Annotated in this window: 49 protein-coding genes and 2 pseudogenes; 37 read left to right on the plus strand and 14 right to left on the minus strand. The window is 35.1% G+C overall.

Annotated features, from left to right (window positions below):
- Positions 1-130: 130 nt before the first annotated feature.
- From FC46_RS05205 to FC46_RS05225, 5 genes are all read left to right on the plus strand, one after another.
- Complete coding sequence (locus FC46_RS05205; protein WP_057798558.1) at positions 131-757, plus strand: TetR/AcrR family transcriptional regulator; 627 nt, start codon at positions 131-133, stop codon at positions 755-757.
- Positions 758-1,112: 355 nt separating this feature from the next.
- Complete coding sequence (locus tag FC46_RS05210) at positions 1,113-3,278, plus strand: hypothetical protein (RefSeq protein WP_057798560.1); 2,166 nt, start codon at positions 1,113-1,115, stop codon at positions 3,276-3,278.
- 244 nt (positions 3,279-3,522) lie between these two features.
- A complete protein-coding gene (locus FC46_RS05215) occupies positions 3,523-4,011 on the plus strand; it encodes a hypothetical protein (RefSeq protein WP_057798562.1) in 489 nt (162 codons plus the stop codon).
- A 4-nt stretch (positions 4,012-4,015) separates the two neighbouring features.
- Entirely contained in the window at positions 4,016-5,314 is a 1,299-nt protein-coding gene (locus tag FC46_RS05220) for a glycosyltransferase family 2 protein (protein ID WP_057798564.1), read from the plus strand.
- Entirely contained in the window at positions 5,307-6,110 is an 804-nt protein-coding gene (locus FC46_RS05225; protein WP_057798566.1) for an EAL domain-containing protein, read from the plus strand. The genes FC46_RS05220 and FC46_RS05225 overlap by 8 nt, the downstream gene beginning before the upstream one ends.
- Before the next feature lie 53 nt (positions 6,111-6,163).
- Here FC46_RS05225 and FC46_RS05230 read toward each other — a convergent pair whose 3' ends face one another.
- The 3 genes from FC46_RS05230 to FC46_RS05240 all read right to left on the minus strand — a co-directional run bounded on the left by FC46_RS05230 (position 6,164) and on the right by FC46_RS05240 (position 8,704).
- Positions 6,164-6,868, minus strand: a complete 705-nt coding sequence (locus FC46_RS05230) for an EAL domain-containing protein (RefSeq protein WP_057798568.1) — start codon at positions 6,866-6,868, stop codon at positions 6,164-6,166.
- A gap of 67 nt (positions 6,869-6,935) precedes the next feature.
- Complete coding sequence (locus tag FC46_RS10325) at positions 6,936-7,595, minus strand: GGDEF domain-containing protein (protein WP_236702294.1); 660 nt, start codon at positions 7,593-7,595, stop codon at positions 6,936-6,938.
- A 782-nt stretch (positions 7,596-8,377) separates the two neighbouring features.
- Entirely contained in the window at positions 8,378-8,704 is a 327-nt protein-coding gene (locus tag FC46_RS05240) for a heavy metal-binding domain-containing protein (protein ID WP_057798632.1), read from the minus strand.
- Positions 8,705-8,802: 98 nt separating this feature from the next.
- On the opposite strand from FC46_RS05240, the gene FC46_RS05245 reads away from it, so the two are divergent.
- Together FC46_RS05245 and FC46_RS05250 are read left to right on the plus strand one after the other, a co-directional pair.
- Positions 8,803-9,477 carry a type 1 glutamine amidotransferase gene (locus FC46_RS05245; RefSeq protein WP_057798570.1) on the plus strand — a complete coding sequence of 225 codons (675 nt, stop codon included), beginning with the start codon at positions 8,803-8,805 and terminating at the stop codon, positions 9,475-9,477.
- A 26-nt stretch (positions 9,478-9,503) separates the two neighbouring features.
- Positions 9,504-10,388 carry an alpha/beta hydrolase gene (locus tag FC46_RS05250; RefSeq protein ID WP_057798572.1) on the plus strand — a complete coding sequence of 295 codons (885 nt, stop codon included), beginning with the start codon at positions 9,504-9,506 and terminating at the stop codon, positions 10,386-10,388.
- Positions 10,389-10,443: 55 nt separating this feature from the next.
- Here the strand turns inward: FC46_RS05250 and FC46_RS05255 are convergent, their stop codons facing one another.
- Positions 10,444-10,728: an HU family DNA-binding protein gene (locus FC46_RS05255; protein ID WP_057798573.1), complete on the minus strand. Its 285-nt coding sequence runs from the start codon at positions 10,726-10,728 to the stop codon at positions 10,444-10,446.
- A 142-nt stretch (positions 10,729-10,870) separates the two neighbouring features.
- On the minus strand, positions 10,871-12,979 hold the full coding sequence (locus tag FC46_RS05260) for a putative ornithine decarboxylase (RefSeq protein WP_057798575.1): 2,109 nt from the start codon (positions 12,977-12,979) through the stop codon (positions 10,871-10,873).
- Between the two features lie 194 nt (positions 12,980-13,173).
- On the opposite strand from FC46_RS05260, the gene FC46_RS05265 reads away from it, so the two are divergent.
- The 4 genes from FC46_RS05265 to FC46_RS05280 all read left to right on the plus strand — a co-directional run bounded on the left by FC46_RS05265 (position 13,174) and on the right by FC46_RS05280 (position 17,353).
- Positions 13,174-14,646, plus strand: a complete 1,473-nt coding sequence (locus FC46_RS05265) for an APC family permease (RefSeq protein WP_057798577.1) — start codon at positions 13,174-13,176, stop codon at positions 14,644-14,646.
- Positions 14,647-14,775: 129 nt separating this feature from the next.
- Positions 14,776-15,387: a GTP pyrophosphokinase gene (locus FC46_RS05270; protein ID WP_057798579.1), complete on the plus strand. Its 612-nt coding sequence runs from the start codon at positions 14,776-14,778 to the stop codon at positions 15,385-15,387.
- A 4-nt stretch (positions 15,388-15,391) separates the two neighbouring features.
- Positions 15,392-16,057: a response regulator transcription factor gene (locus tag FC46_RS05275; protein WP_057798633.1), complete on the plus strand. Its 666-nt coding sequence runs from the start codon at positions 15,392-15,394 to the stop codon at positions 16,055-16,057.
- A 9-nt stretch (positions 16,058-16,066) separates the two neighbouring features.
- Positions 16,067-17,353 carry a sensor histidine kinase gene (locus FC46_RS05280; protein WP_057798581.1) on the plus strand — a complete coding sequence of 429 codons (1,287 nt, stop codon included), beginning with the start codon at positions 16,067-16,069 and terminating at the stop codon, positions 17,351-17,353.
- Positions 17,354-17,424: 71 nt separating this feature from the next.
- Here FC46_RS05280 and FC46_RS05285 read toward each other — a convergent pair whose 3' ends face one another.
- From FC46_RS05285 to FC46_RS05300, 4 genes are all read right to left on the minus strand, one after another.
- Entirely contained in the window at positions 17,425-18,381 is a 957-nt protein-coding gene (locus FC46_RS05285) for an ABC transporter permease (protein WP_057798583.1), read from the minus strand.
- On the minus strand, positions 18,381-19,535 hold the full coding sequence (locus FC46_RS05290) for an ABC transporter permease (protein WP_057798585.1): 1,155 nt from the start codon (positions 19,533-19,535) through the stop codon (positions 18,381-18,383). Before FC46_RS05290 ends, FC46_RS05285 begins: the two co-directional genes overlap by 1 nt.
- 1 nt (position 19,536) lies before the next feature.
- Entirely contained in the window at positions 19,537-21,057 is a 1,521-nt protein-coding gene (locus tag FC46_RS05295) for an ABC transporter ATP-binding protein (protein WP_057798587.1), read from the minus strand.
- Positions 21,058-21,127: 70 nt separating this feature from the next.
- A complete protein-coding gene (locus FC46_RS05300; RefSeq protein ID WP_057798589.1) occupies positions 21,128-22,216 on the minus strand; it encodes a BMP family lipoprotein in 1,089 nt (362 codons plus the stop codon).
- A gap of 329 nt (positions 22,217-22,545) precedes the next feature.
- Here FC46_RS05300 and sufC point away from each other — a divergent pair, with 329 nt between their 5' ends.
- The 15 genes from sufC (at position 22,546) to FC46_RS05375 (ending at position 37,553) form a co-directional block, all read left to right on the plus strand.
- Entirely contained in the window at positions 22,546-23,340 is a 795-nt protein-coding gene (sufC, locus tag FC46_RS05305; RefSeq protein WP_057798590.1) for a Fe-S cluster assembly ATPase SufC, read from the plus strand.
- 9 nt (positions 23,341-23,349) lie between these two features.
- Positions 23,350-24,633 (plus strand): Fe-S cluster assembly protein SufD, encoded by a 1,284-nt coding sequence (gene sufD / locus FC46_RS05310; protein ID WP_057798591.1) that lies wholly within the window; start codon positions 23,350-23,352, stop codon positions 24,631-24,633.
- A complete protein-coding gene (locus FC46_RS05315) occupies positions 24,599-25,831 on the plus strand; it encodes a cysteine desulfurase (protein WP_057798592.1) in 1,233 nt (410 codons plus the stop codon). Before sufD ends, FC46_RS05315 begins: the two co-directional genes overlap by 35 nt.
- A complete protein-coding gene (gene sufU, locus FC46_RS05320) occupies positions 25,818-26,276 on the plus strand; it encodes a Fe-S cluster assembly sulfur transfer protein SufU (protein WP_057798594.1) in 459 nt (152 codons plus the stop codon). The genes FC46_RS05315 and sufU overlap by 14 nt, the downstream gene beginning before the upstream one ends.
- Complete coding sequence (sufB, locus tag FC46_RS05325) at positions 26,269-27,672, plus strand: Fe-S cluster assembly protein SufB (RefSeq protein ID WP_057798595.1); 1,404 nt, start codon at positions 26,269-26,271, stop codon at positions 27,670-27,672. Before sufU ends, sufB begins: the two co-directional genes overlap by 8 nt.
- Positions 27,672-27,989 (plus strand): metal-sulfur cluster assembly factor, encoded by a 318-nt coding sequence (locus FC46_RS05330; protein WP_057798596.1) that lies wholly within the window; start codon positions 27,672-27,674, stop codon positions 27,987-27,989. The genes sufB and FC46_RS05330 overlap by 1 nt, the downstream gene beginning before the upstream one ends.
- Before the next feature lie 129 nt (positions 27,990-28,118).
- On the plus strand, positions 28,119-29,012 hold the full coding sequence (locus FC46_RS05335; protein WP_083478018.1) for an alpha/beta hydrolase: 894 nt from the start codon (positions 28,119-28,121) through the stop codon (positions 29,010-29,012).
- A 281-nt stretch (positions 29,013-29,293) separates the two neighbouring features.
- Positions 29,294-31,075: a DNA helicase RecQ gene (recQ, locus tag FC46_RS05340; protein ID WP_057798597.1), complete on the plus strand. Its 1,782-nt coding sequence runs from the start codon at positions 29,294-29,296 to the stop codon at positions 31,073-31,075.
- Positions 31,076-31,174: 99 nt separating this feature from the next.
- The gene (locus tag FC46_RS05345; RefSeq protein ID WP_057798598.1) at positions 31,175-31,522 is read left to right on the plus strand and encodes a hypothetical protein; all 348 of its coding nucleotides are present in this window, start codon (positions 31,175-31,177) and stop codon (positions 31,520-31,522) included.
- Positions 31,523-31,646: 124 nt separating this feature from the next.
- On the plus strand, positions 31,647-32,138 hold the full coding sequence (locus tag FC46_RS05350; RefSeq protein ID WP_057798599.1) for a DUF7679 family protein: 492 nt from the start codon (positions 31,647-31,649) through the stop codon (positions 32,136-32,138).
- Positions 32,139-32,326: 188 nt separating this feature from the next.
- Positions 32,327-33,880: a SpaA isopeptide-forming pilin-related protein gene (locus FC46_RS05355; protein WP_157046783.1), complete on the plus strand. Its 1,554-nt coding sequence runs from the start codon at positions 32,327-32,329 to the stop codon at positions 33,878-33,880.
- Between the two features lie 373 nt (positions 33,881-34,253).
- Entirely contained in the window at positions 34,254-34,946 is a 693-nt protein-coding gene (locus FC46_RS05360; RefSeq protein WP_057798602.1) for a DUF554 domain-containing protein, read from the plus strand.
- 198 nt (positions 34,947-35,144) lie between these two features.
- Positions 35,145-36,446 (plus strand): replication-associated recombination protein A, encoded by a 1,302-nt coding sequence (locus FC46_RS05365; RefSeq protein ID WP_057798603.1) that lies wholly within the window; start codon positions 35,145-35,147, stop codon positions 36,444-36,446.
- 96 nt (positions 36,447-36,542) lie between these two features.
- Positions 36,543-37,214 (plus strand): dihydrofolate reductase family protein, encoded by a 672-nt coding sequence (locus FC46_RS05370; protein ID WP_057798604.1) that lies wholly within the window; start codon positions 36,543-36,545, stop codon positions 37,212-37,214.
- Between the two features lie 111 nt (positions 37,215-37,325).
- On the plus strand, positions 37,326-37,553 hold the full coding sequence (locus tag FC46_RS05375; RefSeq protein ID WP_057798605.1) for a P8 family protein: 228 nt from the start codon (positions 37,326-37,328) through the stop codon (positions 37,551-37,553).
- Between the two features lie 216 nt (positions 37,554-37,769).
- Here FC46_RS05375 and FC46_RS05380 read toward each other — a convergent pair whose 3' ends face one another.
- Positions 37,770-38,228 carry a hypothetical protein gene (locus FC46_RS05380; protein ID WP_057798607.1) on the minus strand — a complete coding sequence of 153 codons (459 nt, stop codon included), beginning with the start codon at positions 38,226-38,228 and terminating at the stop codon, positions 37,770-37,772.
- 210 nt (positions 38,229-38,438) lie between these two features.
- Between FC46_RS05380 and FC46_RS05385 the strand changes: the two genes are divergently transcribed.
- From FC46_RS05385 to FC46_RS05415, 8 genes and pseudogenes are all read left to right on the plus strand, one after another.
- Entirely contained in the window at positions 38,439-38,909 is a 471-nt protein-coding gene (locus FC46_RS05385; RefSeq protein ID WP_057798608.1) for an HIT family protein, read from the plus strand.
- Positions 38,910-38,918: 9 nt separating this feature from the next.
- Positions 38,919-39,216: pseudogene (locus FC46_RS05390) on the plus strand (MazG-like family protein).
- A 1-nt stretch (position 39,217) separates the two neighbouring features.
- Positions 39,218-39,580, plus strand: a complete 363-nt coding sequence (locus FC46_RS05395; RefSeq protein WP_057798609.1) for a DUF6176 family protein — start codon at positions 39,218-39,220, stop codon at positions 39,578-39,580.
- Positions 39,577-40,368, plus strand: coding sequence for a tyrosine-protein phosphatase (locus FC46_RS05400; RefSeq protein ID WP_057798610.1), 792 nt, complete (start codon positions 39,577-39,579; stop codon positions 40,366-40,368). Before FC46_RS05395 ends, FC46_RS05400 begins: the two co-directional genes overlap by 4 nt.
- Before the next feature lie 150 nt (positions 40,369-40,518).
- Positions 40,519-40,773: a hypothetical protein gene (locus FC46_RS05405; protein ID WP_057798611.1), complete on the plus strand. Its 255-nt coding sequence runs from the start codon at positions 40,519-40,521 to the stop codon at positions 40,771-40,773.
- Positions 40,716-40,990: pseudogene (locus FC46_RS10490) on the plus strand (alpha/beta hydrolase); the annotation flags it as partial. The gene FC46_RS05405 and the pseudogene FC46_RS10490, both read left to right, overlap by 58 nt.
- Positions 40,991-41,125: 135 nt before the next feature.
- Positions 41,126-41,653 carry a GNAT family N-acetyltransferase gene (locus FC46_RS05410; protein WP_057798612.1) on the plus strand — a complete coding sequence of 176 codons (528 nt, stop codon included), beginning with the start codon at positions 41,126-41,128 and terminating at the stop codon, positions 41,651-41,653.
- A 226-nt stretch (positions 41,654-41,879) separates the two neighbouring features.
- Positions 41,880-42,329: an ASCH domain-containing protein gene (locus FC46_RS05415; protein ID WP_057798613.1), complete on the plus strand. Its 450-nt coding sequence runs from the start codon at positions 41,880-41,882 to the stop codon at positions 42,327-42,329.
- Between the two features lie 219 nt (positions 42,330-42,548).
- On the opposite strand, the gene FC46_RS05420 is transcribed toward FC46_RS05415, so the two are convergent.
- Complete coding sequence (locus FC46_RS05420; protein ID WP_057798616.1) at positions 42,549-42,887, minus strand: pyridoxamine 5'-phosphate oxidase family protein; 339 nt, start codon at positions 42,885-42,887, stop codon at positions 42,549-42,551.
- Positions 42,888-42,954: 67 nt separating this feature from the next.
- Entirely contained in the window at positions 42,955-43,662 is a 708-nt protein-coding gene (locus FC46_RS05425; RefSeq protein ID WP_057798618.1) for an MIP/aquaporin family protein, read from the minus strand.
- Positions 43,663-44,193: 531 nt separating this feature from the next.
- Here FC46_RS05425 and FC46_RS05430 point away from each other — a divergent pair.
- Both FC46_RS05430 and FC46_RS05435 read left to right on the plus strand, forming a co-directional pair.
- The gene (locus tag FC46_RS05430; protein WP_057798621.1) at positions 44,194-44,544 is read left to right on the plus strand and encodes a hypothetical protein; all 351 of its coding nucleotides are present in this window, start codon (positions 44,194-44,196) and stop codon (positions 44,542-44,544) included.
- 165 nt (positions 44,545-44,709) lie between these two features.
- Complete coding sequence (locus FC46_RS05435) at positions 44,710-46,038, plus strand: C1 family peptidase (RefSeq protein WP_057798622.1); 1,329 nt, start codon at positions 44,710-44,712, stop codon at positions 46,036-46,038.
- Here FC46_RS05435 and FC46_RS05440 read toward each other — a convergent pair.
- Together FC46_RS05440 and xerS are read right to left on the minus strand one after the other, a co-directional pair.
- Positions 46,035-46,844, minus strand: a complete 810-nt coding sequence (locus FC46_RS05440) for a Cof-type HAD-IIB family hydrolase (protein ID WP_057798624.1) — start codon at positions 46,842-46,844, stop codon at positions 46,035-46,037. The two genes, FC46_RS05435 and FC46_RS05440, sit on opposite strands and share 4 nt — an antisense overlap.
- 528 nt (positions 46,845-47,372) lie before the next feature.
- The gene (gene xerS, locus FC46_RS05445; RefSeq protein WP_057798626.1) at positions 47,373-48,467 is read right to left on the minus strand and encodes a tyrosine recombinase XerS; all 1,095 of its coding nucleotides are present in this window, start codon (positions 48,465-48,467) and stop codon (positions 47,373-47,375) included.
- A 300-nt stretch (positions 48,468-48,767) separates the two neighbouring features.
- Here xerS and FC46_RS05450 point away from each other — a divergent pair, with 300 nt between their 5' ends.
- A complete protein-coding gene (locus FC46_RS05450; protein ID WP_057798628.1) occupies positions 48,768-49,676 on the plus strand; it encodes an LAPAL motif-containing putative phage structural protein in 909 nt (302 codons plus the stop codon).
- Positions 49,677-49,978: the final 302 nt, after the last annotated feature.

Below are 49,978 nucleotides of genomic sequence, written 5' to 3' on the forward strand. Positions count from 1 at the left end.
AAGGAAAAACCAGAACCGACGAGGGTTCTGGTGTATTTTAGTGCTTTCAAGTTTCAGCTAAAGGTGTAAAAAGTAAATTTTGCTTGTAGAAACTAAAATAAATAGAAAGAAATAAATATGAGATGATTTTATGGATATACGTATAGCGAATACAAAAAGTAGGATTATTAATGGTTTGATTGAATTATTAAGTACTGAAAAGTTGGATCAATGTTCAGTTAGAGAGATTGTTGAGAAGTCTGGAGTCAGTAAAAAAACATTTTATAATCTATATAAAAATAAACAAGATTTTATCTCTCAACTTGAGAATGATATTTTAGGTGAAGTAGAGGATGCTCTTGAGCAAGATCGTAAGTCACTTGAAGGAATAGAAAAAAGAAGTATCGAAGAAATTGCTGGCTATGCTAGTTTTGCGTTTGATCACATTTTAAATTACTGCGATGAAAATAGTGAATTGATCTCTGCACTTCTTTCATCAAATGGCGACATTACTTTTTCAAGGCAGGTAGTACATATTGCTAGAAATGAATTTGGGGTACGGGTTCCAATGTTAGTTGGTGAGATTGATAATAATATTTCGGAATCGGATTATTTTAAAATTTTCACTACTATCTATGTTGATAATATTATTGATGTCTTGCGCTATTGGTTAAATCATAAGGATACTCTGAGTTTAGAAAATGTTAAAGAACTGTTAGGGACAGTTCAAGTAAAATCTCCAGCTATGGCAATGTTAGATTTGGTTAAAGAAAATTAAAAAGAATGCGCTGTCTAGAAATTATGCCTGTGTCTGCGAGTGTAGGACCAAGTATGTTTTACTAAGACACTTTAATTTTTAATTCATTGTCGACGTAGTGCTTTTCATAGCTTGCGTCTTTTTTGAATATAAAAAAGAAACTTGTTTCCTGAGCCGTAAAAAATACCAAATCCGTCAAATTTTCGCCCAAATTTGTCATTTTTCTAAATTTGTTCCACTTTCATGCAATAATAAAATTGAAACTGTTGAAAATTGGAAATTATGTTTTCAAAGGTTTAAAATTCAGGTTAATAATAAATTAAAATATTTTATTTTATTTTATTTTTTACGAAACAAAGAAAGAAGAGGTGTTTTAATGAAAGCAAAACGAACGAAAAGATTATTACATAGTAGGCGTAAAGTTCAAGTAGCAGAGCGTACAACATATATCGGTAATGACAATCATTTACATTTAAATTTTGCAAGTTTTGATGAAGTTAAAAAGGAGGGACAAAAATCTGCACTGAATAAAATTCGACGAAAAACGATTAAAACTGAGCTAGAGCAATATCAACATAATAATTCTAAGCATATTCGACTCAAGCCATATTACGATGCTCATATTCCTGTTCATTGGATTGGAATTGTTAGTGATGTTACTATTCCAAATAAGTTTGATAAACTCGAAGGTTCTATTTTAATTGATAAGATTGCAACTGAAGATCATGAAGAATTATTTGATTACCATATTTGGCTTAATGTGACTGCAATCAAAATGCTAGTGAAGAAAAATAATCAAAAATTAAGTGTAGGTGATTACATTGAAGGAATTAGTTATGTTGTGCCATACGAATCAAGTGGAATTAGTAAATATGGACTTGGCGCAACTGTAATTTTAAATTGTGGTATTTTTACTGGAAAAGTTAAAGCTGAGACCCTCATTAGTAACTATGAACGTGGCGATGATTGGGTGCTAGATATGGAAAATTCAACTGCTGGACAGGAAGCTAGAGATAAGTATGAAATTGGAGAATTTAATCCTGACTCTGTTGAAGAATTAGCGGGACATGTTAGTTGTACGTATCAACCAAGTCGTTATAATAAATTTCAAGAACGATTAATTAATGACGAAAAGATTGTTAATGCAGCACCACTTCCTCTAGTATCTAAGGCTTTACAAACTTATACTGCTGAAGTTCAAAGTGTATTTGCTAAAAGAATTTTTCAAGATGATGAAATTACTTTTGAACCAACAATTAGCCTTAATAAAGTAATTAATGAACACGGTAGATTAATTTCGAAATCAACTATTATTCCGTATCCTGAACAACTAGCCGCAATTGGATTAGTTCCAGAAGATAGTAAAATAAATTTTAAAGCAATTGGTAGTCAAAAACATGAACAATTATTTGAAATTCAAGCTGCTACAATTGATGATAATATTAAGGATGAAATGAAGATGATCCCACAGGATGCAGAAGCACTAGCCGGGTATTTATTATATATTGACAACCGCCCGGATAATATTCAGACAAAATCTGGACAAAAATGTCTCGAGAAGTTTTTTGATTGGGCTAGAGAGAATGATATTATTCCGTCCAGCTTACGAACAACTGATAAGGCTTGGGATAGCACCGCTACTTATACTGGTGCAGAATTAGCACAATATTTAAAGTTTCCAGTTAGTTGGATTGACAATTTAGTTTGGCAAGATATGCTGATTCCGATTGATGATCAAGTAAATATTGAAGATATGAAATTTGCTGGTACAGAAATTGATAAATTACATGAGATTCAACAAGCCAATACAGAGTTTTTAGCTAAAGAAGTAAATAGACGCTATCATTTTTATCGAGCAAAGGATATTGCTGAAATTGTCGATCTGAGTGTATATCAAGTAGCAGGGATGATTGTGAATACCGGCTACAAGTCATTTAATAAGTATTATGGTGAAAATGTTCTTAAGATCATCAAAAATAAAGTAGAGAGAAAACCAATTATGCAGCATAGTAGAACTAAAGATTTGCTTAATCGTTTTGGAACTAACCGTAGTGGTGTGGTTGTGAAGCGAGAAATTCCTAAAGATAAGAGCATTAAGATCTTGCAAACTACTGAACCTGAAGAAGTAGCAACTCCAACTGTTGCTCAGAAGCCGACAGTTGAACAAGTTACTGAAGTTATAGTTTCGAAGGCTGAAGTAGGTGAAGAAAAGACTGAGCCTGAAAAGATTGAAACTTCTGAAGTAGAAGAAACTGCAGAAGTGGTTCAAGCAACTGAACCAGCTGAAGTAACTCCTGAAGCAGATTTAGAGCCTGAACAAGTTGTTGAAGATAAACATGATAGTAATTCACGTCTTGTTTTGATTACCCAATCAGGTAAGTATTACACTACGCAATTTGCTAATGAAGAAAAGGCAGAAGAGTTTATGTGTGATTCGCTTCTTCCAGGAGAGTTGAACAGATTTATTAAGGCACAAGATGTTAAAACTGGGAAGGTACGACACATTTCTGTTAGAGCCATTCTTGAATGGTCTATGGAGTAAGTTGATAAAAAAGCATGAAGTTATCTAAAATTCGGATAATTTCATGCTTTTATTTTGCCTAATTTCAGATTAAAAGATTTAACGCAAACAATTATAGATTAGAGCTGTAAACTCAAAATGAAATCTATACATTATATCTCTTATTTACAGAATTTCAGAAAGCTGTTATCTTATATTAGATATAGAATAAATGGTTACAATATAGATAATTAAGATATAGTTCCTGTAGAAAAGAGACTGAAAAATGAATATTGATGAAAATAACTACTATGACAGTTATTTTGAAAAAGGGCATATCTGGTTAAAGATCATACAGACTATTGTGATGATTTTTAGTTGGATAGTCTTTTTTCTTCCTTGCATTATTACAACTTTAACTTACATTGCTCACCAGACTCATGGTAGATATGGTTACTATTTCTGGCATTACTCAGAAGGATATGACATGATAAATCTGCTTTTAGTGATCCTCTTATTTGCTGTAGCCATGATTGCAGTATTTTGTATTTCGTTTGGTTACGTTCAAGCTCAACGCGCCCGCGGGTTGGTTACCAAATGGCCAATGTACAACGTTAAAGAAAATATGGAAAAGCGGCAACGAATTGAAGATTATATGGAAGCGCGTTTCGGTAACATTGAATATCGTCATAGTGTACGAAACTACACTGTTAAACCGGAACAAAATATTGCCAAAGACGTCTTTAAGAACGTGATTGAAGCTAAGGAAAAGTAGAATAATGGATTGGAATGAATTTTTTTACGTAGCTGGGGTTGTCGTTTTGATAATCCTTAGTTTGTATCCCATCATTGGCTCTATGTTTTGGGTCTGGGGAACGATTGCCTATGTTCTTTTTCAAAGAGAAAATGAACTGCCTGAAGTAGAAGAGATAAAGCTTGATCATGAACCATTCATTACCATCATGGTGCCGGCTCACAACGAAGAAGTCGTGATTCGGGATACATTAATGTTTTTGCTTACGAAATTAAATTATCATAATTATGAAATTCTGGTAATGGACGATGGCAGTACTGACAAAACACCAGAGATCTTAGCAGAATTACAAACAAAGTATCCTAAATTGCGAGTGATTCGAATTGAGAAGAATTCGGGTAAAGCACATGCTTTCAACATTGGAATGTTTTTTGCTAAGGGAGAGTACATTCTGAGTAACGATGCCGACACAATTCCTGAAAAGGATGCGCTCCGTAAATACATGTACTATTTCATGAGTCCGAAAGGGTTAAATTATGCAGCGATTACTGCCAATATGGATGTTTATAATCGTTCCACAATTTTAGGAAAATCGCAGACTGTGGAGTTTTCAAGTATCGTTGGGATTATTAAACGCAGTCAGACGGCCTTGAACGATACGATGTATGCCTACAGTGGTGCAAATACGATGTATCGTAAAGATTTTCTGATTTCAGTTGGTGGTTTTAGACAAGATCGAGCTACCGAAGATATTAGTATTGCTTGGGATCATACTTTCAATAATTTAACTCCTAAGTTTGCTCCAGATATTGTATTTCATATGAATGTTCCTGAAGATTTAAAGGATCTGTATCACCAAAGAAAACGTTGGGCACAGGGAGGCACTGAAGTTTGGATGACTAATATTTGGAAAGTAGTTAAACATCCCTGGCGCAATCGTTTCATTATGCCGATGATGACAGATGTTACTCTTTCAATTATTTGGTCCTTTTTCTTTTGGATTTCGATGATTATTTTCATCATATCAATGATTGTTTTTGCGTTACAAGGTAATTATGAGCGTGTTTATCATGGTTTTGTCATGAGCTTTATTTTTGTGAACTTTCAGATGATTGCAGGTATTATTCAAGTGTTAGCTGCACTAATAATGGATTTCCACGGTGCTAAAAGAAAATATCTGCGTTTTGCTCCCATTTATCTAATTTTTACTTGGTTAGTTAATCCCACAACTATTGTTATGACTTTTATCCAAGCAATTAAAACGATCAGTGGTAAGGGGAGTGGAAAGTGGGTCAGTCCGAAACGGAAGGTGAACAATGATTAATATGATAAGAATCTTAGTAATTATCTTTCTGGTGTTTACTGCGATCTGTATTTTTTTCTGTATCGAAGCGTATGTTCGTTATAAACGGAAAATTGGTATCGATGAGGACAAGGACTACCATCAAAAATATCAGTATTTTGGCCAGACGATTTATGATAAAAGTAACCATCCAACTGGATATGAGCTACTTCTTCGAGAGTATTCTGCTCAGGATAATAAGTGGCAACTTCCATATGGTGTTGAAAATTTCCCTTTAAACCGGGCGGCAGAGGCGATCGAAGCTCAAGCTAAGCTGTTTGATAATTCAATTAAAATGTTAGCTATTAACATGACTGTTTCTCAGTTGTTAGATTATCGCTCAGAGAATTTTTTGAACTGGGTACAAGGAATTGTTCCTGATAAGTTAATCGTTGTTGAACTGGATGCAAGGGATGTGTTGCAATCTAATTGGTGGAAGAAACGTCGATTGATTCAAATCTTGAAAATTTTGGATCGAAAATATACTGACATTGAAATCTCTATTGAAGGTGTTGATTCATCAACTTTTTGTTATAAGAAGATAGATATGTTTTTGCCATTGATAAGTGATATAAAATTTGATGCAGCCGCTTTCAATAAGTCAGAAAATCACTGGATTGACGTTACATTGGGGCAATGGAAGCAGAAACTTAAAAAGTATGATCTGAATATTGTGCTGGGTAAAGTTGAAACGCAGAACCAGGATGACTTGGCAAAGCAATTAAAGATTGATTACCGGCAAGGTTATTTGTATCAAAAACCAACGCAGATTGAATAATGTGTAAAATGAAAGAGCTTAGGTTTCCTAAGCTCTTATTTCTATACCTTAAATTAATGAGTATCTCTTACATCTTCGACGTCCATATATTTATGCCAATAGAAACCTTGCTGAAAAATATGATCATCACCGCAATAGCGTTGAGCAATTTCCTTGGTACGAACCGCTTCAAGAACGATATCTAAATTCTTTTCTTTAGCGAAAGCGATCCAAGCATCAATAAATTTGATTTTTGTATCAATACTTACATCATCAAAGATTAATAGTGAAAGTTTAACACTACTAATTAGGTCTGCATGGTGGGAAACGAAGCTAAAACTGTTATTACCTGAATCCACATCATCAAGACTAATATTGAAGCCCATTTTCTTAATTCGTTTAAAAGATTCATCGAAACTTCTGATTCCTAGAGTTCCTGATTGAAGCTGACGTTCAGTAATTTCAATATCAATATTGTTGCCATATTTGCTATACAATTCATCTAGAAATTCCCAAACACTAGGAAAAGCAAATTGAATTGGTTCAATATTTAAATTCACATCGACATTTGGATGAAGAGCAAATAACCTGTCTAAAGATGCTCGTTCTGCTTCAATCCATTGTAAGTTATCTTCTTCAGTTCTAATAATTCTGAAGAAGTCATTAATTGGAAAACGATTGTCTTTATCACGAAGCAGCATTTCGTAATGTGAAATTGTCGGATTCATATCTTTATCTATGTAGTAAATCGGTTGGAAGACGTTGTGCCATTCAGTCATGTTTTACTCCTTAAGATCAATTTTTTAAAATCTTCTTAATTATATTCAATCATAAAATTCCATTCAATTAATGGTCAATATTGTTATTATTCGTTTTTTCTTTCAAGTAATCATCGACAACGATTTGTCCACGACCATTTTTCTTAGCTTGATAAACTAATTTATCAGCTCTCTCCAAAGCTTTATTGTAGGTTTCTCCAACTAAGTGTCGAGTAATACCACATGAGAAAGAAAAGGTGACTTTGGTCCCATTAGAAATAGTAACAGGATGAGTTTTGTAATAATTTTCAAATTTCTGTAAAAGATCAATCATATTTTGTGGCTTTGAAGTTGAAATGACGAATGAGAATTCGTCACCACCAAACCGGTAAACTGCACAATGTGGATCAAAATTATAATGAATATCTGCTCTAAGTCGCTTAGAAAAATCGCTTAAGATGATGTTTCCGTTTAAGTGACCGTATGTATCGTTTATTTTCTTGAAATGGTCGATATCAAGAACGCCGATAAAGGTATCGTTGTCTTGAACATCGTGCGATAGAGAATTAATTTCTTTATCAAAAGCACGGAAGTTGAGTAATCCAGTCAAGTCGTCTCTGATACTTTCATAGTGCAGTTTTGCCATTCGCTCATCTTTATCTCGCTCACTGTGCATGCGTTGAAATTCGGCAAGAATTGTAAAAGTAGTTCCTAGGAAAAATACTAATACATAAGACCAAGAAAACATATTATTCATGCTAATCGATATAATATGGGTGATTGCCGTAAAATAAATTCCTAGCGCATATTTGAGGTAATAGGACATATTTTTGATTTTAAGTAAGATAAAACATACTAGTAAAATTAAAAATATTTGAATCAGTGAAGCTTTAAAATTAATAAACTGATACAACTGCAAATAATACTCAAGACTAATGGTAATAGCTGGTGTTATTGCTAGTAGGCACCACCATAGTCTGTTCCGGTTGCGAAGTAACATAGTAACCGGAATTAAGTACATAAAAGTTACAATATGTAAATTGAAATAAGTTAGATCAGCAATACACGCTTCTTGAAAGATGTAGAAAAGTGTAATGCACATCGCATATAACGGTTTTATATTCCAGCCATCGTTTTTAGGATCAAACGTGCTCTCTAGTGTGATTTGGGCAATGATCATGCTAATCGAAATAACTGGTAGGAAAACAGTTGAACAAAATAGCTTAACAAATAAATTCATTGTTTAACCTCGAATTAAAGCTCTGCTAATAAGCAGAATTCAGTAATAAGAATCGGATCCTATAATCCAAAAATATACTATACGTCAATACTATTTTCTTGTAAAATAAAAAAACACTTGGAAAGCTTTGCTTAAAGCTCTGTAGCCATATCTAAGTGTCTTTTTATAATTTTATTACTAAAAGCTTATTATAAATAAAATTACTTCATTACTGCACAACAATAATGCAGAAAAACAAAAATCCAAGATCTGTAGTTTGATCCTGGATTTGTTTTCATTAAAATTTTTAATTAATCTACGAACTTCACTGCAGTACCATATGCTACAACAGATTGCATGTCAGTACCAATTGAACCCGAATCAAAGCGCATCATCACAATTGCATCTGCGCCTTTTTCATCGGCTTCTTCACGAAGACGTTGGATGGCTTGTTCACGTGAATTTTCAATCATTTTGGAATAACCTTTAATTTCTCCACCGACGATGCTCTTAAGTCCTGCACCGATGTCAGAAATGGCATTTCTAGATTGGGTGGTTACACCGAACACTTCACCGATAATCTCGTAGTTGTGGCCAGGGATGTGTTCAGTAGTGGTAATAAGAATTTCCTTCATAATCGCTACCTCATTTCTTAAGATACTATCTATTTTTTGCCTAATTATACGTGATTTGGGGTTATAATGAAACATAATTTATTTAAAAAGAGGATATTTTAATGCGTATTAACGTTTTACAACATACACCTAACGAAGGACCAGGTTCAATTAAGACATGGGCTGATGAACATGGCGACGAATTCTATGTTTACCATCCAGAGACCTTTGGCAAGTTGCCAACCAGTGATGAAACTGACATGCTTGTAATTCTTGGTGGTCCAATGAGTCCTAATGATGATTTAGACTGGATTAAGAAGGAAAGAGTTTTAATTCAAGAATTACTTGATCAAAATAAGCCAATTATCGGTGCTTGTTTTGGTGGCCAACAAATTGCTAAGACCTTAGGCTACAATATTTTAGACGCTCCTCATAAGGAAGTAGGCTGGGCACCTGTTTACTTAAAAGACAAAACTATTTCAAGCATCCCCGAAAAATTAATTGCACTTCACTGGCATGAGCAAATGTTTGAAATTCCAGATGGTGCAAAATTACTCTTCTCAAGCGATTTGGTTAAAAATCAAGGCTTCCTATACAAGGATAATGTGGTTGGCTTGCAATTTCACTTTGAGCCAGAAGAAGACAACGTTAGAGAAATTGCAGTTAACGATAGTGAATATCCCCTCGAAGCTAATGATTTACATCAGACTGGTGAAGAGATTATTGCATATGGTGTACCTAAAGAAAATAAGGAAGTAATGTTCAAGATTTTGAATTACATTACTAAACGTAGATAGGAAATAATAGTATAATTATTTGTATTATGAAAAAACTTACTACATTTTTATTTACAATCGCAGCAGTTTTTACTCTGGCTGCCTGCAGTAATTCAAATGCTGGACAACATAATTCAAATAATCAATCAGCAATTGCTAAGACTAGAACCATTAAAAAGGTGAAACCTAAATTATCAAGCACACCAACGCTATTTTTCCATGGGCTGCTTGGTAGCTATAAGACGGAAGAATATATTGCTAATTATGCTAAAAAATCTGGCGCAACTAACAGCGTCACTCGTGCTAATGTTAGTCAAAACGGCAAGGTAAAGCTAGTTGGTAAAATCAAAAAGAATGCGGTTAATCCATTAATTGAGGTTAACTACGCTGATAATTTTCAAACCAACTTTGCACAAAACGGCATCTATGCCACTAACGTGGTGAAGGCATTGCAGAAAAAATATGGTATCAAGACCGTGAACATGATTGGTTATTCTCTAGGTAACATGTCTATCATTCATTACCAACTCAAGAATGGGAACAATCCTAACATGCCGCGTCTGGTGAAGCAAGTAGACATTGCGGGGCATTTCGATGGTGCTGACTTTAAGCAATTGCCAAAGGAGTACCGTAACCCAGCTAATTTGACGATTGATGCTAATGGTAAACCGAGCAAGATGAATGCCACATATAAGCAAATGCTTCCAGCAAGGAAGGTTTATCAAAAGCATCCCGTTTCAGTTCTCAACATCTATGGTGATACTGGTAATGGCAGTGATGGGGTAGTGAAGAATATTTCGTCAATGACCTTACATTATCTTGTGGCAAACAGCTCTTATCAAGAAGCTAAATATTTAGGCTCAAGTGCTGAACATGGTAAATTAACTGAAAATCCTGAAGTGGCTTCACGTATAATTCAATTCTTATGGTAAAAAAAGACGACGCTCAATTAAGAACGTCGTCTTTTAGTTTCGTTATCAAGAAATCTTACTTGTTAACTGCTTCCTTCAAAGCCTTACCTGGCTTAAATGCAGGAACTTGAGTTGCAGGAATAGTAATTTCCTTACCAGTTTGAGGGTTACGGCCCTTACGTGCAGCACGGTGACGAACTTCAAAAGTACCGAAACCGATCAATTGAACCTTGTTACCCTTAACTAATTCTTCTTGAATTGATGAAGTTACAGCAGCTAAAACAGCTTCTGCGTCCTTCTTCTTCATTTCAGTCTTTTCAGCGATTTCCTTAACTAATTCAGCTTTATTTACTGATGCCATATTAAAAACCTCTTTCTTCTAATGATATTTTTTGTTGTGGCCGGAAAAAATGTCATGCTATCGGCCTTTACGTTCATTAATTGTACCATTAACTTTTGCAGTTTGAAACAGCAAAAGCTTGATTTAATGCAATTTTTGCGAGTTATTTATCACTTTTGTACTTTTTTAGTACTTCTGCTTGAACATTGATCTTACCGGCAGCGTTTTGTTCCCAGTGAACCCCTTGAATTTCCGGTACAAAGCCAGGAAAACTTTCGATTGCGCCGACTAAGACCTGGAAGTATGTCTGGTCAATTCTACTCCACTTTTCTCCTGGTGCAACAATGAAGACGCCTGGTGGATAAGGAAGGGCACCTTCAGCAGCAACACGTCCCACAATATCGTCTAAGTTGACGAGTTCACTACGGTTCTTCATGAATTCTTGATCGGCCACACGCGGAGTTATTTCATAATTTTGCATATGAGGCTTATTGAATAATTCTTTTTGCAAAGTGAAAGTCTTATTTTTCTTGTAGTATTCGTGAATTTCTTGACAAAGCTGCTTTAAAGTATAACCTTTGTAGCGTTCTGGAAACTCTTGACTTAAACTTGGTAAAACTTTGTCAAGCGGAGCATCTTCATTATAGAGTTTTTCAAATTCAAGAAAGGCAGCCATTAATTCATCTAGGTCTTGTTGAGTATCGCCAGGGGTTAACAAGAAAAGAAGAGAGTTCAAATCATCTTTAGCACGAATAATGTGTTTTTCTTTCAAAAACTTGGCAACAACTGCGCCTGGAATTCCTGATTCTTCATATCTAGCATTCTTTACATCGATTCCTGGAGTGATAACAGTGATTTTTAATGGATCAAGCATTGCTTCGCCGGGATCCATTTGAGTAAAGCCATGCCAGGCATCGTTCTTACTTAAGTCCCAATACTTACTGTTAGTTGCTAAGTCATCATCGCTGATTTCTAAGTAATCGTCAGGCACAAGTGGCTTAAACAATTTCGATTTTTTAAGTAGGTCTTTACGCCACTTAATACCTTTTCTTAAGATTTGATCCCACCAGATCTTATTGCCCTTGCCGCTAGTTAAATAAGCGTTAACAGTCAAAGAAGCATAGATTGGGTATGAATAGCTGGAAGTAACAAACTTAAGGTAGGCGTTGTTGAAGTGTTTGTGGTCAACATAGCGATCTTGTCCCTTCAAGTGCTTATCTTTCTTCAAAATTTGAGAAGTCTGGGCAAAACCAGCTTGTTGCTTATGAAGAGACTGAGTTACTAAGATACCGGGATCGTCTGGACCATAATTCAACTCTAATGGAGATAAATGGTTCATAATTGGCACAAATTGTTCAAAGCCTCCCCAAGCACAGTCAAACAAGACATAATCACAGAGGCTGCCAATACGGTCGATGATCCATTTTGCGTCATAGAAAACACCGTCGTAAGTTTCAGCTTGAACAATTGCTAATCTAAATGGGCGCTTTGACTTAGCCTTTTTAGGATCAACTTTAGCGGCTTCTTCACGCAATTTTTCTTCATTTAAAAAGGCCGGATTCATTTCACCGATTAAGCCAAGTGGGTTGCGGTCAGTAGGGATGTAAACTGGCTTAGCTCCAGCCATGACCAAAGCACTGTTATAAAGAGACTTGTGGTTGTTTCTATCAAACAATACTAGATCGCCTTCTCTTAAGATAGCGCTGGCACAGATTGAATTTGAGCTAGTAGTTCCGTTAGTGCAGAAGTAAACTTTGTCAGCGTTGTAAACTTCAGCTGCCTTTTGCTCAGCTGTTAATGGTGTTCCGCCATGAGTCATCGTATCGCCAAGTTCGGCTACAGTATCACTAGTATCAGCGTACATAAAATTGCGTCCAAAGAAACGGTTTAAGACTACGCCAGCCGGGTGCTTCTCGAAATATTGACCGTTATGGTGACCCGGAGTAGTAAAGCTAGTTGGATGAGCTTCGGCAAAATCAATCAAGTCGGTTAAGAAGCCTGGAACCATCTTTTCGGTGTACTCAGTTGCTTTCTTAATAATAGTTTCTTGATCTTGTTTAGATAATTCATCGCTCACTTGAACAAGCGGAACATCTAAGCCAGTTTCTTTAGTTAATTGCTCTGCCAAGTTAAGTTCGTCTTGATCATTTTTATTTAAAACAATTGCGGCTAATTCAGATATTTCAACTTGCTTATTAAATGTAATTATTTGCCAGTCCGGTAAATTAACATTGTTAACGTTTTTACCAAAAGCGATTTTTAGAAAATCCATTAAAATCTCCTTTCAACTTGTGCAATCTTAATAAAAAAAGCCTTGAAAACATTGTAGTAATTCATATAGAATTAAACAAGCGTTTTTTTAAAATAGGGAGGGATAATCGCGATGACGTGTTCACACATGCCATTGAAGCCACCAAATGATTGGATTTTGAGTTGAAATTCGGTTATTTTTTGGGAGGAAAAAATTTGGATAAAGAGGATATTTTAACGGATTTAACGCCAGGCAAAAAACACTACATGGCTTGGCCAGTTATTGCTTTGATCGACTTTGTTACGATTATCAGTTTTGAAAACATCTTTTACCCATTTCAAAACCAAGGTCTTTCAGTAGTAATTTCATGGATTTTCCTGCTGTTCTCATACGTAATACCTTACGCATTGATCGCAGCACAAATGAGTTTAACCTTCGACAATCAAGAAGGTGGACTTGCTTCATGGGTAAGGCGCAGTACTAATGATACTTTAGGTTACTGGACTTCCTGGATGTACTGGGTGCAGAGTGTGCCTTACATTGTTGACGTATCAAACTCAGTTATCGTGTCATTCAGTTGGATGATTTTCGGTGATAACAGTTTAGATAAGAAGATGTCAACCTTCTGGTTCGGGATGTTGACCTTCGTTATTATCTTGGTCTTCATCTTACTTGAAAACAAATTGAAGAACTCACTAGAAATCTTGTCACTACTTGGTGGTGGGGCAATGTTCATTATGTCCATGCTCTTTGTTTTACTTGCAGCTTGGGCAGTTATGCACGGTCACCATATTGCAACACAACCATTTAACTGGGGTGCATTTAAGCCATCATTTAGCTTGAATTACTTCTCAACTACTGGACTTTTGATCTTTGCAATGTCTGGTGCTGAACTTGCCGCACCTTATGTTTCTCAAATGAAGAATCCTAAACGTGACTTCCCTAAGGCAATGTGGATGCTTGCAATCATGACTGGTTTTCTTACCATCTTTGGTACTTTAGCCTTGTCCATGTTCTTTAACGCCCACCACATTCCACACGACTTCAAGATGAACGGTCCTTACTATGCATTCCAACTTCTTGGTGAAAGTTTGGGTGTAGGCAAACTCTTGATGTATATCTTTGCTGTTGTGCAAGCCCTCTTCATGATGGCACAATTAGCAGTGCTACTTGATGCATCAAGCCGTGTATTTGCTGGAGATGTTGGCGAAAAGTTTATGCCAAAATGGCTTACTAAGAAGAACAAGAATGGTCGACCAATCCACAGTTATACTTTCACTGTAGGCTTGAGTTTGTTCTTACTTTTGTTAACTGGAACTTTACCTAACATCAACACTATCTATAACTGGTTATTAAATGTTAACGGAATTATTTCACCATATAAGACTTGTTGGGTATTTTTTGCCTTCATCGCAATGAGAATGCACCAAGAGAAGTATCATTCAGATTATGTCTTTATTAAGAATAGAACTGGTGCTTTGACTGTAGGTTGGTGGTGCTTAATCTTCACTTTCATCTGTGCCACTTTAGGCTTTGTACCACAGAACGTAGAATTTGGAACTTTTGCATTTAACCACCAACTTATCTTGAACATTATTACGGTAATTGTCTTGTTCGGGCTTGGCTTTATCTTGCCGCTTCTTCGTAAACACGAAAAGAACAAGGAATTATCAGGTAGTATCGATTAATTAGAAGAGCTTTTGAATTTTTTGCTTCAAGAGCTTTTTTATATTTGGTGAATTTTTGCTATAATTACTGAAAAAATCACAGTCTTTTCATATTTATATGGCAACCTAAGTAGAGTAGGAGAGATTTAAATGAACATATATGGCAAATATCAAGATACCTTAGATGAAATCTTGAATGAATTACTAACGAGATTCAACAATTTAAACACTTCTTATCAAAAAGAAACTGATCAACGTCTGTTTGAGCACTTAATCGGTCGGGTGAAGTCTGAAAAAAGTATGGAAGAAAAGTGTAAGCGCAAAGGTTTACCGCTTACTCCTCACTCAGCTTTGCGTGAAAACCGCGACAGTGTTGGTCTTAGAATCGTCTGCAACTTTATCGACGATATTTATCAATGCATCGATTTAATTGATCAGATGCCTGATGTTGATATTGTGAAGAAAAAGGACTATATCACCAATGCTAAGGCAAATGGTTATCGATCTTACCACATCATTTTGAGCATGCAAGTTCCTGAAGAAGATGTTGATGGTGAGACACCAGGGCACTATTATATTGAAATTCAATTGAGAACAATTGCTATGGATACTTGGGCAAGCTTGGAACACGAAATGAAGTATAAGCACGAAGTTAAAAATGAAAAAATGATTTCTAAAGAACTTAAGCGTGTTTCTGATGAACTTGCTTCCTGTGATGTAAGTATGCAAACAATTCGAAATTTGATTAGAGAAGAGAATTAATATGATGAAAATTTTACTTGCTGAAGACGAACCACAATTATCCCATGTTATGCAAACTGCGTTAGGAACTGCTGATTATAATGTTGATGCTGTTTTCAATGGTCAAGAAGCAGTTGATGCAGTCAAGAAAAGCGCATATGACGTGATAATCTTGGATATCATGATGCCAGTAATGGACGGGATTGAAGCTCTTAGAGAAATTAGATCAATGGGTAATAAAACTTATGTGATGATGTTAACAGCCAAAGCGGAAGTAGATGATAAGGTAACAGGGCTAGATGCTGGAGCTGATGACTATTTGACCAAACCTTTTTCATTAAAAGAATTACTTGCTCGCTTGCGCTCACGTGAAAGACGTGCAGATGATTATTCTACTGACCAACTGACTTATGGAGATTTAACTTTAAATAATCCTGAGCAAGAATTAGTCAGTCAAAATTCAATTAGGTTAGCTAATAAAGAAACAGAATTACTGAATTACTTGATGCTTAATAAGGAAAAAGAAATTTCTAGTGCGGAACTTTTAACTCATATTTGGAATGGTGATCCAGATGCTGATGACCAGGTAGTATGGCTATATATTTCTTATTTACGACAAAAACTCGCATTTATTCAAAGTAAGGTGAGAATTGAAGGCTCAAAAGGTGGCAGCTTTAAGTTAACAGAGTAGGTGAGGAGAATGATTCAAAAAGTTCGTCGAAAGTTTATCATGCTTTCTACGGCGTGTTTAGCAATAGTATTAATCTTTTGCTTAGGATTATTAGTGATTGTTAATTTTAATCAGGCAACTAGGGAAAGAAATCGCGTCATGGATATCTTGGTCACGAATAATGAACAGCTGACGCCGAGTAATTCTGGGAAAGTGGTTGGCAATCGCAATAATCCATTGTCTAGAAATTTTAGTCCGGGTCAAGGTAATCCTGAGTCGGTCTATCAATATCGTTACTTTACTGTGATGGATCTGGATGGGGACGGGAAAAATCTCCAAGTGATGAAGGGGCAAAAAAATTATCGTTTATCAACTAAGCAAAAGAAGCAGGCTGCACAAGAAGTTTTAGAAAAAAATAGAAGAAATAACCAGATTCGTCTAGCTGGAAGTTTTTATAAGTATGAAATAGCAACCAATCCTAATGGTCAACGCATGATTATCTTCTTGAACACTTCCTTGATCTATGCTAGAAGTTGGTACTTGCTTAGAATGTCAACTCTTTTAGGAGTTGGAACTTTGATTATCTTTGCTTTAATCTTAGGATTTTTATCAAATAAAGCGATTAAGCCAATTGCGGCAGCTTATAAAAAGCAAAGAGAATTCATAACTAATGCTGGACATGAATTAAAGACGCCTTTAGCGATCATTTCTGCTAATACCGAAATGGAAGAAATGCTAGGGAACAAGTCTGAATGGACAGAAAGTACTAAGCAACAGACCAAGCGCTTGACTGACTTAATTAATCAATTGATTTCAATGTCAAGGATTGGAGAGCATGGCGATTTGGTGTTAGCAAAAGTTAACTTTTCTGAATTAACTGAAGAAAATTCTAAGAGTTTCTCTTCGATGATGAAAAGCGACAATCTCGATTATCAGATTAACATTCAACCAAATTTGAGTGTAATGGCAGAGAAACGATCACTTGGTGAAGTTGTCAATATCTTACTTGATAATGCACATAAATATTGTTTGGAGAATGGAAAAGTTGTAGTTGACTTGCATCGCAGCACTTTGAACAGAAATGTAATTTTAAAAGTAAGTAACAGTTTCAAAAATGACAAAAAAATTGACTATAATCACTTCTTTGAGCGTTTTTACCGTGAAGATGAATCGCACAATAATAAGAAGTCGGGATTTGGAATTGGATTATCGATGGCTAAAGATATCGTGACTGCCTTTAATGGTAAAATTGATGTTAATTATGATAATAACACTCAGATGATAAGCTTTATTGTGACATTGAAAATTGCAAAATAGATACAGAATCGCTCAATTTTGAGCGATTTTTCTATACAAAAAATCCCCTTCAGTTGAAGGGGAAGTGATAATTACTTTGTTTTAATATAATTTATACCGTCTGCTGCTGGAGCGACAGATTTACCTAAGAATACGACTAAAACGATAATAGTAATAACATAAGGTGCAATCTGCATGTAGACGTTTGGAATATTTGAGATAACTGGTATTTGGTTACCGATGATACTCAAACTCTGAGCAAAACCAAAGAATAATGAGGAAAGCATGGCACCAATCGGATTCCATTTACCAAAAATGACTGCAGCTAAAGCCATGAAACCTTGTCCAACAATCGTTGAAACAGAAAAGTTACCTGAAATAGCTTCTGCAAACACAGCTCCACCGATTCCTCCTAGGAAACCGGAAATAAGAACACCAGCATAACGCATCTTGTAAACGTTAACTCCCATAGTATCAGCTGCTTGAGGATTTTCACCAGCAGAGCGGAGTCTTAAGCCAAAGCGTGTTTTATATAATACCCAAGCTAAAAAAATTGCTAGAATAATTGCAACCCAAGCTGGAGCAGAAGTATTTTTAAAAAAGATAGGTCCTATAAATGGAATGTTTGCAAGACCTGGGAAGCTATAGTAACCAAAATTGGCAGAGATATTTTCAGTTTGACCTTTATCATAAATGGCCTTAATTAGGAATACTCCCAATGGTGGGGCCATAATATTCAAAACCGTTCCACTAATAATATGATCAGCGTGGAAATTGATTGTGGCTACGGCATGTAGAAGGGAAAAGATCAATCCAACAACACCACCGACTAACGCGCCGAGCCATGGAGTTGCTTTACCAAAAGTAGAAGCAAAAGTTAAATTGAAGACGATTGAAGAGAATGCCCCCATCGTCATAATTCCTTCAAGTCCAATATTTACAATTCCTGAATTTTCGCTGTATACGCCACCTAATGAAGTGAAAATTAGAGGAGCGGAATACACAAGAGTCGAAGAAACAATTAATGCTAGCATTGCAGTGATATCCATTAGATTTGATCCTTTCTAGGAATTTTGATTCCAGGTCCATCGACACTGTTGTTAGGACCGATTTGCTCACCTTTTTTAAGTGGGTGTTGATTTTCGTAATTCTTTTTAACCTTGAATAAGAGACCGATTACGTAGTTGATGGCAACGAAGAAGATAATAGCTGCGATAACAATTTCTACGATTTCATAAGGCACACCGGCCACAGTTTGCATTCCCAAACCACCAATTTTCAAAATTGAGAAAAGTAAAGATGCAATCAAAATACCACCAGCAGTGCAGCTACCTAATAAGGCAACCGATAATCCATCCCAGCCAATGCTCAAGCTAGTAGTCTGAGTGAAGTAGTTCTGGTAAGTACCCAATCCTTGAATAACGCCACCGATTCCTGCAAAACCACCTGAAAGAACCATAGATAAGATGATGTTCTTTTTGGAAGACATCCCTGCATAACGACTAGCAAATGGGTTAAGACCAACAGCTTTTATTTCAAAACCAACAGTTGTTTTTTTCATCAAGAACCAATATATGACAGCTGCAATCAAAGCCAAAAAAATTCCGGCATTGATTCTTGAATCACCAAACATGGAGCTGAGCCAGTCAATCTTCAAGCTTCCGTTAGCAGAGATATTCTTAGTAGTATCAGTGTCAACGCGCAATTTAGAAGACATTACTTGTTGCATTAAGTATTGGCATGAATAAAGCACGATGTAATTTAACATGATTGTAGTAATAACTTCGTTTGTACCGAAGTACGCTCTTAAGACCCCGGCAATTCCGGCAACAACGGCCCCGGCAACGGCTCCCAGGATGATTGCTAGTGGAAGTAAGATGATCTTGGGCATATTAGGGTGGGCTAGGACAAACCAGATTGAAGTTAGCCAACCTGCTTGTGCTTGACCTGGTAAACCAATATTGAAGAAACCAGCATTAGAAGCAATGGCAAAACCAATTGCAGTAAAAATGAGTGGGGTTGCTTCACGAATAGTTTCACCAATTCCATTCATGTTGCCTAATGCACTTTGGAACATGGAGAGATAACCTTCAATTGGATTGTAGCTCCAAATTAACATGATCAAAGCACCAACAAGGAAACCAGCGATTACAGAAACAATTGGTACTAGAATATCTTTTGTTTTTTTACTAACTTTAATCAATCTATTGACCTTCTTTCTTTATTCCTGTCATCAAAAGTCCTAATTCAGTTTCGTTAGTTGTTTCTGGAGTAACTTCACCAGATTCTTTTCCATCGTGAAGCACCAAAATGCGATCAGATAATTGCATAATTTCATCTAATTCGTAAGAAATTAATAAAATAGCTTTGCCAGCTTCCCGTTCTTTCAATAATTGCTTATGAATATACTCAATTGCACCAACATCGAGGCCTCTAGTAGGTTGGAAAGCAATAATCAAGTCACTGTTTCGATCTAGTTCACGAGCGATGATGACTTTTTGCTGATTACCACCGGATAATTCTCCAGTTGCCAAATTTTCATCAGTTGTTCGGATATCGAATTTTTTAATCAATTTTTTGGCATGTTGATGAATATTCTTAAAGTTCATAATGCCATGTTTGGAGAAAGGCTCTTTGTAATAAGTCTGCAAAGCCAAATTATCTGCTAGGGATAATTGCAAAATCAAACCGAATTTTTGGCGGTCAGCAGGAATACTTGAAACGCCCATTTCTGTGATTTTTCTAACTGGTTGATTGGTCATATCTTGATTCTTGATTAGAACAGCACCTGCATCTACCTTTCTTAAACCGGTAATTGCTTCAACCAGTTCATCTTGACCGTTACCATCGATTCCAGCAATTCCTAGGATTTCTCCAGCTTTGATCTGAAAAGATAATCCTTTAACAACCAAGTTGCCACGTTTTTCTTTAACTTTTAGATCTTGGACATTTAGAATAGTTTTTCCAACTTTAACTTTAGGCTTATGTAGATTCATTTGAACATGGTGGCCCACCATTAATTCTGCTAATTTCTCATCAGAAACCTGGTCAACATCGAATGTTCCTACGTCTTGACCTGCGCGGATAACAGTTACACGATCTGCAACTGCCTTAATTTCTTCCAACTTATGGGTAATTAAGATGATGGATTTACCTTCTTTTGCCAAATTTTTTAAAATCTTGATAAACTCAGTGATTTCTTGAGGAGTTAAAACAGCGGTTGGTTCATCGAAAATCAAGATGTCAGCCCCGCGGTAGAGGACTTTCAAAATTTCCACTCTTTGTTGCTGAGCTACGGAAATATCAGACACTTTGGCATTAGGATCGATAGCTAAGCCGTAGTGCTCAGATAATTTCATAACTTGTTCTTTAGCTGTTTTTAGGTCTAAAACTGGTCCTCTGGTAGTTTCATGTCCTAGAATGATGTTTTCTAAAACAGTGAAAGAGTGGGCGAGCATGAAGTGTTGGTGAACCATTCCAATGCGTAGATTTTTGGCTGCAGTAGCATCTTTAATTGCTACACTTTTACCATTGACTTTGATTTCACCAGAAGTAGGTTGAAGTAAACCTGAAAGAATACTCATCAAGGTTGATTTACCAGCACCGTTTTCACCAAGAAGTGCTAAAATTTCACCTTTATTCAACGATAGATTAATATCATTATTTGCTTTGAAGCCATTGAAATCTTTAACAATGTGCTTCATTTCAATGATCTTTTCTGTCATATATTTCTTCCTTCTATAAAAAAACTCTCCGCAATCAGACGAAGAGTTTCTTCAAAACTAATTTAAAAAATTATTTACTTGGAGCAGTAGCAACCTTAATTTTGCCGTCAATGATTTGGGTGCGAGCTTTTTGAATTGCTGCCCAAGCCTTTGAGTCAAGATTGCCGCGAGTGATTGAAACCCCGTTACCCTTTAAGCTGTAAACTAAATGCTTACCGCCTGGGAACTTACCATTGTAAGCATCGTTTGAGATGTTCTTTGTGGCAACGTTTAAACCTTTCAAAACAGAAGTTAAAGTGAAGTTGGATTTTTTACCACCTTTAGCAGTGTAGTTACCTAAGTTAGCTTGATCAACGTCAACGCCGATTACCCAAACTTTTTTGTTTACTGGACGAGTCTGGTTGTAGTCCTTTGCTTCCTGGAATACGCCGTTACCTGCATTACCAGCAGCTTGGTAGATGATATCAGCTTTGTTTGCATACATTGATTGTGCAATTGATTTAGCTTTATCAGTTGAAGTGAAGTTACCAATGTATTGAGTTTGAACACTTATTTTCTTGTTCAATTGTTTAGCACCATCCGCAACCCCTTGCTTAAAGCCAGCTTCAAATAAATCGATAATTGATGATTTAGCACCACCGATGAAGCCAACTTTGTTAGTCTTAGTTGAATAAGCTGCAGCTAAACCACCAAGGTATGAAGCTTCGTTACTTTCGAATGTAACAGAAGCAACATTTTTTTGTCCCTTAATTACACTATCGATAATAACGAAATTCTTTTTAGGGTTTTTCTTGGCTGCGGTTTGGACAGCTTGTTGCAATTGGTAACCGACCCCGAAGATTGTTTGATAACCAGCGCTGGCTGCTTGATCAAAGTTAGGAGCAAAGTCTGAAGCGTTACTTGATTGGAAGTATTGATAACCGCCTTTACCTTGTTTTAGGCCGTGTTCTTTACCGTAAGCTTTAAAACCTGCCCAAGCAGCTTGGTTAAATGAGTGGTCGTCAACACCATTTTCGTCAGTGATTAATGCCACTCCGTGTTTACTATCAGAGTTAGTAGCTGCACCACCTTGTTTTTTACCGGAACAAGCGGTGAGGGCTAAACCTGCCATAGTTACAACCGCGCTAATTGACAAAATCTTCTTAAACTTTGAGTTCATCTATATTTTTCCTCCAGAAACAAACTTGCGAACTATTTGATATTATCTTAGCAGTACATTCGGATTTTGACAAGTGCATATTTGAAATAATACAAAACTATATACCAACTTTTACATAACACGAATTAAGATCCAGAAGTTAAAATAACTGAACGATACGGATGTTGTATTATGTAAAGGCAGCCTGCAATATCTTGTGGATGCAAAAATAACATAACTACTAGATGTTGTATAATTTTTATCTGAGATACAAATGTCAAGACTTAAATTTTTTTATTTTTGGGGGTAAATTAGACAATGTAGATTTAAAAAGAAAGTTAGAGAGCGTTATGGCAACTTTAGAAATCAAAAACTTACATGTTGAAGTCAAAGATCAAGAAAAGAAAACTTATAAAAAAATTTTAAATGGTGTGAATTTATCGATGAAAACTGGCGAAATTCACGCCATCATGGGACCTAACGGTACTGGTAAATCAACTTTGTCTGAAACTATTATGGGAAATCCAAAATATAAAGTAACTGAAGGTGAGATTCTGCTTAATGGAGAAAACCTTGTAGGCATGCCAATTGATGAACGTGCAAGAAAGGGTCTGTTCTTAGCAATGCAATACCCTGCAGAAGTACCAGGTGTAACTAATGCAGAATTTTTACGTGCTGCAATTAATGCTCGCCGTCCAAAAGATAACCCAATTCCGATGATGGACTTTATTCAAGAACTTGATAAGAATTTAGATCTATTGGATATGAATGAATCAATGACCGAGAGATATTTGAACCAAGGCTTTTCAGGCGGTGAAAGAAAAAGAAATGAAATCTTACAAATGTTAATGATTAAGCCGAGCTTTGGAATTCTAGACGAAATTGACTCTGGGCTTGATATTGATGCTTTACGGGTGGTATCTCGCGGTGTAAATGCAATGCGAGGTGCAAATTTTGGAGCGCTCATGATCACACACTATCAGCGTTTACTTAATTACATAGTTCCTGATGTAGTTCACGTTATGATGGGTGGAAAAGTGGTTAAAGATGGTGGACCAGAACTTGCTAAGCGACTTGAAAATGAAGGATACGCTGGTTTGCGTGATGAATTAGGCTTGGATATTAAGTTGGTTGATGAGGACTAGGTGAGTTAAATGATTGATGATTTAAGACAAGTCAGTCGGGAGCACGGCGAGCCGACCTGGTTTACTGATAACAGAATTTCGGCAGCTGACTTAATTGACAAGTTACCATTACCTGACATGCAACGGTTTAAATATGATGACCTTCCATTAGTCAGTGAAAGAAAATTGCAATTTACTAATCAAAAAAATACAATTGATTATCTTAACGAAGAAAGTAATGTCATTAATCAAGTAAATCAAGAAAGCTTTGTCCGCTTAGATGCTGATTTGATAGCTAAAGGTGTAATTCTTACTGATCTGTTTACTGCAATGAAGAAATATCCGGATTTAGTAAAAAAATATCTCAATACAGTTACTCCTTACAATGAAGATAAGTTATCAGCCTATAATCAGGCATATATGAATACTGGTGCCTTCCTCTACGTTCCTGATGATGTTGAAATTGATACACCAATTGAAGCGAATATTATTCAAAATACTGAATTGATGGCTACTTCAATGCCAATGATTTCACATATTTTAATTGTTGTAGGTAAGCGTAGTAAATTAAATTTCATTCAACAATTATCATCAAGTGTGGGTGAACGTAATCTTATTAACCTTGTGGTTGAAGTGGTGGTTGAAGATGGAGCAAATATTAGTTTTTCAGCCTTAGATGAAACAGAACTAGGCACGCTTGTCTTCTTTAATCGTCGCGCTAGCGTTGGTCGTGATGCCCATATTGAATGGAATGTAGCTTTTATGAATAACGACAACACAATAGGAGATTTAGCTTCGGAATTAATTGGTGAAGGTAGCTACGCAAATTCTAAAGCGATCGCTGTTACTACTGGTAATCAAAAGTTAGTTGTCAATAATCGAGTTATCAATCGTGGTCCGCATTCGACTGGTCTAATTAATCAACGTGGAGTTTTACTTGAGAATTCCAAATTAATTTTTAATGGTATTGGTCAAATTATTCATGGTGCCCATGGATCAAAAGCTGATCAACAAAATCGAGTTTTAATGATGTCAGATCATGCTCAAGGTGACGCTAATCCGCTTTTGTTAATCGATGAAAATGATGTGATTGCTGCTCATGCCGCAAGTGTTGGGCCGGTTGATCAAATTCAGTTGGACTATTTAATGAGTCGTGGGATCCCATTTAGACAAGCTGAGAGAATGGTTATTCATGGTTTTTTGGATGCGGTTCTTGGTTCAATTTCTAAAGGAAATGTAAGAGATAGGATGTTAAAACTTTTAGAAAGAAAGTTGATCATTGGACAAAATGAATATTATGACCATCAGGGATAGTTTTCCGCTGTTAAATAAAAAGATAAATGGAAAATCTATCACCTATTTAGATAGTGCAGCTACAAGTCAAATGCCTGATTGTGTTCTTAATAAATTTGAAGAGTTTTACTACAATTCTTACGCAAATGTGCACCGTAGTGTTGATACGCTGGGATATCTTGCGACAAGTGCTTATGAAGACGTTCGAAATAAAACTGCTGCGTTTATCAATGCTCAAAGTAGTCAAGAAGTAATTTTTACTTCGGGATGTACTGATAGCTTAAACCTGATTGCAGCAACCTATGGTGAGGAAAATATCCACGAAGGTGACGAAATTGTCGTTACGATTATGGAACATCATTCTAATCTATTACCCTGGCAACAACTTGCTAAGCGAAAAAAGGCAGTTTTGAAGTATATTTACTTGAGTGAACAACAAGATTTGGATTTGGAAGATGCTAAAAGAAAGATAAGCAGCAAAACAAAAATTGTTGCGCTTGCTCAATGCTCAAATGTTTTAGGTTGTGTTAATCCGGTTAAAGAAATTGCCGATTTAGCACATAAATATGATGCTGTGGTTGTAGTTGATGGAGCTCAAGCTGTTGGTCATTTTAAGGTTGATGTGCAGGCTTTAAATGCGGATTTTTATGCTTTTTCAGGACATAAAATGTTTGCACCTAATGGCGTTGGCGTTTTATATGGTAAGAAAGATTTATTGGAAAAGATGCGGCCTTATCGCTACGGCGGAGAAATGATTAGTCAAGTAACTGAGCAAAATGCGACTTGGGCTGAGCTTCCTCAAAAATTTGAAGCTGGTACGCCTAATATTGCCGGAGTTATCGGGTTAGGTGCCGCAATTTCATTCGTTAACTCTGTCGGTTTAGCAGAAATTTACAAACACGAACAGGGATTAGTCAATTATCTTCTGTCAAAGTTTGCAAATTTGGATTATATTACGATTTATGGACCAAAAGATAATCATACTGGAGTGATTGCTTTTAACGTAGCTGACTTGCATCCCCACGACGTAGCTACATTTTTAGATCAGCAAGGAGTCGAAGTCAGAGCTGGACACCACTGCGCTCAGCCATTAATGAATTATCTTGGGGTGGAATCAACTATTCGCGCAAGTTTTTCTATCTATAATAATGAGCACGATATTGATCAATTAATTCAAGCAATTAAAACTACAAAGGAATTTTTTGATGGGATTAAATAATTTACGTTCACTTTATCAAACATTAGTATTAGATTATGCTAGCCATCCTCGTAATAATCATAAAATTGAAAATGCTGATCAAACTGAGACAGTTCATAACCCAAGCTGCGGTGATACGATTAATGTTTTTATTAAACTAAATTCTGATCAAACAAAGATTGATGATGTAGCCTTCACTGGATCGGGTTGTACAATTAGCCAGGCTTCAGCCAGCATGATGACAGTTGCTGTAAAGGGTAAGACAATTGATGAAGCATTAGAGATGACGAAATTTTTTTCGGATTTATCAATTGGTAAAGAAGTTGATGATAAAGCTCTGGAAATGCTAGGAGATGCAGCTGTTTTAACGCAAGTTATGCAGTTTCCAGCAAGAATAAAATGCGCAACAATCTCTTGGTGGGCGCTAGAACAAGCTCTTCTTAAGAAAGGACAAGAAAATGACTAAAGCAGAAGATATTGTTAAAGATGAAGAATATCAATATGGTTTTCACGATGATATCAAGCCAGAATATTCAACCGGTCGCGGGTTAACTGAAGAAGTTGTTAGACAAATTTCTGCTGAAAAAAATGAACCAGAATGGATGCTGGATTATCGGCTTAAAGCTTATGAAATATATAAGAAAATGCCCTTTCCAGATTTTGGTCCAGACTTATCACCACTGGATCTCGATAACATGTTGTATTATCAAAAATATACTAAGAAAAAGTACCGGGATTGGGATGATGTCCCTGATGAAATCAAGGAAACTTTTGAGCGCTTAGGTGTTCCTGAAGCAGAACGTAAATACTTGGCGGGATCTGGTGCGCAATATGAATCAGAAATGGTTTACCATAATATGAAGAAAGAACTGGACAAGCAAGGTATTATTTTTACTGATACTGATACTGCTCTAAAGGAATATCCAGAACTATTTAAAAAATATTTTGGTAAGCTAGTTAAACCAACTGATAATAAATTTGCCGCATTAAATTGCGCTGTATGGTCAGGAGGATCCTTTATCTATGTGCCTAAAGGCGTTAAGGTGAAGACTCCAATTCAGGCTTACTTCAGATTGAATGCGGAAAATTCAGGTCAGTTTGAACGTACTTTAATTATTGTTGATGAAGATGCTCACCTTGATTATGTAGAAGGTTGTACTGCACCGCAGTATTCTTCTGACTCACTTCATGCAGCTGGTGTAGAAGTTAATGTATTAAAGGATGCTTACTGCCGCTACACGACAATTCAGAACTGGTCTGATAATGTTTATAGTTTGGAAACTAAAAAAGCAGCTGCCGATGCTCATGCCACAATGGAATGGGTTGATGGCAATCTTGGTGCAAAAGTGACGATGAAGTATCCAAGTGTTTACTTAAATGGCGAAGGTGCTCGCGGGACAATGCTATCAATTGCGGTAGCACACAAAGGGATTCACCAAGATTCAGGATCAAGAATGCTCCATAATGCGCCTAATACTTCAAGTTCAATTGTGTCAAAGTCAATTGCTAAGGGCGGCGGTTCAACCGACTATCGCGGAACTGTTAACTTTGGTGAAAACTCTAGTGGCTCTAAAGCCTACGTTGAATGTGATACTATCATTATGGATGATATGTCTTCTTCAGATACGATTCCCACCAATTCAATTAAGAATTCTAACGTTGCAATGGAACATGAAGCTACTGTCTCTAAGATTTCTGAAGAAGAATTGTATTACTTAGAAAGTCGCGGTATTCCTGAGAGAAAGGCGACTGAAATGATCATCATGGGCTTTGTTGAACCTTTTACTAAGCAATTACCGATGGAATACGCAGTTGAATTAAATCGCTTGATCAGTTTCCAAATGGAAGGTGCAATCGGCTAATGGATGAGAATAATTTAAGTCCGAAAGAAAAAGAAGTTTTTGACTCATTGAAAAAAGTAATTGATCCTGAATTAAAGGTTGATCTAGTAGACCTTGGATTAATCTACGGCGTGCAAGTTGATGGAAAAACGGCTGAAATCAAGATGACCTTAACGATCATGAGATGTCCATTGACAGAAATTTTACATGATGACATCACTCAGGCAGTGACAGCAGTTGATGGAATTGAAAATTGTAAGATCGACTTAGTATGGTATCCACAATGGACGCCGGATAAGATGAGCCGAATTGTTAGATTGACATTGGGAATACATTAAGATGAACGGATTTGAGAAATCAGATCCGTTTTTCTATAGGTAAAACGAATCGATTTACCAAGGTTATAAGTATTTCACACTGCAAGATTTTTCATGTAGAATCATATAAAACATGAAAGGGATGCAATTATGAAGAAGAAAACAATATTTAGTGCAATTGCAGTTGTTTTAGTCGCTACCATTGCAATTGTAGGGATTAACTTACGTAATAATCAAAATTCAGGTAATAAAATTGAGACAATTGAGCCAGTGAAGGCAAGTTCAAATACCACCGCTACATTTTTCTTTCACGGTTACGGTAGTAGTTATCGAGCAGAAGACAAAATGGCGCAAGCAATTCGCCGCTCAGGTAAATCCAATTCTGTGACGCGCATCAATGTTCGTCCAGATGGCAGTGTTGTCTTTCACGGCAGAATCCCAAGAAATGCGAAAAATCCAATCATTGAAGTTAATTTAGATGACAATACTTTGTCTAGAGCCAGTTCATATACTAGTGGCTATTCTAATCCTGGTGCTGTTTATGTAAGAAACGCCATTAACGCGGTTAATAGAAGATATGGTTACAACAAAGTAAATATCGTTGCTCACTCAATGGGAAATCTTGAATCTGCATATTATTTTAAGAGATTTATCCGCACTAACAGCAATATTAAAGTTCAGCACTATGTCGCAATTGCTGGTCACTTTGATGGGATTGTAGGGATGAATGATCGTGCCAATAGCTTGAAAATCGATGCAAGAACTGGCAAGCCAAATCGGATGGAACCAGAATACCGTGGCCTGCTTTCTTTGAGAAATACCTTCCCAAGAAATACACGTGTGTTAAATATTTACGGTAATCTTGACAATGGAACTAATTCTGATGGTTCAGTGTCTGTTGGCTCAGCTAGATCACTGCGCTACTTGTTAAATGGCCGCGCTAAGTCATATCGTGAATTAGAGATCCACGGCAGAAATGCGCAACATAGTAGATTGCACAATAATACTCAAGTAAACAATGCGTTGATTAATTTCTTATTCTAATGATTGAAAATAGTTGTAAGGTCAAACCGAATGGTCTGGCCTTTTTCTACGTACGTTATTTTTCGCACAAGTAGTATTTCTTAGGTATAATGAAGCAAGTACAAATGTTTTGTTTATTGATTTTTAAAATAACTAATAATGAAAAATTTCGCTAAAAATACAAAATGAAACAAAAATGTATTATAAAATTTGCTATAAATGCTATAATATCAATTATTTTATTATATATTTTGTGTAACATAGCGAAAATGCTTTAAGAATAGGCTTTGTAGAGTTTTAGAATGTTAAATCCACAAGTAGTATTAAAAAAATACTTTGGCTACCCAGATTTTCGTGCTGGTCAAAGAGAAGTTATCGATAAAGTTTTAAATAAAGAAAATGTGCTTGCTGTGATGCCAACAGGTGCTGGAAAATCACTTTGTTATCAAATTCCGGCATTAATGCAATCTGGATTGACTTTAGTTATTTCACCGTTAATTTCTTTGATGAAAGATCAGATTGATTCCTTAAGACAAAATGGGATTGGAGCAGCTGCTTTGAATTCAGCAACCCCGCAAGAAGAAGTTAATCCAATTTTAAGACAAGCATATGAAGGTAAGATTAAGCTCTTGTATATGACACCAGAGCGGCTTGAAATGGATTATTTCAGATATCAGCTGAATTTCATTGATGTTGATCTAGTTGCAGTTGATGAGGCGCACTGCATTTCACAATGGGGGCATGATTTTCGTCCAGCTTATCGCAATATTTACGAAGGAATTCAATCACTTAGAAGTAAGCCAAGTATCTTGGCTTTAACAGCAACGGCAACTCCAGCTGTTCAAGAAGATATTGCCAAGCAGTTGAACATTTCCCAAAATAATTTTGTGATTACTTCTTTTGCCCGTCCAAATCTGAGCTTTCAAGTAGTAAATTCACCAAAAGATAAGGAACTGTATATTTATAATTATATTAATAATCATAAAAGCGAAGCGGGAATTATCTATACAAACACGCGCAAAAAGGTTGAAAGTTTAACCAAATATTTGCAAAAGCGTGGTATCGCGGTTGCTGGATACCATGGCGGGATGGAAAATAAAGACCGTGACCGAGTTCAAGATGATTTTCAATATGATCACCTGCAAGTGATTGTAGCAACAAATGCTTTTGGCATGGGGATTGATAAGAGTAATGTTCGTTTTGTTGTGCATGCAAATAGTGCAAAAAATTTAGAATCGTATTATCAAGAAGCCGGACGGGCAGGTCGAGATGGGTTAGAATCAGAGGTACTCATGATTTATAGTCCTGGAGATTTGCAAACGTATCGTTGGTTTATTGAAAATTCAGCTGCTGATGATCAGTACAAAAAAACGCAGTATACTAAGTTGGCTAAGATTACTGCTTATGCCAATACGAGTGAGTGTTTACAGCAATTTATTGTCCGATATTTTGGTCAAGATTGTCCGCCTTGTGGCAAGTGTTCAAACTGTCTTGATGATCGCGAGATAAATGATATTACGTCTGAGGCAAAGAAAGTTATTTCCATGGTATATGAACTTGATGGACGCTTTGGTAAAAATATTGTGGCTCAGGCTGTAACTGGGGCAAAGAATCAAAAAATGCGCGATTTCGGAATGCAGGAGCTTGAGCATTTTGGAAGTCTTAAATTGAAGCAGAAAGAAGCGCTCAGTCTGATTAATTATTTGATTGCTAATAACTTTTTGGTTCAAGAAGGCGATCAATATCCACTTGTACATGTCACAAATCGCGGTTGGGATGTTTTAGATGGTAAAGAGCAAGTTTTTAGAAAAGGTGAATTGCAACTTTCTCACCACCTCGAAGCTAGCACAGGTCATGAAGCAGACTTGTACGCACAACTTAAAGCAAAACGGTTGGAACTTGCTAAAGAGCAACACGTACCAGCTTTCATTATCTTTTCTGATCGAACTTTGAAAGATATAGCGGAAACTAAGCCGACAACAGAAGCTGAATTTCTGGAAGTAAGCGGAGTAGGTCAGGCCAAACTTATTAGATATGGTAAGCAAATGATTGAGGTTGTCAAAAATTTTCTCAATAATCGCTAGATATTCCTTGATAAAAATAACAGGTGTAATATAATATAAATAGAAAGACAGATAGCCTGATTGAACAGGCATGATTATTGGGAAAGTGAGACGATAAAGATGAGAAAATGGAGTTTAGCAATTATGACAATAGCACTTGGCTTAGGATTAGTTACTTCAACAGGCTTAGAAGTTAGCGCTGAAGATACTAATGCACCTCTTGCTTCTGCAGAAATTGCTCCTACTAGCCCTGTTGCAAAAAAGGGTGAAAAAATCTTCGTTATTGTCAAGGATACCAAGAATCAAAAAGTTAATGTTGTAAATTCACATGCTCAAAATACTGGTAAAAAGGTAAACATGGGTACTACTTGGACTGTTAAATCTTCTAAAAAGGTTTCAGGAGAAAGAATTTACAAGATCGGCAACAATAAACAATGGTTGCAATCAAAAGACGTTACCAAGTTTTAAAATATATCTTCCTCTAGACAAAGAGATTAGGTTAGAAAAAGCCTAGTCTCTTTTAATTTTTGATAAAAAAACTGCAAGTTTCTGTTAAAATATACTAATAAATAGTAATGGAGACGCGGAAAACTTGAAACAGAAAAATCAATATATCTGGTTTCTGATCGAATTTACTAATGGTAACAAAGAATGGTATTGTGTTAGTCGTGTGCTAAGAAGTGCTATTTTGAGAGAAAAGAAAACTAACCAGTTTTGGAAAAATACCATGATTGGTAATTATATTACTGTTGCTACAGCCGACTATTACAAAGGTCGAACACGTCTTACTGTTGGTAAAATCATTAAAATTAATATTTCATCTAAGGCCACTAAGAGGCATAATTGGACTAGAAATCAATTTGTGACGCCAGATCATCTATTAAATTTTAAGGATAGTTATAATTATCTTCGCCATGATTACACTTGGTATAACCGGTTCGCTATTTGGGTTGCCCTTAAATATTGGCACAACGAATTAGTGATGAGACAGGTTAGATCAAGGAAGAAAAAGATCCGCCAAATCAAGTGGCAAGCTAATAGCATTAGCTACAAATTTGAAAAGTTGTCGAGGAAAATAAAATAAAATTTGGGTCGCTTTTGGACAATAAAAATATTAAGAAAAAGCTGGTCTTTTAATAAATACTCAGAGGATATTCGGTTGCAATAATCGGTATCCTTTTTATTTTCGTATTGAACTTACTTTTTGCACCAGATATATTTATCAGCAAAAGAATATACTCAATGTATTTAAGTAAAAAGTGGGGAAGATACGTGAATAAGAAACAGATAAGAAGGGTTATTGTTACTTTTTTGCCGGTGGTGATTGGAATAATCATTGGGATTAGTAAAAATCATGTGACTTATGCAAGTGGTAACAGTTTAGATAGTAGTGTAACTAAGTTAGAAGCAAAACATGTTGGAGAGGACCGCTACAAAGTTTTCGGAAGCTTTAAGAGTGATAAGGTTATTCAATCTGGGGATTATCTTACTTTTACATGGGGAAAGAACGCCGTTGCTTTTGCCAATAAGAAGAGCGTATATGTGGGTGACTTGCGTGTTGGTGAGATGAAAGTTAATGACGGCGAAGCCAAATTGACTTTTGATGATAATATTAGCAAGAGACCAATATACGGCGGTGAAGTTAGTTTAGATCTTGAAGTAAATGACGATGAAATTGTCACTTTTGGGAAGAAAGATGTGCAGCTTAGTGCCGACAAGAAAAAAGTTGATAAGAAATTTGCTTCGATTTTAGCTAATGTGAATATCAGTGATAATAAAAATTATGTTAAATATGTATTCGATTTAAATAATGATAGTGAAGAATTAGATTCTGATCTCGTTTTTGATGAAAAATTATCAGCTGGACAAAAGATCACTGATATCGTAATCACAGTTGACGGCAAAAAATACGATCTAGTCGCTTTTCAAGAAGAATTTCCTAAAGCAAAGGTCAAAATTGCTGATCAAAGCTTTTCAATCAGTTTAGATCAAGAAGACGCTAATAAGAAAAAGTTGATCGTTGAAGTGAAGGCTAGAGTTCTTGAAGAAAAAAATTTCTATGAATCTAATGGTAGTGTTAAATACCAATTAAAGGATAAGGGAGAAGAAAAATACGAATTGGTCACTAAGGTGAAGAATTTCGATTTGGATGTAACTTTAATGCAAGCATATAGTGGAATTTTACAAATCGTGAAATTGTATCAGGATAAAGATGGTAAAGTGAAGCCGCTTGAAGGAGTAACTTTCTTAATTAGTAAGCAAAATGGTCAAGAAATCGGGACTTTTACTACTGACAAAGAAGGGTTAATTAACGTTAAGGACCTAGAATATGGCACTTATGTCTTAAAAGAAGTTAAAGCACCCGACTTTATTGATCTTGATGAAGTAAAGGATAAGACTTGGAGCGTTGAAATTAAAGATAATGCTGGTAAGCCTTTTATTATCATTAATAATCTGAAGAAAGAAAAAAGTGCTGAAAAAGTTAAAACTAATAAGGATATTACCTTGTTTGATAGTGACAAGAAAAAAGTTGCTGATAGTATTCCAAGTAAGAGCAGTGATTTTAAAGCAGTAACTCCCAAAAATGAAGCTGCTAAGACTCTGAGTAAAGTAGGGATAGTTAAAGAGGGTAGTAATTCAAGAAAGCATAATACTCGTAGTCAATCTCATGAAGATACAGATGAAGAAAGTTCAGATAAAAAATCTAGCAAATTACCAAAAGCTGGTGAAGTTAGTTCTAATATGTGGATCTTAACAGGAATTTTCATGATTTGCTTAGTTTTTAGTGTCTCTGCCATTCGTTTAGCAAAGCAACATAAAAAATAAGAAAAGCCACCTAATTCGATTGAATTAAGTGGCTTTATTTAGAAAATCACATGAAAAACAGAGTAAATAAAAGTTTTATTTTTTTGGTTAAAGAGGGGAAAAATGTTTATCGAAGAAAACAGTTAAAACTTAGGTTGGTGTTTTTTACGAGTATAGAGAATCAATACACCTAATCCTATGATAGGAAGACCTAATAACATCTTTTTCATAGCATCATCCTTTCGCTTGATTGATTGTATATAGAATAGTGGAAAAGTATGAAGATTTTATGCCTTAATTGTAATTTTCGGGTTAATAAAACTTACGATTTGTTAAAGTGGCTTAATTTTTAGGTTAGAATTAAAAAAAGATAATCTAAAAAGGATGGTTGAAAATGATAGGTACGCTTGCAAATGTCTTGGCGATTTTGATTGGAACTAGCATCGGTTGTGTGTTAAAAGGCGGAATTAGTAAGAAATACGAAGATGCCTTATTTGTGGCAATGGGTTTAGCTGCATTAGGAATAGGTTTAGAAAACGCAATTAATAATATGCCAAAAAGTCATTACCCAGTTTTGTTTATTGTTAGTTTGGCATTAGGGGCAGTTCTTGGGACATGGTGGCAGATCGATAAACGCTTCAATGGGTTAATTGATAGATTTGGCGGTGGTAGTAATATCGGAAAGGGTATTTCTACTGGAATATTGTTATATTGTATTGGAGCTTTATCAATTGTTGGACCAGTAATGGCTGCAGTTAAGGGTGATAATACCATGTTGTTTACAAATGCGACATTAGACTTTGTGACCTCGATGGTATTTGGAGCAAGTTTTGGCTGGGGGATGATTGTTTGTGCACCTGTCTTGTTTTGCTGGCAAGGTGGAATTTATTGTATTGCAAAATTCTTATCAGCAGGCTTCTTTAGTTCATCCCTAGTAACAGAAATCTCAATTGTCGGTGGTTTTTTAATTGCGACTACAGGTATTTCACTTTTAAAATTGCGCGATTTAAAGACTTTGAATTTATTACCTTCATTATTAATACCGGTTGGTTTTTTCTTATTTAAGAATTTGACAGGATTATTTTAGTAGTTCAGATAGTATTTTTAATATCTGATATTCTTAAAAAACTTATAATAAGTGAATAAATCTAGTACTAAAACATAGCGGATGTAAATTTTGCTATGTTTTTTTGATTTGGAGATAATTCTTTTGTTTGATCGGCTTGAGACTGCTATACTTACTAAAAGATAGAAGAATACCTATTGGGAAGGGAGTGCGTTTTTTTTGGCAATTAAACAACCTTTAGCAGATTTAATGAGGCCAGAAGCCTTAGATGAAATGGTAGGTCAACGTCATCTTCTAGCACAAGGGAAGCCGTTATATCAAATCATTAACCAGCATATCGCCATCAGCCTACTTTTATGGGGACCTCCAGGATGTGGCAAGACAACGTTGGCTTATGTAATGTCTAAAACCTTGAAGATACCTTTTGAAAAATTTAACGCTTCAATTCAAAACAAGTCGCAATTACAAAAATTAATCGAAAAGCATCCCGATGAAAGCTTTGTTCTTTTACTAGATGAAATTCATCGTCTGACTAAGCCAATTCAAGATTACCTTTTACCATATTTAGAAAACGGACGAGTATTACTTGTTGGTACAACTACTGAGAATCCGATTATGAGTATTGTGCCAGCTATCCGCTCACGTTGTCAGATTTTTGAATTTACTGCCATTTCAAGTGAAGAGATTGAACCATTTTTACAAAGAGCTGCTAAAGAATATTTAGATTTCGAGCTTCCAGAAGAACAAGCACATTTGATCGCTAATTGTGGTAATGGAGATGTCCGAGTTTCGTTAAACGTTTTAGATACCTTGCATGCAATGCACCCTGATGATTTAACTGATGAAGTGATTAGAGAATTCGCTATCAACCAGCATTTTGCTTTTGATAAAGATGCTACCAAGCATTATGATTATCTCTCAGCTTTTCAAGATTCAATTGAAGGATCAGAAACCGATGCGGCATTATACTATCTTGCTGTGATCTTAAGATCAGGTGATTTGGAAAGTGTTGTTAGGCGGCTAAAGGATTCAGCTGCCTTAGATGTTGGCTTGGCAGATCCAGCTCTGGTTACTCAAGTTATCACTTTAGCCAATACAGCCTTAGAGATTGGGTTACCAAGAGCCAGAACCCATGTTGCTATGGCGACCATGCTGCTATGTTTATCTAGAAAAAGCGACTCTGTCCTTGAAGCATACAAGCGTGCTGAAAAAGACGCTGCTCACCCTAGTGAACATCCGATGCCGGATTATTTGCATGATGCGCACTATAAACATGCAATTGAAATTCGTAATGCTGGTAATATGTTTAACATGTTTGATGAAAAATACCAGGTAGCGCAGCAGGAATATCTGCCAAAAGATCTAATTGGACACCACTACTTTGTTCCGCGTGATAATGCTAATGATAAGCGTTTATATGAACGTTATAAGAAGTTGTTTAGCTATATTTATCAGCGTCCATTTATAGCAGGTGACACTAGTACAGTTTTTGATCACGGTTTTAAGAAAAAACATAACTAAAACTCATATTGCGATCTAATTAATAAGTATTTCACATAGTATTGGCTATCCTTTATAGTAATAATTAACAAGAAGATTACAAGAAAGGATATAACTATGAATAAACCTTACATTATTGTTCACATGATGACTTCAATTGATGGTCGAATTGATTGTGGTATGACTGCGCAAATGCGTGGTAATTCAGAATATTACTCAACTTTAGATGCAATTGATGCGCCAACTAGAGTTAGCGGCAGAGTAACTGCACAAACTGAAATGTCTAATGGCGCGGCTGATTTTTCTAATGGTGAAAAGTTAGGTAAAGTTGCCTTTTCAAAAAATAGCTCTGCTAGTGATTTTAATATCGTGACTGATTCAAAAGGGCGCCTTCGTTGGGGTAACGATGCTGGAGCAAGTTCTCCACATTTAGTTTTGACTTCAACCAACGTTACTAAGGAATATTTGAACTACTTAGATCAAAATTCTATCTCTTGGATTGCTGCTGGAGATGAACATGTTGATTTGAAAGCGGCAATGGATATTTTAGCAACTGAATTCGGCGTTAAGAGATTGGCTGTCGTTGGCGGAGGTAAGATCAATGGCGGCTTTCTTGAAGCAGGTTTAGTTGACGAAATTAGTCTAGTTGTTGGACCTGGTGTTGACGGTAGAAGTGGTCAGCCTTCTGTTTTTGATGGAATGAATCGCGGTTCCAAGCCTATATCACTAAAACTCAAGAGTGTTCAAAGCTATAATGATGGCGCCGTTTGGCTAAGATATTTACTTTAATTTGAAATCTATACGAAAAATCACCTTAATGGTGATTTTTTAATTAGATTGTTTAACAAATTCGGGTGATAGAACTACAATAAAGGTGTTGAAGGAAAGGAAGCTTTTATTATGGCAGATGCAAAAGAAATTGAAGAAACAGCAATGATTGATCGTGAAATGGATCAAGTTTTTGATTGGGCAAAGGACAACAAGATACCTATTCGCGATGCTATTTGGGATTTTGAAATGGAGAAGAACGGTCGTGACACAATGAAGACTGAAGCTTCAGTTGAATGGATTCTCAAAGCTAGTGATGATGAAATCAAGGACTACTGTGAGAAGAACTTGAAGAAGTAAATTACCTTATAAATATTTTGTCTGCAAAAACAAAGCTGATTGAGCTAGCCAACTAATCAGTTTTGTTTTCTACAATGAAAGCTAAAAAAGCAGATATCCTAGTTGATCAACTAAGATATCTGCTTTTTGCCTTATTTGAGGTTGGTTTTAATAATGAATTAGAAGTAAAAATTACATCTTGGTGTCCGGTTCAAATTATTCAATGTATTCTTTAATCTATTTTTTAGGGTCATCCATTTTTCGACTATATTTCAAAATATAAAACAATTGAGTTACTAATGTAATTAGCCAAATTATTGTTAAAGTACCGGAAATAGCAAAGAGAATATATGAAAAATGAACGTCTTCTTTTAATTGAATTGAAGCATAAATCATTAATATAAATCCACACCAAAAACTTAGATTGCTGATAATATCCAGTGATTTTGCTTTTGAATTTGTTTCAAGTGTTTTTAATTTAGAATCTTCATCCTGCTCTTTATCGTCACCGGTATTCTTTATTGCACTCTTAAAGTAATAAAAGGCAGCAATAAGTAAAATGGTAATTTCTATTATGTGCCAGAACATAGACTTATAGGTTTTTGCTTGGATTTGTAAATACGATGAAAAGATTAGTAACCCAATACCTATTATTGAAATCAGTGCTGCAAGAAAATATATTATTCTATTTTTCATTGAATTATACCTCATGATATCATTGTAAAAATATAAAATTATGATAAATTAATAATAAATAATAAAATGATTAATGTAAACAGAAATAGGTGAGTGAATGAGTCTTATAAACTTATTCACTCATAATGAGCGCGCAAAGTCTTTATACAAAGGGATTACGTTAATAGGATAGTGTTACTGAAAAGTGATTTGATGGAATGGAGAAGAGCTATGTGCTTAATTTGTGATCGTATTGAAATGATTAAAAAGATTAAAAATAATCAGAATAAATTCTTTGTGAAGGAACTCAGAACTGGTTATGTAGTATTAGGTGATAATCAACATTTTAAGGGCTATACGCTTTTCCTTTATAAGAAACATAAAAATGAACTATATGAATTAGATTCGACTGAAAAGCAATCCTTCTTAGAAGAAATGTCCTTAGTGGGTGAAGCAGTTTCAAAATCTTTTGAATGTGAAAAAATGAATTACGAATTGTTAGGAAATGGTGATTCTCACCTGCATTGGCATTTATTTCCGAGAGTAAGCGGAGATTTAGAAGAATATGGCTACCATGGAAAAGGTCCCGTATGGTGGTATCCCCGAGAAAAGATGTATAGTGCAGAGAATGTATTGAACGATAAAGAGATTGAAGAATTAAAGCAAAAATTGAAGATTGAGTTAGATCAGATGTATAAGTGAAAGCTTAGAATGATTATTGACACTAAGAAATTACAAAAAGCTATCCTTGAAAATAAGAAGAAACATAATTTTAATACTACTGATATCAAGTTTGAACTTCTTCTATTTATATGGTGAAGTAAATGAACTTTTTCAGGCATGGCTAAAAGATGATCAAGAAAATATCAATGAGGAATTAGCAGATGTTGCAATTTTTCTATTAGGAATTTCTGAAATGGTAGGAAGTGATCTCGGCGAAGACATTATCAAAAAGATGGCTGTTAATGAAAAGCGTAAATATATTAATGAAAAAAAGATTGAAGGATAAAATGGTACAAATTGAATTAACTCGTTTTAGGATTAAAAAAGGTAAAGAGGAAAAAGCTCAGAAGTGGATGGATTTTCTAAATGAGCATCACGCCGATACAGTTAAAACAATGGCTGCTGAAAAAATGTATGTCGAGACCGTCTTTAGTGAAAAGAATGAAGATGGTTATACATATTTTTACTGGTATTCTGTCCAAGGTGAAGACGGTCAAGCAGTAGAAGAATCTGAGAGTTACATTGATAAGAAACATATTGAATATTGGGATGAATGCATTGATACAACCTATCGTCCAGTAGATATGAAAGTGCAGCAAAGTTTAATTGCGCCAAAAATAGAAAAAGATATTAATGAGGATGATTTATGACAATACATTTATTGCCGGTTAATAGTATTCTTAATCCGCGCGATTTAGGTGGAATAACTGGATTAGATGGAAGAAAAATAAAAACACACCGTCTCCTTAGAACTGGAACCCTTACCCATATTTCTAATGATGACATTCAGTTTTTGAAAAATTATGGTTTAACAACAATCATTGATTTACGGTCAAAGACCGAAAGTAAAGAACATCCTGATCCTCAAATTGAGGGTGTTGAAAACATTTCTTTGCCCCTCTCTGATGAAGAGGGGACTTTAGGAGGAAGTCAAGATTTATCAAGAGAGGGAGAATTGTACCACCATGATCCACATGCGGCTTTTAAAATGATGTGCACTCATTATAGAGATCATGTTATTAAGAAGCACGATCAAAATACAGTTCGCCAAGTTTTAAAAATATTGGCTAATAACGAAAAGGGAGCAACTCTTTTTCATTGTACCGAAGGAAAAGACCGTACTGGCTTTGTAACATTGTTTCTTTTATATATTTTAGGGGTAGATTTAGAAACAATTCGGCAAGATTATTTAATATCTAATTCTGTCCTGACTTCTTATCGTACAGCACGTGACAAAAAGTTTGAAACTGCAGGTGAAAATCTTATCTTTAGGAGTAATATGCGAATATTGAGTTCTGCCTCTGATTCGTTTTTTGATACAGTATTGCTTACGATTGAAGAACAGTACCAAAATATGGATGCATATTTGCGAAATGTGGTGAATGTGACGCCAAAATTAAGAGATCGTTTATGTGAACTTTATTTAGAGGAAAAGTGAGTTTTAGACAAATAAAAAGGAATTAAATTCCTTCAATTCGATAAAAATGATTATGCGATCCAGTAGAAGCTAAATCAATAATTAACAATTATAAATTAGATTTCATTTGGGTATGAGAACATTAATCAAACTTTAGATAATTACTTTAATATGTTTCCACGAGAAGCCGGTATCGCAATTGAACAATATGGTAATGGAATGCGTCTGGATATTGATAGGTTTGATAAGTTTATTGGTGAGCCGTTAATTAGAAAGCACTATGAACGAATTCATAAAGACGAAAAGCAGCAAGATAATGTGACTGCTTTACTTAAAGCTCAAGTTGAACAGAATAAGATGATGCAAGAAGCAGTTATGATCCAACTCATGTCCCAAAGACTGTTAATGTTAGTGGCTTTGAAGTAGGAGGAGCTTACTTTAGAACAGCTCAGTTATTGCAAATTTATCAAACAGCCGAACACTATAATTAGATGATAAAATTGTGTCACCTAATGCTTCAAGAAAATTCCATACGCTTTTACAAAAGAGTGATCTACATTTAATTCTAGATGAAGGTCACATGTTTAACGGAAAGAATATAGCTGAAGTATTAAAATTGGTTAGTGAATTTTTAATAAAATAAAGTATGACAAAAAATAAGCAGTGATTATTTAACTAATTGCTGTTTATTTTTTATGAGCAATTATTATAATTTTACTCTTAAAGTATTAAAATTATTTAAAAAATATTTAATTTAACGGTTTGAGGAGGAGTAAGGATGAAATATAGGGCATTTGTTTTATATGATTTTCTAACTGGAAATAAAAAAATTGAATTAATTTTACCAGAAACTTGGCAAGCAGCTTCTCTGTTTAATCAACTACAAAAAAATTTTGTTGAATTTTCTAAATACTTAAAGTGGCCTGGCAAAATCAATTCTGCCCAAGATGAAGCTGCATCAATCAAAATGTTTCAAGAAAAGATGGTTGCGGGAAAGGCATTAAATTTAGTTATCTTAGTTGATGGTGTTCCTAGTGGAATGATTGATTTGCACGAATTGAATCAAATATCAGGTGAAGTAGGATATTGGCTTTCTAGGGATGCTCAGCATTTAGGGATTATGTCTAAATCTGTTGAGTTTTTAGTAGAATATGCTTTTAAGCAGTTAAAGTTAGAATTTTTGATTTTGCGAACAGCCCAAGATAACTTAGCTAGTCAGCATGTAGCTGAGCGAACAGGATTTCAGTATATAAAAGATGATCAAAATTATCATAAAGTGTTTGTGTTGAAAAATGAATGTCAATAAAAGGAAAATCCAAATATGAAGAGAAAAGACTTTGAAACTGAACTTGGTAAAATTAATTTTGCATATCCACGAGAGATTGCAAGTATATAGAAAGGAAACTTTTATGAAAGAAAAACCATCTATTTTTAGATTTTGATACAAATCACTATGTAGTAATAGAACCAGATCATGATCTATGCAGGACTCAGGATTGGATCAGAAATTTTAATGAAATTAGGGAAAAGTAATGAATAAACAAGTACAACAATTTTGGCAAGATTTTTGCCAAAACCATAATTTAGAATTGAATACACCTGTACAAGCATGGGCTTTTGGAGCAACTTCGCAACAGGCAGATGAATTAGCCTATTTGGTAAGTCGCGGAATAAAAACCGCTACCACATCTGCCTATGAACTTTATGATAAAAATGAAAAGTTACCTGAAGCAGGCGAATGGAATATTATTTTGAATAGTAAAGATGAACCAGTTTGTGTTATTCAAGATAAATTGGTTGAAATTATTCCTTATAATTTGATTTCTAAAGAATATGCTTATCATGAAGGCGAAGGAGACCGTAGTTATGAATATTGGCGTCGAGCTCATGATGATTTCTTTAATTGGGAATATCAAGAAGTAGGAAAAGAATTTTATCCTCAAGCTCCAATGGTATGTGAAGTTTTTGAAAAAGTAGAATAAATAAAATTTGAAACAAAAGAAACGATTTTACTAGCCGTATTTGATAAATATGAAACATCCATTTCCACGTTAACAATACATATATTTCAAAGCAAACAAAAATCACTCTGGTGAGCTTTTCTCAGAGTGATTTTTGTTTTTGGTATATATAAAGGACTTAATAATTATAGATTTTATTCTCAAAAATTATTAATTATCAGTACTTTTTACACCTATTTTCTATTCAAAAATTTCTTCGATGTCGATAATTACAGGGATAAAGCCTGATTCATCCTTCTTGTCTTCTTGAAGGTGAGCAGTACCCTTAATACGTACGTTAGTGTGTGAAGGAACATCGGCAACAACAACTGCTGCCTTAGAACCATTCTTCAAGTTTTCGTATGCGTGTTGACGGGTCTTTTCAAGATATTCCAAGTGGCTTTCGTCAACAACCTTCATTGATTGCTTAGGACCAACTTGTGGTTCACCATTTGCATCTACAGTTGACAAATATGCCAAGTGAGTATTAAAAAATTCTTGTTGTTTATCAGTTAACTTGTTAGAATCTAACTTTTTCATAAATAAAGCCTCCATTTGTTTTGCTTAACTTAGATTAAGTATAACTTAGAACGATCAATAATGCTAATTATTTGCCTAAAATAGTTTGCAAGCCAGCTGCTAAAATTCCTCCGATAATAGGACCAACCATAGGCACCCATGCATAACCCCAGTTTGCGCTACCTTTATTTGGCACTGGCAAGATTGTGTAAGCAAGTCGTGGAGACCAGTCACGGGCTGGATTTAAGGCAAAGCCAGTCGTTCCCCCAAGAGCTTGACCAACAACCATAATTAAAACACCGACGATAAAAGGCTTCAAACCTTTGTCGAAATCACCTAGATTAAGTAAACAGAAGACAAATACGAATGTCGCAATTGTTTCACTTAAGAAATTAAAGAGATTATTCTTGATAGTAGGTCCTGTTGCAAAGATTCCAATAGAATTTCCTTCATCATTCTTAGTTGCCTCAAAGTGTGGGTAGTACTGAATGATTACTAATATGGCACCAACAAAAGCACCCAAAAATTGTCCTGCTAAATAAGGTAGAACTTCACTCCATGGGAAGTAGCCAAAAGTCGCAAATCCAATTGTTACGGCAGGGTTTAAGTGTCCTTGAGAGCCTAAGAAGCTTGCTACATAAACTCCGAAGGTAACCGCCATCCCCCATGCAATAGTGACATAAAGCCAAGTTGATCCTTTTGCATACGACTTGTTCAAGTTGATGGCAGCTCCACATCCTGTTCCTAAGACAATTAGGATCATAGTTCCGAAAAATTCTCCAATAAAACCAGACATGTTATTTTCCTTTCTTCAGTCTCTTAAAAAATAATAAGTTTATAGATAGATATTAACATGTAAGGGGATTCATTTTCTATTTTTATGATTTTTTTGAAAAAAGTACTTAACTTCTTGGTGTTTTTTATTTAAAATAATAATTGCCATCGTGTAGGGCGTTTAAATACTACACGAGGTGGTTAAGGAAGATGTTGATGGATAAAGTAAGCGAAGTGATGACTCGCTTACTCATCGACGAAAAGGCTTATGGGATGCTTTTATGCATAACATTTTAGGAAATAGAAGTTAGGCAATCTGCTTATCTTCTATTTTTTTGCTTATAGTCCAACTATTCATATATATCAAAATTTGAAATGATACTGTTATTTTCCTTTTATTTTCCTACCGATTGGTCTATTATAGAAAGAGAATAGTAATTGAGAACTTTGAAAGAAAAAGTTCTTTATGTCTTGAATGAATAGCTATTAATTATACAATAGATTAGGTAATAAATTATTTTATATTGTTATGATATAGATTGAGGGAATAGTTATGAAAAAAATGGTCGCAATAGCTTCTGGACTTGCTGCAGGATTAGCTGCAACTTCTGTTGGTGCACAAGCTGCAAATGCTGCAACCACGCCTGAACCAGCACCTAGCTTGCCAAAGGCTCAAGATGTAGTTAGCCCAGTGATCAAGAGAGGTAGCAAGATTTACGTTGTTGTACAAGACACACAAAAGCAAGTTGTTCCAGTTTACAATCAAGATGGAGAAAAAATCTCTGGTCATGTTATGATGGGCACTCATCACATCGCACAATCAGTTAAGAAAGTTAACGGCAAGAAGATCGTAAAGATTAATGGTCGCCAATGGTTGAACGTCAGCGATGTAACTAAGGAATAATTGAGCAAGAGGATTTTATAAATCATTCAGAACGCTAAATTATTAATTAGGGGTACATTCATTTTATTAATTTAGTAAAAAAGGTTAGATGGTGATCAATCATCTAACCTTTTTTGTCGCATTTTAGGTATAATTAATAAAAATTCAATTTTCAAGGAGAAAGTTATGAAGAATCCAGGAACAGAATTAACCTCAGACTTAATCAATCAATTTTCTGAAAAATTACACCGAGATGAAAAATCTAAAATTATCGGACGTACAATTGCTAAAAATGGTTTCTTAGCTTCAAGTGAAGATCCGCAAGCAAGTAGCCGAAACAACATGACTTTTTCAATTGAAGTACCAACTGGTAAGGTTTCTAATCAAAAGCATAGTGGTCGATGCTGGTCATTTGCTATGCTTAATGTGCTGCGTCATGAATTTGCAAGTAAGTACAAGTTAAAGGACTTTGAGTTGTCACAGAATTATTTATTCTTCTGGGATAGAATGGGACGAGCAAATCTTTTTCTTCAAAGAGCAATCGCTACTGCTGATAAAGATATTAATGATCGAACAGTTCAAGCATATCTAAGTTATGTCAATGATGATGGTGGTGAATGGGATAATGCAGCAGCTGTTGTGCAAAAGTACGGTGTTGTGCCACACTTTGTGATGCCAGACACTCATAATACTGAAAACACTTCTGAGTTCGATGAAATTAATACTAATTTGCAAAGAAAATTTGCTTTAGAACTTCGTAAGATGGTTCAGGAAGGTAAATCTGACGAAGAAATTGAAACCCGCCGTCAAGAAATGCTGAGCGAAGTATATCGTCTTTGCGTCTTTGCATTTGGAGAACCATCAAAGACTTTTGATTTTGAATATCGTGATGACGACAATGAATATCATCAACTTCTTGGTTTAACACCAACAGAATTTTTAGATAACTACTTCGACACCAATCTTGAAAACTTCGTTGAGTTAGTTGACTATCCAGATCATGAATACAATCACGTTTATTGGAACGAAATGCAAGACAATATTGCTGGTGGGTTTCAAACAGAATATGTAAATGTCGACTTCAAGTACTTACAGCAAGCTGCAATTGACCAACTAAAAGATGGTCACGTTGTTTGGTTTGGTTGTGATGTTGATAATGATGCTGATCCAAGAAAAGCCGGCTGGCTAGATGATCAATTGTATGATCAAATTGGTTTAACCGGAATTGACTATAAGATGAATAAGCAAGATCGTTTAATTACACGCACTGGTAGCGCTAGTCACTGTATGGCAATCACCGGTGTTAACTTGGTTAATGGTAAGCCTAACCGCTGGAAAGTTGAAAACTCCTGGGGTGATAAAATTGGGACGAATGGTTATCTTAGCATGAGCCAATCTTGGTTTGAAAAGAATTGCTATCAAGTTGTTACCAATAAAAAATATCTTCCAAAAGAAGTTCAAAAAGTCTTGGCAACTAAACCAATTAAAGTCGATCCTTGGGATACTTTGTATTAAAAAATATATTTTTCAAATGCATGAGCGATGCCGTCTTCATCATTACTATCAGTGATGTAGGTAGCAGCGCTTTTTGCTTCGTCAGAACCATTTTCCATACAAATTGCAGTTCCAACTTCATTAAACATTGAAATGTCATTTTTTTCATCTCCGAAAGCTGCCATTTCGTCTGATGAAATACCAATTTTTTCACCTAAATCATGAAGAGCATTGCCTTTATTAACATTAGGATTGAGCAATTCAAGAAAATGATCATCGGCACGAACGATATAAAGATCTTGACCGAATTCCTTCCTTAATAATGGTTCAACTTCATCAAGCTTATCCTTGTCACCGACATAACATCCCTTTGAAATCATGAAATCATCGTCAAAATCACTCGGCTTGCGAATAAACATTCCTGCATTATTTTCCCATGCTTGTAATAATTCAAAATAATCAACATCAGTGTCAGCAGTGATAATGCGTGAATCTGGATCAACGATATTAAAAGGGACATGGTGATCTTTTCCAAATTTGGTCATTTCTTCATAAAAAGTTTTATTGACAAGAAAGCTGTCGATAATGGAACCATCAGTTGAACGAGTGATGGCACCATTAAGGGTTACAACGTATTGTTCAGTTTGGGGAATTTTTAATTCATCTAAATATTCTTTTAACCCCGCGATTGGTCGACCAGATGTTAAAACAATTTTAATACCTCGATCGAGTGCTTGAGTGATGACTTTTTTAGTAGATGGAAGAATCTTGTTTTGTGAATTTAGTAATGTACCGTCCATATCTAATGCAACTAATTTGATTGTCATAATAATGTTCCTTTCTGATTTATTTTTAGCTTAACATGAAAATAATGAACAGAAGTGTCATTTTAGTAAGTAAAAAGATTATTTCTAGAAAATAAAAACCGCAAAAAAACCTGATTTCCTAGAAGGTAGAAATCAGGTTTTTTTATGCAGTAGCAATTAAATTTTAAGTACAAATTCAAAATAGTTATGGAACTAATTGGGAAAAGTTCTGTTATAGTTAGTGTCCGTAGATCTACTACAATAGACAAATAACTGATGGAACTAATCTTATTAGCTAATTTAACTGGTTAACTTTACTAATTCATCGGATATACCAAATGCCTGTAGAAAAATTGTTTCAGTCGAAATTATAAACTGTTGAATTTGTTTCAATTAGTACAATATCCAAGCAGATACTTGATAGCTAAACTATCAAGAGGAGGTGTTGTGTTCAAATGTGATCATAGTTATTGTAACATACAAGACCGACTTTTTGTACAGTACAAATAAAACTTTTTAGAAAAAGTTTTATAAAAGTTATTATTTAAATTATTCGGTTCTATTTAATTCGTTTCTTTGTTTATCAACGCCAGTTTGTTGGATATATTGGTCAGTTGCTGAAATACCTGTATGGCCAAGTTGAGTTGCAACAATCATGACGTCTTTACTTTCATCATATAATTCAGTTCCAAGTGAGTGGCGCAACTTGTGGGGAGTTGTTCTGTTGCCATCTGGAAACGCTTCTGAGTATTTTCCAACGAACCGTTCAACCGTATTAGTCGCAATTCTTTTTGCTTGACCGGCATATTTAGTTAGAAACAGAGCCTGTTCTGATTTTTCAGGATTGTAGCGTTGTTGGCGGATGTCCAAATAAGCTTTAATGTAAGGCATTGCCCAATCAGCGATTAATGGTGCATCTTTTTTGTTACCCTTGCGAATTACCAAAATACTACGATCACGTTGATTTAAATCCTTCAAATTCAGTCTAACTAATTCTGAAACACGTACTCCAGAACCAAGCAAAAGAGCAATGATTGCTAAATCACGTTCTTTATTGAATTTAAAAGAAGCTAAAGCACGCTTACTCAATGTATTTTCGTATTTGTCAGCAATGAATTCTAACCATTCGTGTTTTTTATTTCCAGTGTAAAGCATTGGTGAAAATTTTGCATTTCTATATGAAATCGATTCTTTAACGCCTTTTTCAAGAGGAATCTTCAGCATTACATTACGATAGAAATATGGTTCGCCATCCTTTAAGTCTGCAGTTACAGTCAAATAATGGAACAGGGAGCGTAAAGCGTTAATTGTTCGATTAATAGTTTTTTTACTGTCACGAGTTGATTGCTTGTTTTGTTTAAAACTAAGTTCTTTAAGAAACATTTGTACTTGGGCTGATTGCAAGTGTTCAAGTGTAGATAATTCGATATCTTTATTAGACTTAGCATTGCTAATATTACCTTTACTTGGGTCTTCAACATCTGCAGGAGTTTGACGGAGCCAGTCGAAGAAACGGCGATATTCAGTCAGATATTGATAGATGGTGGTCACAGCAAGATTAGGCTGTTGTGTGTAGTAATAAACGTAAGTGGGGAGGTTTTGGATCTCCTTATCGATTAAGCGGGAATACTGATTTGCATCCATAATGTTAATTCATCTCCATTTTGTATTATACATATCCATTATAGCGAACAGATGATCGACTGTAAAGGGGAGAATAAAATTTTTTCTACGTTATAGTTTTCTACATTATATATAGTAGAAAACTATAATGTTGTATTAAATCTTTAGCTAGTATAAAAAAAGAATATATTTAAATTGACTTTCTTGTCCAGCTGTAATAAAACTCTGGTTCGTTTTATTTTTTAAGTATGATTGTTTATAATTGTTAATTATTGTAATATTTGTTGTGATACATGTAGCGATTGGAAAAAGGTGATAAAGATGGCAAAATATAAATTTGAAGTTCACTATTCTGGACCGGCTTTAGAAAATAATTCCATTCCTGTAAAAGATTTAGCTCCATCATTGCTATCTTTGTCTGAGGCTTTTCAAACTATTCAAAAGATAGAGCATCCAAATGAAGAACCATTATCCTTAAATATTTCAGCTACTAAAAAGGGATCATTTATTGCTGAGTTGTTTTTAGTTAATGGACCTGACTTGCTAAATCATGTGATTAATATTCTTAATAGTAATCCATCACAAGCTCTATTGAATTTAACTACCTATACTGGAATATTTATAGAAGTTATAAAAGTTATTCAACAAATAGCAAAGAAAAAGATAAAAGATAAATCTGAAGAAGATGGCAAAGTTACTTTAACTCTTGATGATAAGACAAAGTTAACAATGAGTGAAGCAGCATTTAGAACCTATAGAAATTTAGAATTTCGTAAGGAAGTTAATGAAATAGTCAAGCCATTAAAAAATGAGGGTATTGAATCCGTAGGTTTTTCACATGATGAAAAAATGTCTGTAACTGTTAGTCATAGTGATTATTCAAAATTTGATGTTCCATCTGTAAAAGAAAAGCATTTAGAAACAAATGATGCTACCGTATATCTGCAAATTATTAATGTTGCGTTTGAACATGGTAAATGGAAATTTAGTATGGGTGATAGTCAATTTTTTGCTGATATTGATGATGAACAATTTTTAAAATCAGTAGAGAAAAATGAAGAACAGTTTGGATCTACTGATGCATTAAAAGTTAAGCTAAGAACGGCGCAATATCTTGATAAGAATGGTAATTTAAAAACCAACTATACTATTGTTAAAGTTTTAGAACATATCAAAGGTTCAGAACAAATCGGTCTGGATTTATTTGACGAAGATGATGAAAATAACTAAAGATGCTCATTATTAGGAAGTTAATTCCTAAAGTGAGCATTTTTTTTTGGCGGTTTTTTAACTTAGTATACCTTATAAAGAAATTAAAACCAATGTGATTAAATACGCGACCACCTTTTTGACTTTTAGGGACACAAAAGGGACAGAATTTTTAAAAATTCGCATTTATTCATCTTTTTTGTAAACGTACAATTATCTTTTTGTTTTTAAGGAATGTCGATCTATAGGCATTTTTTTAATTGAAAATTTTCGCAAATTGCAATAATAAGTTGGACACTTTATGCAGCTTGATAGATGTTATC

Origin of the sequence: Lactobacillus kalixensis DSM 16043 (genome assembly GCF_001434335.1) — a bacterium.
GTDB classification, from domain to species: Bacteria; Bacillota; Bacilli; order Lactobacillales; family Lactobacillaceae; genus Lactobacillus; species Lactobacillus kalixensis.

What these genes read in the sequence shown, in the direction of transcription:
- FC46_RS05205 (WP_057798558.1), top strand. Translation starts at nt 131, where the DNA reads ATGGATATACGTATAGCGAATACAAAAAGTAGGATTATTAATGGTTTG.
- FC46_RS05345 (WP_057798598.1), top strand. Translation starts at nt 31,175, where the DNA reads ATGAGAAAATGGAGTTTAGCAATTATGACAATAGCACTTGGCTTAGGA.
- FC46_RS05370 (WP_057798604.1), top strand. Translation starts at nt 36,543, where the DNA reads ATGAATAAACCTTACATTATTGTTCACATGATGACTTCAATTGATGGT.
- FC46_RS05280 (WP_057798581.1), top strand. Translation starts at nt 16,067, where the DNA reads ATGATTCAAAAAGTTCGTCGAAAGTTTATCATGCTTTCTACGGCGTGT.
- FC46_RS05415 (WP_057798613.1), top strand. Translation starts at nt 41,880, where the DNA reads ATGAATAAACAAGTACAACAATTTTGGCAAGATTTTTGCCAAAACCAT.
- FC46_RS05335 (WP_083478018.1), top strand. Translation starts at nt 28,119, where the DNA reads ATGAAGAAGAAAACAATATTTAGTGCAATTGCAGTTGTTTTAGTCGCT.
- FC46_RS05330 (WP_057798596.1), top strand. Translation starts at nt 27,672, where the DNA reads ATGGATGAGAATAATTTAAGTCCGAAAGAAAAAGAAGTTTTTGACTCA.
- FC46_RS05220 (WP_057798564.1), top strand. Translation starts at nt 4,016, where the DNA reads ATGGATTGGAATGAATTTTTTTACGTAGCTGGGGTTGTCGTTTTGATA.
- FC46_RS05250 (WP_057798572.1), top strand. Translation starts at nt 9,504, where the DNA reads ATGAAAAAACTTACTACATTTTTATTTACAATCGCAGCAGTTTTTACT.
- FC46_RS05300 (WP_057798589.1), bottom strand. Translation starts at nt 22,216, where the DNA reads ATGAACTCAAAGTTTAAGAAGATTTTGTCAATTAGCGCGGTTGTAACT.
- FC46_RS05255 (WP_057798573.1), bottom strand. Translation starts at nt 10,728, where the DNA reads ATGGCATCAGTAAATAAAGCTGAATTAGTTAAGGAAATCGCTGAAAAG.
- FC46_RS05210 (WP_057798560.1), top strand. Translation starts at nt 1,113, where the DNA reads ATGAAAGCAAAACGAACGAAAAGATTATTACATAGTAGGCGTAAAGTT.
- FC46_RS05410 (WP_057798612.1), top strand. Translation starts at nt 41,126, where the DNA reads ATGAAATATAGGGCATTTGTTTTATATGATTTTCTAACTGGAAATAAA.
- FC46_RS05225 (WP_057798566.1), top strand. Translation starts at nt 5,307, where the DNA reads ATGATTAATATGATAAGAATCTTAGTAATTATCTTTCTGGTGTTTACT.
- FC46_RS05230 (WP_057798568.1), bottom strand. Translation starts at nt 6,868, where the DNA reads ATGACTGAATGGCACAACGTCTTCCAACCGATTTACTACATAGATAAA.
- xerS (WP_057798626.1), bottom strand. Translation starts at nt 48,467, where the DNA reads ATGGATGCAAATCAGTATTCCCGCTTAATCGATAAGGAGATCCAAAAC.
- FC46_RS05380 (WP_057798607.1), bottom strand. Translation starts at nt 38,228, where the DNA reads ATGAAAAATAGAATAATATATTTTCTTGCAGCACTGATTTCAATAATA.
- FC46_RS05425 (WP_057798618.1), bottom strand. Translation starts at nt 43,662, where the DNA reads ATGTCTGGTTTTATTGGAGAATTTTTCGGAACTATGATCCTAATTGTC.
- FC46_RS05295 (WP_057798587.1), bottom strand. Translation starts at nt 21,057, where the DNA reads ATGACAGAAAAGATCATTGAAATGAAGCACATTGTTAAAGATTTCAAT.
- FC46_RS05285 (WP_057798583.1), bottom strand. Translation starts at nt 18,381, where the DNA reads ATGGATATCACTGCAATGCTAGCATTAATTGTTTCTTCGACTCTTGTG.
- FC46_RS05395 (WP_057798609.1), top strand. Translation starts at nt 39,218, where the DNA reads ATGGTACAAATTGAATTAACTCGTTTTAGGATTAAAAAAGGTAAAGAG.
- sufB (WP_057798595.1), top strand. Translation starts at nt 26,269, where the DNA reads ATGACTAAAGCAGAAGATATTGTTAAAGATGAAGAATATCAATATGGT.
- FC46_RS05405 (WP_057798611.1), top strand. Translation starts at nt 40,519, where the DNA reads ATGTTTCCACGAGAAGCCGGTATCGCAATTGAACAATATGGTAATGGA.
- FC46_RS05245 (WP_057798570.1), top strand. Translation starts at nt 8,803, where the DNA reads ATGCGTATTAACGTTTTACAACATACACCTAACGAAGGACCAGGTTCA.
- FC46_RS05400 (WP_057798610.1), top strand. Translation starts at nt 39,577, where the DNA reads ATGACAATACATTTATTGCCGGTTAATAGTATTCTTAATCCGCGCGAT.
- sufC (WP_057798590.1), top strand. Translation starts at nt 22,546, where the DNA reads ATGGCAACTTTAGAAATCAAAAACTTACATGTTGAAGTCAAAGATCAA.
- sufD (WP_057798591.1), top strand. Translation starts at nt 23,350, where the DNA reads ATGATTGATGATTTAAGACAAGTCAGTCGGGAGCACGGCGAGCCGACC.
- FC46_RS05430 (WP_057798621.1), top strand. Translation starts at nt 44,194, where the DNA reads ATGAAAAAAATGGTCGCAATAGCTTCTGGACTTGCTGCAGGATTAGCT.
- FC46_RS05360 (WP_057798602.1), top strand. Translation starts at nt 34,254, where the DNA reads ATGATAGGTACGCTTGCAAATGTCTTGGCGATTTTGATTGGAACTAGC.
- FC46_RS05375 (WP_057798605.1), top strand. Translation starts at nt 37,326, where the DNA reads ATGGCAGATGCAAAAGAAATTGAAGAAACAGCAATGATTGATCGTGAA.
- FC46_RS05270 (WP_057798579.1), top strand. Translation starts at nt 14,776, where the DNA reads ATGAACATATATGGCAAATATCAAGATACCTTAGATGAAATCTTGAAT.
- FC46_RS05435 (WP_057798622.1), top strand. Translation starts at nt 44,710, where the DNA reads ATGAAGAATCCAGGAACAGAATTAACCTCAGACTTAATCAATCAATTT.
- sufU (WP_057798594.1), top strand. Translation starts at nt 25,818, where the DNA reads ATGGGATTAAATAATTTACGTTCACTTTATCAAACATTAGTATTAGAT.
- FC46_RS05440 (WP_057798624.1), bottom strand. Translation starts at nt 46,844, where the DNA reads ATGACAATCAAATTAGTTGCATTAGATATGGACGGTACATTACTAAAT.
- FC46_RS10325 (WP_236702294.1), bottom strand. Translation starts at nt 7,595, where the DNA reads ATGTTTTCTTGGTCTTATGTATTAGTATTTTTCCTAGGAACTACTTTT.
- recQ (WP_057798597.1), top strand. Translation starts at nt 29,294, where the DNA reads ATGTTAAATCCACAAGTAGTATTAAAAAAATACTTTGGCTACCCAGAT.
- FC46_RS05385 (WP_057798608.1), top strand. Translation starts at nt 38,439, where the DNA reads ATGTGCTTAATTTGTGATCGTATTGAAATGATTAAAAAGATTAAAAAT.
- FC46_RS05420 (WP_057798616.1), bottom strand. Translation starts at nt 42,887, where the DNA reads ATGAAAAAGTTAGATTCTAACAAGTTAACTGATAAACAACAAGAATTT.
- FC46_RS05215 (WP_057798562.1), top strand. Translation starts at nt 3,523, where the DNA reads ATGAATATTGATGAAAATAACTACTATGACAGTTATTTTGAAAAAGGG.
- FC46_RS05260 (WP_057798575.1), bottom strand. Translation starts at nt 12,979, where the DNA reads ATGGATTTTCTAAAAATCGCTTTTGGTAAAAACGTTAACAATGTTAAT.
- FC46_RS05275 (WP_057798633.1), top strand. Translation starts at nt 15,392, where the DNA reads ATGAAAATTTTACTTGCTGAAGACGAACCACAATTATCCCATGTTATG.
- FC46_RS05450 (WP_057798628.1), top strand. Translation starts at nt 48,768, where the DNA reads ATGGCAAAATATAAATTTGAAGTTCACTATTCTGGACCGGCTTTAGAA.